At 56.3% G+C, this 57,671-nt stretch carries 46 protein-coding genes and 3 tRNA genes; 26 read left to right on the top strand and 23 right to left on the bottom strand.

The features are described 5' to 3' along the window. The first annotated feature begins 18 nt into the window (after positions 1–18). Positions 19–714 carry a response regulator transcription factor gene (locus tag G7Y44_RS02405; RefSeq protein WP_165044923.1) on the top strand — a complete coding sequence of 232 codons (696 nt, stop codon included), beginning with the start codon at positions 19–21 and terminating at the stop codon, positions 712–714. Between the two features lie 92 nt (positions 715–806). Beyond that, entirely contained in the window at positions 807–1,733 is a 927-nt protein-coding gene (locus tag G7Y44_RS02400; protein WP_241158171.1) for a sensor histidine kinase, read from the top strand. Between the two features lie 325 nt (positions 1,734–2,058). Here G7Y44_RS02400 and G7Y44_RS02395 read toward each other — a convergent pair whose 3' ends face one another. The 8 genes from G7Y44_RS02395 to G7Y44_RS02360 all read right to left on the bottom strand — a co-directional run bounded on the left by G7Y44_RS02395 (position 2,059) and on the right by G7Y44_RS02360 (position 10,487). Next, positions 2,059–2,682 (bottom strand): biotin transporter BioY, encoded by a 624-nt coding sequence (locus G7Y44_RS02395; RefSeq protein ID WP_165247264.1) that lies wholly within the window; start codon positions 2,680–2,682, stop codon positions 2,059–2,061. An 89-nt stretch (positions 2,683–2,771) separates the two neighbouring features. Continuing rightward, positions 2,772–4,304: an MATE family efflux transporter gene (locus G7Y44_RS02390; RefSeq protein WP_241159150.1), complete on the bottom strand. Its 1,533-nt coding sequence runs from the start codon at positions 4,302–4,304 to the stop codon at positions 2,772–2,774. A 211-nt stretch (positions 4,305–4,515) separates the two neighbouring features. Next, positions 4,516–5,421, bottom strand: a complete 906-nt coding sequence (locus G7Y44_RS02385; RefSeq protein ID WP_165247262.1) for a biotin--[acetyl-CoA-carboxylase] ligase — start codon at positions 5,419–5,421, stop codon at positions 4,516–4,518. Between the two features lie 35 nt (positions 5,422–5,456). Continuing rightward, positions 5,457–6,779 carry a dihydropteroate synthase gene (folP, locus tag G7Y44_RS02380; RefSeq protein ID WP_165247260.1) on the bottom strand — a complete coding sequence of 441 codons (1,323 nt, stop codon included), beginning with the start codon at positions 6,777–6,779 and terminating at the stop codon, positions 5,457–5,459. Beyond that, on the bottom strand, positions 6,780–9,086 hold the full coding sequence (ftsH, locus tag G7Y44_RS02375; protein WP_165247258.1) for an ATP-dependent zinc metalloprotease FtsH: 2,307 nt from the start codon (positions 9,084–9,086) through the stop codon (positions 6,780–6,782). Positions 9,087–9,099: 13 nt separating this feature from the next. Continuing rightward, complete coding sequence (gene hpt / locus G7Y44_RS02370) at positions 9,100–9,657, bottom strand: hypoxanthine phosphoribosyltransferase (protein ID WP_371807450.1); 558 nt, start codon at positions 9,655–9,657, stop codon at positions 9,100–9,102. 189 nt (positions 9,658–9,846) lie between these two features. After that, entirely contained in the window at positions 9,847–10,167 is a 321-nt protein-coding gene (locus G7Y44_RS02365; RefSeq protein WP_165247256.1) for a hypothetical protein, read from the bottom strand. Further along, the gene (locus tag G7Y44_RS02360; RefSeq protein ID WP_165044911.1) at positions 10,164–10,487 is read right to left on the bottom strand and encodes a type II toxin-antitoxin system RelB/DinJ family antitoxin; all 324 of its coding nucleotides are present in this window, start codon (positions 10,485–10,487) and stop codon (positions 10,164–10,166) included. The genes G7Y44_RS02365 and G7Y44_RS02360 overlap by 4 nt, the downstream gene beginning before the upstream one ends. A gap of 320 nt (positions 10,488–10,807) precedes the next feature. On the opposite strand from G7Y44_RS02360, the gene G7Y44_RS02355 reads away from it, so the two are divergent. Then, entirely contained in the window at positions 10,808–12,280 is a 1,473-nt protein-coding gene (locus G7Y44_RS02355) for an AlbA family DNA-binding domain-containing protein (RefSeq protein WP_165247254.1), read from the top strand. Positions 12,281–12,364: 84 nt separating this feature from the next. Here the strand turns inward: G7Y44_RS02355 and G7Y44_RS02350 are convergent, their stop codons facing one another. The 3 genes from G7Y44_RS02350 to rlmD form a co-directional block, all read right to left on the bottom strand. Beyond that, complete coding sequence (locus G7Y44_RS02350; RefSeq protein ID WP_241159149.1) at positions 12,365–13,159, bottom strand: Maf family protein; 795 nt, start codon at positions 13,157–13,159, stop codon at positions 12,365–12,367. 90 nt (positions 13,160–13,249) lie between these two features. After that, positions 13,250–14,485, bottom strand: a complete 1,236-nt coding sequence (gene tilS, locus G7Y44_RS02345) for a tRNA lysidine(34) synthetase TilS (protein ID WP_165247252.1) — start codon at positions 14,483–14,485, stop codon at positions 13,250–13,252. Positions 14,486–14,594: 109 nt separating this feature from the next. Beyond that, positions 14,595–16,112: a 23S rRNA (uracil(1939)-C(5))-methyltransferase RlmD gene (gene rlmD, locus G7Y44_RS10370; RefSeq protein ID WP_241159148.1), complete on the bottom strand. Its 1,518-nt coding sequence runs from the start codon at positions 16,110–16,112 to the stop codon at positions 14,595–14,597. Positions 16,113–16,317: 205 nt separating this feature from the next. On the opposite strand from rlmD, the gene G7Y44_RS02330 reads away from it, so the two are divergent. After that, the gene (locus tag G7Y44_RS02330) at positions 16,318–16,683 is read left to right on the top strand and encodes a phage holin family protein (RefSeq protein ID WP_165247250.1); all 366 of its coding nucleotides are present in this window, start codon (positions 16,318–16,320) and stop codon (positions 16,681–16,683) included. A gap of 63 nt (positions 16,684–16,746) precedes the next feature. On the opposite strand, the gene G7Y44_RS02325 is transcribed toward G7Y44_RS02330, so the two are convergent. Continuing rightward, positions 16,747–17,931, bottom strand: coding sequence for an iron-containing alcohol dehydrogenase (locus G7Y44_RS02325; RefSeq protein WP_165247248.1), 1,185 nt, complete (start codon positions 17,929–17,931; stop codon positions 16,747–16,749). Positions 17,932–18,417: 486 nt separating this feature from the next. Between G7Y44_RS02325 and G7Y44_RS02320 the strand changes: the two genes are divergently transcribed. Next, positions 18,418–19,245 carry a hypothetical protein gene (locus G7Y44_RS02320; RefSeq protein ID WP_165247246.1) on the top strand — a complete coding sequence of 276 codons (828 nt, stop codon included), beginning with the start codon at positions 18,418–18,420 and terminating at the stop codon, positions 19,243–19,245. A 697-nt stretch (positions 19,246–19,942) separates the two neighbouring features. Continuing rightward, the gene (locus G7Y44_RS02315; protein ID WP_165247244.1) at positions 19,943–20,596 is read left to right on the top strand and encodes a hypothetical protein; all 654 of its coding nucleotides are present in this window, start codon (positions 19,943–19,945) and stop codon (positions 20,594–20,596) included. Between the two features lie 540 nt (positions 20,597–21,136). On the opposite strand, the gene G7Y44_RS02310 is transcribed toward G7Y44_RS02315, so the two are convergent. Together G7Y44_RS02310 and G7Y44_RS02305 are read right to left on the bottom strand one after the other, a co-directional pair. Next, complete coding sequence (locus tag G7Y44_RS02310; protein WP_165247242.1) at positions 21,137–24,376, bottom strand: TOTE conflict system archaeo-eukaryotic primase domain-containing protein; 3,240 nt, start codon at positions 24,374–24,376, stop codon at positions 21,137–21,139. A gap of 740 nt (positions 24,377–25,116) precedes the next feature. Continuing rightward, complete coding sequence (locus G7Y44_RS02305; protein WP_165044887.1) at positions 25,117–25,632, bottom strand: ferritin; 516 nt, start codon at positions 25,630–25,632, stop codon at positions 25,117–25,119. 546 nt (positions 25,633–26,178) lie between these two features. Here G7Y44_RS02305 and G7Y44_RS02300 point away from each other — a divergent pair. Together G7Y44_RS02300 and G7Y44_RS02295 are read left to right on the top strand one after the other, a co-directional pair. Then, positions 26,179–30,072 carry an efflux RND transporter permease subunit gene (locus G7Y44_RS02300; RefSeq protein ID WP_165247240.1) on the top strand — a complete coding sequence of 1,298 codons (3,894 nt, stop codon included), beginning with the start codon at positions 26,179–26,181 and terminating at the stop codon, positions 30,070–30,072. Between the two features lie 32 nt (positions 30,073–30,104). Beyond that, the gene (locus G7Y44_RS02295) at positions 30,105–30,467 is read left to right on the top strand and encodes a guanylate cyclase (RefSeq protein WP_165247238.1); all 363 of its coding nucleotides are present in this window, start codon (positions 30,105–30,107) and stop codon (positions 30,465–30,467) included. Here the strand turns inward: G7Y44_RS02295 and G7Y44_RS02290 are convergent. Both G7Y44_RS02290 and G7Y44_RS02285 read right to left on the bottom strand, forming a co-directional pair. Continuing rightward, on the bottom strand, positions 30,464–31,531 hold the full coding sequence (locus G7Y44_RS02290) for a 4-(cytidine 5'-diphospho)-2-C-methyl-D-erythritol kinase (RefSeq protein ID WP_241159145.1): 1,068 nt from the start codon (positions 31,529–31,531) through the stop codon (positions 30,464–30,466). The two genes, G7Y44_RS02295 and G7Y44_RS02290, sit on opposite strands and share 4 nt — an antisense overlap. A 49-nt stretch (positions 31,532–31,580) precedes the next feature. Next, positions 31,581–32,138: a nucleoside deaminase gene (locus G7Y44_RS02285; RefSeq protein WP_241158165.1), complete on the bottom strand. Its 558-nt coding sequence runs from the start codon at positions 32,136–32,138 to the stop codon at positions 31,581–31,583. A 42-nt stretch (positions 32,139–32,180) separates the two neighbouring features. On the opposite strand from G7Y44_RS02285, the gene G7Y44_RS02280 reads away from it, so the two are divergent. Continuing rightward, positions 32,181–32,268 (top strand) — tRNA-Ser (locus tag G7Y44_RS02280). A 246-nt stretch (positions 32,269–32,514) separates the two neighbouring features. Here G7Y44_RS02280 and G7Y44_RS02275 read toward each other — a convergent pair. The 4 genes from G7Y44_RS02275 to G7Y44_RS02260 all read right to left on the bottom strand — a co-directional run bounded on the left by G7Y44_RS02275 (position 32,515) and on the right by G7Y44_RS02260 (position 36,602). Beyond that, on the bottom strand, positions 32,515–33,372 hold the full coding sequence (locus tag G7Y44_RS02275) for an ADP-ribosylglycohydrolase family protein (RefSeq protein WP_165247236.1): 858 nt from the start codon (positions 33,370–33,372) through the stop codon (positions 32,515–32,517). Between the two features lie 462 nt (positions 33,373–33,834). Beyond that, a complete protein-coding gene (locus tag G7Y44_RS02270) occupies positions 33,835–34,503 on the bottom strand; it encodes a vWA domain-containing protein (RefSeq protein WP_165247234.1) in 669 nt (222 codons plus the stop codon). 209 nt (positions 34,504–34,712) lie between these two features. Further along, positions 34,713–36,095, bottom strand: a complete 1,383-nt coding sequence (locus G7Y44_RS02265) for a macro domain-containing protein (RefSeq protein ID WP_165247232.1) — start codon at positions 36,093–36,095, stop codon at positions 34,713–34,715. 81 nt (positions 36,096–36,176) lie between these two features. Next, entirely contained in the window at positions 36,177–36,602 is a 426-nt protein-coding gene (locus G7Y44_RS02260) for an HD domain-containing protein (protein WP_165247230.1), read from the bottom strand. A gap of 258 nt (positions 36,603–36,860) precedes the next feature. Between G7Y44_RS02260 and G7Y44_RS02255 the strand changes: the two genes are divergently transcribed. Next, the gene (locus tag G7Y44_RS02255; protein WP_165044831.1) at positions 36,861–37,340 is read left to right on the top strand and encodes a helix-turn-helix domain-containing protein; all 480 of its coding nucleotides are present in this window, start codon (positions 36,861–36,863) and stop codon (positions 37,338–37,340) included. A gap of 71 nt (positions 37,341–37,411) precedes the next feature. Here G7Y44_RS02255 and G7Y44_RS02250 read toward each other — a convergent pair. Together G7Y44_RS02250 and G7Y44_RS02245 are read right to left on the bottom strand one after the other, a co-directional pair. Beyond that, positions 37,412–37,498 (bottom strand) — tRNA-Leu (locus tag G7Y44_RS02250). Between the two features lie 341 nt (positions 37,499–37,839). Further along, positions 37,840–39,171, bottom strand: a complete 1,332-nt coding sequence (locus tag G7Y44_RS02245) for an ammonia-forming cytochrome c nitrite reductase subunit c552 (protein WP_165247228.1) — start codon at positions 39,169–39,171, stop codon at positions 37,840–37,842. A 307-nt stretch (positions 39,172–39,478) separates the two neighbouring features. On the opposite strand from G7Y44_RS02245, the gene pdxR reads away from it, so the two are divergent. From pdxR to G7Y44_RS02220, 5 genes are all read left to right on the top strand, one after another. Next, a complete protein-coding gene (pdxR, locus tag G7Y44_RS02240) occupies positions 39,479–40,909 on the top strand; it encodes a MocR-like pyridoxine biosynthesis transcription factor PdxR (RefSeq protein ID WP_165247226.1) in 1,431 nt (476 codons plus the stop codon). A 6-nt stretch (positions 40,910–40,915) separates the two neighbouring features. Then, positions 40,916–41,551: an IMPACT family protein gene (locus G7Y44_RS02235; protein ID WP_165247224.1), complete on the top strand. Its 636-nt coding sequence runs from the start codon at positions 40,916–40,918 to the stop codon at positions 41,549–41,551. Positions 41,552–41,971: 420 nt separating this feature from the next. Next, a complete protein-coding gene (menB, locus tag G7Y44_RS02230; RefSeq protein WP_165247222.1) occupies positions 41,972–42,808 on the top strand; it encodes a 1,4-dihydroxy-2-naphthoyl-CoA synthase in 837 nt (278 codons plus the stop codon). A gap of 139 nt (positions 42,809–42,947) precedes the next feature. Then, entirely contained in the window at positions 42,948–45,845 is a 2,898-nt protein-coding gene (locus G7Y44_RS02225; RefSeq protein WP_165247220.1) for an AMP-binding protein, read from the top strand. 153 nt (positions 45,846–45,998) lie between these two features. Then, positions 45,999–47,327 carry a hemolysin family protein gene (locus G7Y44_RS02220; RefSeq protein ID WP_165044819.1) on the top strand — a complete coding sequence of 443 codons (1,329 nt, stop codon included), beginning with the start codon at positions 45,999–46,001 and terminating at the stop codon, positions 47,325–47,327. A gap of 114 nt (positions 47,328–47,441) precedes the next feature. On the opposite strand, the gene G7Y44_RS02215 is transcribed toward G7Y44_RS02220, so the two are convergent. After that, entirely contained in the window at positions 47,442–48,251 is an 810-nt protein-coding gene (locus tag G7Y44_RS02215) for an amidohydrolase family protein (RefSeq protein WP_165247218.1), read from the bottom strand. A 506-nt stretch (positions 48,252–48,757) separates the two neighbouring features. Here G7Y44_RS02215 and G7Y44_RS02210 point away from each other — a divergent pair. The 11 genes from G7Y44_RS02210 to G7Y44_RS02160 all read left to right on the top strand — a co-directional run. Next, a tRNA-Met gene (locus G7Y44_RS02210) sits at positions 48,758–48,835 on the top strand. Between the two features lie 495 nt (positions 48,836–49,330). Then, complete coding sequence (locus tag G7Y44_RS02205; protein ID WP_165247216.1) at positions 49,331–49,669, top strand: helix-turn-helix domain-containing protein; 339 nt, start codon at positions 49,331–49,333, stop codon at positions 49,667–49,669. Between the two features lie 157 nt (positions 49,670–49,826). Next, positions 49,827–50,129, top strand: a complete 303-nt coding sequence (locus G7Y44_RS02200; RefSeq protein WP_165247214.1) for a hypothetical protein — start codon at positions 49,827–49,829, stop codon at positions 50,127–50,129. Continuing rightward, positions 50,116–50,613 carry a helix-turn-helix domain-containing protein gene (locus G7Y44_RS02195; RefSeq protein ID WP_165247212.1) on the top strand — a complete coding sequence of 166 codons (498 nt, stop codon included), beginning with the start codon at positions 50,116–50,118 and terminating at the stop codon, positions 50,611–50,613. Before G7Y44_RS02200 ends, G7Y44_RS02195 begins: the two co-directional genes overlap by 14 nt. Next, positions 50,603–51,412 carry an ATP-binding protein gene (locus tag G7Y44_RS02190; protein WP_165247210.1) on the top strand — a complete coding sequence of 270 codons (810 nt, stop codon included), beginning with the start codon at positions 50,603–50,605 and terminating at the stop codon, positions 51,410–51,412. Before G7Y44_RS02195 ends, G7Y44_RS02190 begins: the two co-directional genes overlap by 11 nt. Positions 51,413–51,603: 191 nt before the next feature. Continuing rightward, a complete protein-coding gene (locus G7Y44_RS02185; RefSeq protein ID WP_165247208.1) occupies positions 51,604–52,107 on the top strand; it encodes a hypothetical protein in 504 nt (167 codons plus the stop codon). A 66-nt stretch (positions 52,108–52,173) separates the two neighbouring features. Then, positions 52,174–52,878 (top strand): hypothetical protein, encoded by a 705-nt coding sequence (locus tag G7Y44_RS02180; RefSeq protein ID WP_165247206.1) that lies wholly within the window; start codon positions 52,174–52,176, stop codon positions 52,876–52,878. Then, positions 52,875–54,722 carry a VirD4-like conjugal transfer protein, CD1115 family gene (locus G7Y44_RS02175; protein ID WP_371807449.1) on the top strand — a complete coding sequence of 616 codons (1,848 nt, stop codon included), beginning with the start codon at positions 52,875–52,877 and terminating at the stop codon, positions 54,720–54,722. Before G7Y44_RS02180 ends, G7Y44_RS02175 begins: the two co-directional genes overlap by 4 nt. 194 nt (positions 54,723–54,916) lie before the next feature. Next, on the top strand, positions 54,917–55,132 hold the full coding sequence (locus G7Y44_RS02170) for a hypothetical protein (protein ID WP_165055366.1): 216 nt from the start codon (positions 54,917–54,919) through the stop codon (positions 55,130–55,132). A 10-nt stretch (positions 55,133–55,142) separates the two neighbouring features. Beyond that, positions 55,143–55,592: a PrgI family protein gene (locus G7Y44_RS02165; protein WP_165247204.1), complete on the top strand. Its 450-nt coding sequence runs from the start codon at positions 55,143–55,145 to the stop codon at positions 55,590–55,592. 67 nt (positions 55,593–55,659) lie between these two features. After that, positions 55,660–57,671, top strand: a 2,012-nt coding sequence (locus G7Y44_RS02160) for a VirB4-like conjugal transfer ATPase, CD1110 family (protein ID WP_371807453.1), incomplete at its 3' end; no start/stop codon positions are given.

Raw genomic sequence — 57,671 nt, 5'->3', positions numbered from 1 at the left:
AGAAACGAGAGGACCCTTATGAGCGACGCAACGTATCGAATCCTTGTCGTTGATGACGAGCCCTCCATCACCGAGTTCGTCGGCTATGCCCTCCGCCGCGAGGGATTCGCCACCGATGTGGTGGACAATGGCGAAGACGCCTACGCGATGGCGTTGAAGAACTCCTATGACCTGTTCGTGCTCGACATCATGTTACCCGGCATGGACGGCTACGAACTATGCCGCCGCCTTCGCGCAAAAACCAGCGCCCCTGTGCTGTTCTTGTCCGCGCGCGACACCGAGCTCGACAAGGTGGTTGGACTCGAGCTTGGCGGCGACGACTACCTGGCGAAGCCCTTCGGCGTGCGCGAACTTATTGCCCGCGTTCGTGCGCTTTTGCGCCGCAGCCAAGGTAACGAGTTCGGTGCGCCCGACAACAAGATCAAGGCCGGCGGCATCGTGCTCGATGAAGACGCGCACACCGCCACAGGCGATGCGGGTTCCATCGACCTAACGCCACGCGAATTCGAGCTGTTGGCCGCACTGATGAAGAACGCCGGTAAAGTGGTTTCGCGCGAATCGTTGCTGCGCGACGCGTGGGGCTGGGAATATCTGACCGAAACAAAGACAGTCGACACTCACATCAAGCGATTGCGCGATAAAATCGAGTCGGCGGGCTATGACCCGACACTCGTGGAAACGGTACGCGGCTACGGATATAGGTTCAGACAATAAAACAGCTTCAGACATACTTCTCTTTACTGGCAACGCTGCTGTCGCTGCTTGCTGGCGCGTTGGTTGCTCTGTATTGCAAGACCTTCTTCGAAGTGAGCTGGTGGGTATTTCTGGTGCTTGCGCCCATTGGACTAGCCACCTTCATCATCAGCTTTCTGATTGGGCATTTCTTGTCAGAACCGCTGCGCATGCTCACCAAGAAGACGGCTGCCTACCGCGCCGGCAGAAACGTGCAGTTCACCACTGACGGGCGTCTGAGTGAAGCCGACCAGCTGTCGGCCGACTTCGACGCCCTGGTTCAAACCGTAGTGAAGCAGCAGCGCGAACTGGAATTGAAGGAGAAGCGCCAAAGCGAGTTCGTGAGCGACGTCGCCCACGAACTGAAAACGCCGCTGACCGCCATCCGAGGCAACGCCGAAATGCTGACCGACCCCGAGCTGCCGCCCGCGCTGCACGACAAGTTCTGCACTATCATCCAAGAAGAAAGCGAGCGGTTAAGCCGACTCACTCACGATCTGCTGGCACTGCAGCGCATCGAACAGGAAGCTGACCCCGTGCGCTTCTCGCGTGTGAATCTGCGCTCGATCGCAATGAGCGTGCTCGACGCGCTGTCCCCGCTACTGCAGAAACACCACGCAAATGTGCAGGTGATTGGCGAGGCGCCTGATGTGTTCGGCAACCCCGACAAGTTAAAGGAAGCGATCACCAACCTAGTAGACAACGCAAACCGCTTCATCGATGACGGCGGACACATTACCATCGAACTGTTCGGCTTGCGCGAGCGATCGGTCATCATGGTGAAAGACGACGGCCCCGGCTTCGGCGATGTCGACCCGCAGTTGCTGTTCGATCGGTTCTACCGGACCGATTTCTCACGCAGCCGCGACACCGGCGGAACCGGCTTGGGACTAGCCATCGTAAAAACGATTGTCGAAGCTCACGACGGCGCGGTTGAGGCCTACAACTCGCCAAGCGGCGGAGCGTGCTTCGTTATCATGCTGCCAGCGCTGCCTGCGTAAGGCTTCTCCCACATAAGGCTTTTCTTGAGAAGCACTGGTTTAAGGAAACACTGATTAAAGCCGTCTTGCCTTGCGCTGGCGAAGCGGATACCTGAGGGTTGAAGACCGAATGCGCGCACTGACGTGCGTAAATGAGGTCTGAAATTCTCAGATACCGGTTCGTCAGTGCAAGGCTGGCGGAATTAATCAGTGTTTCCTTAACACCAATCAGCTCTCAGCTATATCGCAGAAAACTCCGAGAGGATTCCAAACGGCCTCTCGGAGCTTTCTGATTACGCGAACACTTTGGCTTGACAGTTGCACCAGTTCCGCAATCGCGCTTCGTCTATTTCGACGGAACAGCGCGCAAGACCGCGTTGGCACAAGCGACTGCAGCGAGAATCTTGCAGAAGTCGATGATCACGAACGGAGCAACACATACGGCAATAGCCTCGAGCGGTCCCACTCCGGCAACCGCCATGTACTGCACGCAACCGCACACGTACGATATGACCGTAAACAGCACACCAGCCAGAATTTCGAACGCAAACGCACGCAACCAACCGGCAATCCCCTTACCAGCAGCTTCCGCCTGTTCACGCGCAGCTTTTGCGGACACATGACCCCGGACAACCCACAGCAGTAGTGCAGCAGCGGCAACACCAATGAGATAGCCCCACAGAAATCCGCCAGTCGGACCAGCCAGCACGCCAATGCCACCTCGCATACCTGAGAACACCGGCACGCCCACCGCGCCAAGCGCCAGATAGCACGCAATGGCAATGGTGCTTTCTTTCGGGGAAAGCACCACGATAGCAAACGTGACGGCAAACATCTGCAACGTCACAGGAATGGGGCCAATGGGGATAGTCACCCATGCCGAAACCGCCATAATGGCAACGGTAAGCGCGATAAACGCGATCGAACGGGCATGCGAACCCACGTTCACCTTGTTCTGAACCTGATCCATCAAAGCTCCTTTCCTCGGAGTTCTCCTGTGCGAAGTTTTGATGATAGCTCACGCCCCACTGCTTTGCGGCAGCAGGACGCGCATTTTACCTAGAATTGAGCTGTTAGCTGACCGCTTTCAAGCTTGCCCAAGCGCCGCAACTCAATAACGATGAACAGCACCGCCGTGAAAACGGATAGGAAATCGGATACCGGGACGCTGAAGTACAGCGCGTCAAGACCTGTGAACTGCGGAAACCACCCCGGCAACACCATGGGAAGCACCACGTAGAGCGGAATGAGGAAAAGTATCTGGCGCGTCAACGACAAAAAAATCGACTTCGCCGGCTGCCCTGTTGCCTGGAAATAGTTCGAGCTGACAATTTGAAAACCGACCAACGGCAGCATCATGAGCTGAACTCCCAAAGCGAACACCGTAAAATCACGCAGTTCAGGGTCGGTGATGCCAAAGAACCCAACGATGGGGACAGCGAACAAATGTATAATCAGCCACCCCGTCACGGCAAGCATCGTCGAACCGGCAACAGCCCACCAGTACGTCTTACGTACGCGCTGGAAATTGTGTGCCCCGTAGCAGAAGCCCAGCAGCGGCTGCGCGGCAACCGCCACACCAATGAGTGGCATAACCACAAACATGGCGATGCGCTGCACGATACCAATAGAAGCAAGTGCCCCTTCGGCACCTACAGGGCTTATCGTACCGTAATAATTGAGCAAGTTGTTCAGCACGAAGTTCACTAACGCCATACCGATCTGCATGATAAAGCTAGCCATACCAAGCGACACGATGAGTGCGGCAAGGTCGCGACGCGGCTTCAGGTAGCGAGCGCGCAGCTTCATAGGAACGTTCGGGGTGAGTACGAAGTACCACAGCACGCTTATACACGAACATGCCTGACCGCACAAGGTTGCCCACGCACTGCCCGCCACGCCCCAGCCGAAAACCATAACGAATAGGTAATTGAACACGGTGCATGCCACCGCGCCGATAACCATGGTCACCAGAGCGCGGTTCGGCGCGCCAGCGGTACGGATGAAGTTGTTTACACCCATGCCGATAACCTGAAACACGAAACCCGCTGACAAAATGCGGATAAACGTGCGCGCATAATCCCAGTCCTCGGCCGTTGCACCCGACACGAGAAGCAACGGCTCGATCAGCGGAGACATCGAAATGGCGAACACAATAACGGCGAGCGCAAGCGCCAAAAACACCGTGTTACCGAGCGTCCATTCAGCCTCATCGCGACGCCCTTCCCCCATACGCAGCGCCGCAAGCGCGTTACCACCGTTGCCCACCAGCATGGACAGCGCCATGAAAATGGTCATGACCGGCATGGCAACCGTAGCCGTAGCAAGACCAACCTCGCCCATAGCTTGGCCTAGAAATACCGAGTCGATAACGTTGTATGCGGCATTCACCAACATTCCAGCGATGGTTGGCACCGCAAATTCAAGCAAAAGCAGCGGAATCGATGCTGTACCCATGCGCGTTACGCGGGCGATGTTGTCCCCTTGTGGCTTTTCAGTTTGCGGTTTGCTACCCTGCGGCTTGCCAGTTTGTGGCTTTTCAACCTGCGGTTTATTTTCGCCTTCTCGCTCAATGCCATTCGCGTCGTTCATGCTCTCACGTGCCTTCCAATATGCCGTTGTCTCGTCTATGCAAAACGAATATTTTAATTCCTATCATTTCGTACTTCAAGGTAAACATACCTCGACATCAAAGTTCCATGGTGTTCCATGATACCCCTGAACGTCAAAGTCAATTTGCGAGGTTAGCTGAACACAGGGGCACTCCACGTTGGTGAACAAGATACAGAGGAAGCACGAGACGCTATAGAATGTGCGCCTCGCCAGATGACACCGGGCAACGTGCGCCATCGGACGTCTGCAGAAGGAGCCTTCCGTACTCATCCACACCCGCAACAACACCAACCTGTGTCACGCCGCCATGAATGTTTGCGATGCGAACCTCTTTTCCATCAAGTGCCGCATGGGCTGAAAACTCGTCAACAAACGCAGCGAAACCCTGTTCGCACCACCGGTTATACAGCGGCAAAACGGACTGCAGCACCGCGTCACCCACGCAGGAAACAGCGGTTTGCACATCAGCCGCATCAAGCCCCAAATCAACCAAATACGCCGGAGTATTCTTACCTGCTACCCAAGACGAATGAGACGGTTGAGCAAACCGGTTCGGCGAGAAACCTTCGGTCAAGTGATCCGCACAAGCTGAACTGTCGGCCAGATGTCCCGCGCAAGCCGCATGCTTAAGCGAATATCCTGCACAAGCTGCGCGCTCAGGCGACACCACGTTCACCCCAATGCCCACACACACCCCACCGGCGTGCGCCTCAAGCGAAATGCCGCACAGCTTCTGAAACGTAAGCGATTGCTCCGCTGACTGGCCGGAATGCGGAACGTATACCACATCGTTTGGCCACTTCACCTTGATGCGCTGAGCACGCTCTGCTGAAACAAGACCCGCAAGCGCGTCGCGCACGCCCAAGCCCACTACCAAACTGAGCGTAGGAAGCTGCACTGCAGGCACGCGCGGACGCAGCAACAGCGACTGATACATGCCGCCAAACGGGCTTAACCACGCACGCCCCTGACGCCCGTAGCCACCGGTTTGCCGAAGGGCGCGCACCACCAACCCTTCCGCCTCACCTGCTTCTAGTGCGCATTTTACCTGGTTATTCGTTGAGTCGACCGAATTGAGTTCTCGAATACGGAACACGTCGTCCTCCTCTCGAAATAACGCGCAGAACTCGTTCACGAAAGCGGCACCGCACGCCCCACACGCTCGGCTTCAGGCAACGCTGCCTTGGCAACCACCACGTCGTTTGCCAGCACATAGCCAGGCAGCAGTTCCAGTAGCGGCTTCACCACAAAGTCACGCTCGAGCAAGCGGGGATGCGGCAACCGAAGCTCTGGCACGTCGGCTAAGTACAGATGATAGTCGAGGATGTCGATATCGCACGTGCGCGGCCCGTTTTCCCGCTCACGCACGCGGCCCAAGCTGTTCTCGATGGCATGTAGATATCCCAGCAGCTCTTTCGGCGGAATACCCGTGCGCATGAGCACCACGCAATTGACGAACACATCTTGATCGGTAACGTATGCCGGTTCGCTTTCGTAGAAGCGCGATATGTCGATGATCTGCGAATCGGGTAGCATACACAGTTGGCCGATGGCCAGGTTCAGCTGAGCGATCTTCGCCTCGCGCTCTTCGCCCGGCTCGGCAACCAACGCCACGTTACATCCCAGCCCTAGCATCGCATAGGGACGCAGATTGCTCAGCGCCTTCACCGTTTCTTCCACGTTGTGCATACGCAGCACACTCGCACCCAGCTCGCACGCCATCAGCGCCTCTTGCGCCGACGCCTGGTCGCGATCCTTCGGATTGTCGATGCCGTATGCATATCCCACGTAGCTCTTACGCGACGGCGCAGCCATAACGGTGTAGCCCAGGCGCGCGAATTCGTGCAGGTTGCGCATGAGCTCGATCGTCTGCTTCGGCGTTTTGCCGAACCCCGGACCCGGATCGATACAAATGCGATCGGGCGACACACCTGCGTCCACGAGCATGGTGGCTTGATCACGCAGGTAATCACGCACTTCAGACACCACATCGGTATACGTGGGAGCATCCTGCATCGTGCCCGGCTCGCCCTGCATGTGCATGACCACCACACCAACGTCGCACGAGCGCACGACCTCCACCATATCGGGATCGCGAAATCCCGACACATCATTAACGATGGCCGCGCCCGCTTCAATGGCTGCGCGAGCAACCTGCGCATGGCGCGTGTCGATGCTGACACACATCCCTTGGCTGGCAAGGGCACGAACCACCGCTTCCGTGCGAGCGATCTCGTCGCAGACAGAAACCTCAGCGGATCCCGGTCGCGTGGACTCGCCCCCTACGTCGATAATCTTCGCCCCCGCGCGTACCATATCCTGTGCATGCGCAAGAGCGGCGTCGAAGCTACTATGATCGCCCCCATCGGAAAACGAGTCAGGCGTAACGTTGAGGATGCCCATAATAATGGGCATCCTGGTATCGAAGCTGAATTGAGCACAGCGCCAGTTCATCTAGTTCCTTTCGGGGCCTTCCGGTTCATCGGCATCCGCAGGTGCGGGTGCCGTAGGTGCGGCAGGTGCGCCAGGTGCGCCAGGTGCGGGTGCTGCAGGCTCAGCAGGTGCAGCAGGTGCCGCGGGCACATTAGCGTCCACAGGTGCAGCAGAGCTTTGTGACGCCGCTGCGCTGCCCGACGCACCCTCGTCATGCGCCGCAGCATCAACCATCGGAGAGGTCGATCCTTCAGCCAGCAACTGCTCGTCACGCGCCCGCGCCTCTGCTTCCTCACGCTCCTTGGCAGCGATGATGTCGTCCTCGCGTTCCAAGTACGCTTCCCACTCGTTATTCAGCAGTGCGGTACACGCCTCACCATCAACCGTTTCGCGATCGAGCAACACGCCCGCCATTAGGTCCATCTGCTCACGACGCGCACTGAGAACTTCGTAGGCCCGATCGTGCGCCTCTTTCATAATGCGCGCAACCTCTTCGTCAATGCGGCGCGCCGTCTCTTCGGAGTAATCCTGGGTGTTGCCGTAGTCGCGGCCCAAGAACACCTCATGGTTAGGCTGGCCGAACACCTGCGTACCCAAGTTCGCGCTCATGCCGTACTGAGTAACCATGGCGCGAGCCATCTTCGTCGCGCGCTCCAAATCGTTGCTGGCACCGGTGGTTATGTCGTCGCAGAAGATTTCTTCGGCAACACGCCCGCCCATGAACACCGCCAGTTCGTCGCGCATTTCACCGATCGTGTTGAGCACCTTGTCCTCTTTCGGAATAGACAGGGTATAGCCCAGCGCACGGCCACGCGAGATGATTGATATCTTATGCACCGGGTCGGCATGCGGCAGGGTGTGTCCCACCAGCGCGTGCCCGCTCTCGTGGTAGGCGATGGTACGCTTGGTCTGCTCGTCCATGATGCGACCTTTGCGCTCGGGGCCGGCAATCACACGCTCCATTGATTCATTGACTTCCTGCATGGTGATGATCTTCTTGCCCTTGCGTGCCGTAAGCAAAGCGCTCTCATTCATGAGGTTCATCAGATCGGCACCGGTGAAACCCGGGGTCAGCTTGGCAATACGGCCCAGATCGACGTCACTTCCCAGCGGCTTTTCTTTAGAATGCACCTGCAGAATCTTCTCGCGGCCGCGCACGTCGGGCGCGTCAACCACAATCTGACGGTCGAAGCGGCCCGGACGCAGCAGCGCCGGATCCAACACGTCAGAGCGGTTCGTGGCGGCGATAAGTACCACGGATTCGTTCTTCTCGAAACCGTCCATCTCAACGAGCAGCTGATTCAGGGTTTGCTCGCGCTCGTCGTGCCCGCCACCAAGACCGGTGCCGCGCTGGCGGCCCACTGCGTCAATCTCATCGATAAAGACGATCGAGGGCGCTGCCGCCTTCGCATCTTTGAACAAGTCGCGCACGCGGCTCGCACCCACGCCCACGAACATTTCCACAAAGTCGGAACCCGAGATGCTGAAGAACGGCACGCCTGCCTCACCGGCTACAGCTTTCGCGAGCAGCGTTTTGCCCGTGCCTGGAGGGCCCACGAGCAAGCAACCACGCGGAATTTTCGCGCCGATGGCCTGGTACTTCTGCGGATTGGCCAAAAAGTCCTTAATCTCGCGCATTTCCTCGACAGCCTCATCGACACCAGCAACATCGTCGAACTTCACGTCGGGGCGCTCTTCGAGGGTCTTTTTCGCCTTTGCTTTGCCGAAGTTCATCTGCTGGTTGTTCGCCTTCTGCATGGAGTTAAAGAAGAACAGCAACAGGGCGCCAATCACCAGAATGGGAAGCAGCGTCATGGCAATGTCGACCCAGGCGCTCGGAAGCTTCACCTCATACGATATATTAGGATGGCTGCTCAAGAGCTCGCTTAAGGAATCCTGCCCCACGAATGTGGAGGTGTACTTGTGCTCGGTTCCCAAATCGGACGACTCGATGTCGGACGTTCCCACGCCGCCGAGTGGCTTGCCCGTGTCGGCATTCTTAATGGTTGCCATGCGAGCGTTTAGTGCATCGAAGGCACCGTTGAACGCATCAGCCGCGTTCGCACCGGCCGTCACTGCCGGGTAGTACGTGCCGCTAACCGTGTAGCCGCCTGCGTCGTACACCACGTTCTTCACGCGATCCTGCTCGACCGCCTGCACGAATTCCGACGTAATGAGCGTGTCGGTGGGCATATTTTCGGACGATTCGGCGGTAACTAGCTGCCGAATTACGAAAAACGCCATGAGTATCACCAGAATGGTGGCGATCACGCTCACACGCGCGTCGGGCTGGTTCAGGTTCGGCTTCTTGTCGTTTTGTTCTGCCATCTGTTATAACCTTTCAGCTGATAAGCTCTGGTTTCAAAACGCCAATGTACGGCAAATTGCGGTAGCGTTGTGCGTAGTCGAGCCCGTAACCCACGATAAACTCATCAGGGCATTCGAAGCCGACGTACTTGCAAGCAACGTCCGCCTGATCGGGGCGCTGCTTGCGCAGCAACGTGGCAACTTCCACGGAGGCGGGCTTGCGTTCGCGTAGCAGATCGATCACCCGAGACAGCGTGAGACCCGAATCCAAAATGTCCTCCGCAACGATCACGTGCTTGCCCGCTATCGGCGAGGACACGTCTTTTTGAAGGTGCACGTCTCCGGAGCTTTTCGCGGCGTTGCCATATGAGGAAACGGCCAGGTAGTCCATTTCAAGCGGAAGATCGATAGCACGCGCCAAATCGGCCATAAACAACGCTGCCCCGCGCAGTACCGACAACAGCACAATACCGCCTTCCACGTGCGCGTAATCACGCATAATATCCTTGCCCATCTCCGCAACGCGACGGGCAAGCTGCTCTTCACTGAACAGAACCCGTGCGATGTCGTTGTGTAGCTGCATCTCCCTCATAACTCCCCACTCTCGGCGGCACCCCTTTCGGGAAACACTGACGAAAGCCGCCACCTGCAACAAGTTTTCCCAGTGTATCATTGCCCTTCTGCAATAGGCATTACGGAAGGGCAACAGGTGCACCCTGCCACGATTTTTCCAATTTGGGGTTATTACACGGCGTGAGCGATGCCCTACTTCGAAGGGCTGTCATCTGTTCCCCGGAATGGTCGCATGATCGTAGACACCGACCATGCGAATGACGCGGTTCCTTTCTCGTCGAAAATAAACAACGAGGATGTCGTTATCATAAATATGAAACTCATAATGACAGCCGTCAGAAAAGGGCGGCCTGATGAGCATATGGTCGTCCCAGCCGTTTTCCTCGATGAAACCCTTTTCGGCAAGCTCATTTATGCAATCCCGAATGACCGAGATGATTTCCGCAAACTGCTCATGCGTATACTTACTGCGCAAGGCCTTCGCGGTCTGCCAAAAGCGGTTGCTGATTTTGACCGTGTAGCGCGTCATTGTCCGACCTCAAAGGCTGAAAGACCAAGATCTTCAAGCACGTCATCGGGAATGCAGTAAGAATCACAGACCGAAACGGCGTCATCGGGGATAAGACCTAGTTCCTGCGCTTCGGCATAGAGCATATCGCGGCGAACGTCCTCGGCAAGGGCAACCGACGTTGGCGAGAAGAACACGTTGTCGAAAGGCGTCCTGTTCTCGTTTGCAACCTGCGTTACCATCATACGCATGGCCATGGGAGTTGTAATACCGTTGCGTGCAAATGCAGCATCGGCTTTCCGCTTAATTTCATCATCGACGGTAACTTGAATAAGAGCCATAGCTGCCACCTCCTATGTATTTGCCATACTATAACATACAAGGGAGGTGACTGATAATCCATTTTGGTACCAGCAGTCAGATGCACGTGTCACGTCGTTCCTGTTCACGGGTTAGTCCGTGAGCAGGAACATCCCGCTCGTTTTTTCTTTATCATTCGAATTCGCCTTTCTCAGCAAGTCTCTTCTAGATCCGCTCAGCCAAGAGCGCTCGACACTATTCCTTCGACTCGACAATCATTTTGTCGAGTCCTCGACAAAATGATTGTCGAGTCCGTCGAGATTTCGTACACTTAGCTGGCAACCAAAGACACGGAGGCTTTATGGGAATCCCGGCAAACATTGACGACCTTATCAATCGACGCGTTGTGGAGTCAAATCGCATTGAGTTCAAATCGGGGTTCAACCCAAACCCCGTGGTACATACGATCTGCGGTTTCGCAAACGACATTGACAACATAGGTGGCGGTTACGTCATCATCGGAGTGGAAGAGGAAAACGGATATCCCGTTCTCCCACCAAAAGGAATCCCACAGGAGAAGGTAGATGAGACTCTTAAGAATCTTGTGGGCTACTGCCATTGCATCGAGCCTCTTTACAATCCTGTGGTGGAGCCAGTCTTTTACCAAGGCTCGTGGCTGTTGATTATCTGGGTTCCCGGTGGTCACGGCAGACCCTACAAGGCGAGCAAAGATGTGTTTTCACGCAAATCTGCGAAGCACTACTACATCAGGAAATTCAGCAGCACAGTCATTGCGTCTCCCGACGAAGAAAAAGAGCTTTTTTACATAGCCTCCGACATCCCTTTCGACGACAGACCGAACCTTCTCGCTAGACCTGAGGATCTTGATCTGGGACTCATGCGCGAACACCTACACGAAGTAGGCAGCTCTCTCTATGGCCCTTCCGAAAGAATGGATGTCGTTGAACTCGCAACCAACCTACAGTTAGTATCGGGTCCGCCTGAGGACCTTAGACCGCTCAATGTTGGCTTACTCATGTTTAGCGAGCACCCCGAACGGTTTTTCCGCTACGCGCGCATAGAGGTAGTCGACATTCCCGACCCCACGGGCGACGGCATGATTGAAAAGACGTTCACAGGACCAATACAGCGCCAACTCAGAGACGCTCTCGCTTACATACAGAATTATGCAATCAAAGAGTCAGTAAGAAAGGATTCAACACGCGCCGAGGCATCGCGCACATTCAACTACCCCTATGCTGCCGTGGAAGAGATTTTGGCGAACGCGGTCTATCATCGATCCTACCAAATACCCGAGCCTATCGTGGTACGGATAAGCCCCACCGAGATAGAGGTGACCAGCTTTCCAGGTTTCGATCGAAGTATCACCGACGATGACGTGGTGTCAGGTAAGATTAGGGCACGCAGGTACCGCAATCGTCGCATAGGTGATTTTCTCAAGGAGCTTAAGCTCATTGAGGGTCGCAATACGGGCTTTCCGAACGCATACCGAGCACTTGAGCGTAACGGTTCAGGACCGCTCAAGTTCCAAATGGACGAGGCGCGGGGATATATTTCCGTTTCCATACCCGTTCATCCAGCCTTTGCAGTAGGTTCTGGTGGCCGAGCCGCGGAGAAAGCTCAGAAATATGAAGCTGCCATATTGGCTGCGCTCGAGACCGGCGACATGAATCTAACCGAGCTGGCGCGAAGCCTAGGATACAAGGGAATCTCAAGAAGGCTTAAGACCTCCGTGGAGACGCTCGTCGCTCGCGGCGAGCTCGAAAAAGTTACGGTCAGCGGACGCAGTGGCACAATCCTGCACAGGCGCTAGGAGTAACGCGTTTACCGTCCCTATATGTCTGAAACGCAACGCCATGTCGAAACAAGACTCACGTTGCGCTGTGTTCTTCTACTGCTAACGCGGACAATAGGCTACGTCCCCGTTGTCCTTACCGTCCCCGTTGTCCTTACTGGCGAAAATGTCGGGGAAATCGTTGAGCAGGCGCTCTATTGGGAGCCCAATGACGGTGGACATGTTGCCATCGATACCTGCCACTAAACGCTCGCCCTTTCCTTGAATAGCGTAGGCGCCAGCTTTGTCGAACGACTCGCCTTCGCGCAGATAAGCGGCAATATCGTCATCGGACAGCTCGTGAAAGCGCACGCGCGTAGCATCAGTAAACGTTCGGAACCCAAGCGAAACGTCTTCGACCGTGGGCGCGGCAAGCAGCCACACCGACACCGCCGTTACCACCTCGTGCGTACGCCCCGACAACTGCCGCAACATGTGCTTCGCGTCGGATAGGTTTGCCGGCTTGCCGAAAATGCGCCCGTCGCAGACCACCATGGTGTCTGACCCGATAACAGCCGCATACCCCTGGTATTTTTCGGACAGCACCTCTTGCACCACCGCACCCGCCTTGCGCTCAGCTAGCTTTTTCGCCGCTTCATGCGGGTCGAGCAGGTCGTCGGGTTCGAGCGTTTCGTCAACCGGGGTTTGTGGCGTACGCACCACAAACGCAACGCCTGCCTGTTCGAGCAGCTCGCGGCGACGCGGGCTCGCACTCGCCAAAACGATGTCGAACTCGATATCAACCGATTCGTTTGCTGTCTGATCGGTTGTTACCTGATCACTTGCTGTCTGATCGTTCACCATAATGGTTTCCCAGGCCGTCCCTTCCCTCGATCGCTCGCTTGCCTTATCTGCCACTAACGCCTCACCAACGCCTCATGCTGAAGGCTTCTCTCTACAGGCAACTTGCGTTCTGCCGCACGAAGCCGCGCTTTCCCGAAACCCGCGCTACGAAGCTGCGCCCGAGTTTCGCTTCCGGCGCGCACGAAACACTTCCATAGGTTCGACGCGCACACCATGCTTGTTTGCGCTCACCGCCAAATCGCCTTGAATGTTGGCTACATAGCCACCGCGCGGAGCACCGTTTTGCCTATCGAAACCTGCCAGCACTGCGTCGATGGCAGCCGTTTCAATACGCACGTCAGCCGACAGCATGCGACGCAATGCCGAGACAACCACGCGGCGCTGCAGCGGCCTTGGCTTTTGCCCGAACACGGGCGAAAACGTGCATCCTGCCCGATAGTCAATGGACCCGTCATCTTCACTGCCGAGCCACGCAACCACCTCATCGGACAGCTCGTTTGCAAGACGTTCTAACAGGTCGTCTTCGTCGGCGATAAGATTCATGGTGCGACACAGCGTTTCCACCAGGCGGTCGTTTCGCTGTTTCGCTTTCGGTACAATCTCGTGGCGAACATACGCGCGGAACTTGTCGGTATGGGCGTTCGTCGCGTCCTCCCGCCACAGTTTCCCCTGGTCATCGCACGCCATAGGCAGCCCGCTTCGCTCGCGGTCGGCGATGTAGCTACGCAGCGCCTCGCGCGAGACATCCATCAGCGGCCGCACCACCGGACCGTTTTCGTAGCGCATCGAACGGAACCCGCCCGGGCCTGTTCCCACGATGGAGCGCATGTAGAAGTTCTCGATGCGGTCGTCAGCCGTGTGTGCCGTGAAGATGCGACCTTCGGCCAGCGGCGCGCTCTCGTGTAGACACATGCTCTCAAGCGCCTCGTTAGCCGCGAGGTAGCGCTGCTGACGGCCCACGGCCTCCACGTTGCCGCCCGTTCGACGCGCTTCGCCTGCAATATCAACGGCACAGGTGAACAGCGGTATGCGCAACACGTTGGCCAACTGCGTGACAAATACCTCGTCAGCATCGGCGTCGGCACCGCGCAGCTGGTGGTTTACATGCAACAAAGCCAACGGCCCCAAGAAACCGTGCTCCGCAAGCCTTGCGGCAACATAAGCGAGCGCCGTCGAATCCGACCCGCCCGACACCATGAGCAGCACCGGCGCGTCAGGTGCGACCAGACTACGAGCAGTGATGGTACCGAGCACCGATCGTTCCAGTTCGTTTAAATCGTTCAGGTTAGCTTCCCGCTTTCGGCCTCGTTCTTGATCTCGTACGTGTTCCTTATCTTGATCTTGTTCTTGATTGCGCTCTCGACTGCGCTTCTCGCTCATAACGAATCGCCTGCCCATGTCTGTAAACGATTCGGCGAACGTCGCACGGGCCTTCGCCGCTCTCTTGTCACAAAGCCCGTGCCACAACGCACACTTTGTGAAGATGTTATTATCTCACACGAGAAGGTGGCGCGCATCGCTCAAGTGCGCAAACGCATTCCACATGGCTCGTATGAGGGAACATGTCAACCGGCTGCACGGCACTCACGCGATAGCCATGCGCAACAAGATGTGCCACGTCGCGCGCCTGCGTTGCGGGATTACATGAGATGTACACGATGCGCTCGGGCGCCAACCGCGCCGCCGCACTGAGGAATCGCTCGGTAGAACCCGCTCGCGGCGGATCCATAATCAGCACGAGCCGGTTGTTTTCGGGGCTGGCTGCACCGGAAAAGCTTGCCAGACCAGTATAATTGGTAATTCCCGTTTGCCCGTCGGACCCGTCGGTCCCGTCGGACTGCAGCGCGGTGCCCAGGCGCATCTGCGCAGTGCCCAGGCGCATCTGCGCGGCAAGACCATCCAGAAACTCGCTTGCATCCGCAGTCACGAACTCGGCGTTTTCAATGCGGTTGTGTCGCGCGTTGTTTTGCGCGTCGCGAATGGCCGATTCCACGTTGTCTACACCAATCACGCGAGCAGCCCCGCAACTGGCAGCCACTAACCCGATGGTACCGGTACCGCAATACGCATCGATGAGTGTTTCTTCACCCCGCAACACAGCCAAATCGATAGCCGTGTTGTATAGCACTTCGGTTTGCGTGGCGTTTACCTGGTAAAACGACCGCGACGAAATACGGAAGCTCAAGCCACACAGCGTGTCGAGAATAAACCCCGGACCATACAACGTGCGTTCCTTGCTGCCTAATATCACGTTGGTTTGCCGCGTGTTCACGTTCTGCACAACAGTGGTGATGGCGGGCACGCGGCGCACGAGCTCACGACAAAACGACTTCGACGAAGGGAACGCGTCATCGTTGGTTACTAATGTGACGAGCACTTCTCCACTTGAGTGCCCTACGCGAACCACCGCATGACGCAGGAAACCCTCGCCAGTGTCTTCATCGTAGGGGGCGATGTTCCACTTCCGCATGAGGTCGCGCACGACAAGCGTCACCTTTTTGGCCACAACGTTTTCAAGTGCGCATTCGTCGGTAGGAATAAGCTCGTGTGTACCCTTCGCGTACATGCCGGTGAGAATTTCACGGCGCTGCGGCTCCCGCGCTACCGCAGACGCTGCAGCCTTGCCTTTACCCGGTGTGCCCTCGCGGCCGACACGTTTGCCGCCGCTGGTAGCTTTGCGGGTACTAGCCACACCGCCCGCACTCGCACCTGACAGCATGCGGCCCGGCGCATAGGGAGACGCAACCTTGTTGCGGTAATGGAAGGGGTCATCCATGCCAAGAATCGGACGAAGCGCTTCGGGTTCAGCCATGTCGGCAAACAGATCGGCCACAAACCGCTGCTTGTTTGCAAGCTGGTCGGAATACGGCACATCAAGCGCACTACACCCGCCGCAGCGCCCGAACACCGCACACAGCTTGCAGCCCTGTGACGACACATCGCGCTGCAACGGCGCCCGTTTGCTCGACGCAGTCTTTTTCGCCCTGTTGTTCGCGTTTTTCTTCATGCCGCCCATTGTGCCACACCGAACGCGCCATGGCACCGGCAACAAACAAAGGCAATGAAGGCGACGCAACGAAAACGTTAACGACATCGTGACAAGCGACTCACTACTCGCAGCTTATCTGTCGCCGTTTGGTATAGTGGCCGAAACCCACTGGCAAGCCCGAGCGCCACGCACGAGCGACATCTATTTCGCGAAAGGACAACGTATGAACTTCCTCATCCGCTGGCTGGTAACCGCTGTTTCAGTAGGGGTGGCCATTTGGATCGTACCCGGCATCACCATCGTAAGCGCCTCGTCGTGGGCAGGCATTGCTGTGTTCGCGCTGGTGCTGTCGCTGATAAACATCAGCATCAAGCCCATCATGCAGATCTTAAGCCTACCCATTAGCGTGCTGACGCTGGGCATTTTCTACCTTGTGGTGAACACGCTCATGCTCTATTTGGCCGCATGGCTTGCAAACGGAATCTTCTCGATTGGCATTATTATATCCAGCTTCGGCGCGGCGTTTGTAGCATCAATCGTCATATCTATCGTGTCGGGCATCGTGAACAGCCTGGTCGAAAACGACTAGCACGTACGCCAAAGACACCAAATGAAACAACGGGGACAATAACCTACGTCCCCGTTGTCCCTACTACAGCGCCAGGCGGTAGATGTTGGCGGCGTCTTCCATGGTGAGCTTCTTGAAGCTACCGAACACGTCTCCTTTGTTCGCACGCAGCGTGGGCAGCATCCGCTCGATGGCCCCCTCTAGCTCATCTTCGCAAATACCCAGCTCAACCAGGGATGTCGGCATACCAAGCGACATGAAGAACGCACGTGTCTCATCGATGGCCGACAGCGCATCGGCTTCCACATCGCCTGTTGGCGTCAGGCCGAACACCTCGCGCCCGTACTGGGCGAAACGCGCGGGGTTTTCGCCATGTACGTATTCCATCCATGCCGGGAACAGCACCGCCAAACCTGCGCCGTGCGTAATGGACGTGTCGTACGCGGACAGCTCGTGCTCCATGCCGTGCGTCGCCCAGTCCTCATTGCGGCCCGCACCTGCTAACCCCTGATGACAGAGCATGCCTGCCCACATGATGTTAGCGCGCGCGTCGTAGTTTCCGGGGTCGGCCAGCACGCGCGGCGCTTCTGCGCGCACCGTTTTCATGAGCGATAGGTTCAAATTGTCTGTCACCGGAACTGCACCAACGTCGTCGAAGAAGCGTTCGAGCAGGTGACAGAACATGTCGGTGACGCCCGCTGCGGTTTGAAACGGCGGCAGCGTGAACGTGAGTTCAGGATTCATGAACGCCAGCTTCGGGCGATGGAAGTTGTTGGCGTATCCCGACTTCATGCCCAGCTCATCGTTGGAAATCACCGTGTTCTTCGACGCTTCAGAACCCGCCGCCGGAATGGTGAGTACCACGGCGATGGGAAGCACCTGTGGGTTCACCCGCTTTGTTTCGAACAGCTCCCACACGTCGCAATCGATGCACGCGCCGTTGGCGATGGCCTTCGCAGAATCAATCACGCTGCCGCCGCCAACCGCCAGCACCCAGTCGATCTTTTCGCGCTTGGCGATAGCAACGCCCTCACGCACCAGCGTGATCTCGGGATTCGGACGAACACCACCCAATTCCACGCACTCGACGCCTGCCTCGGCAAGCGACGCCTTCACGCGATCGATCAGCCCACTTCGCACAGCCGACTGCCCGCCGAAATGCAGCAGCACCCGTTTTGCACCGCGCTCGGCCAGCTTCGCGCCCACCTGCATTTCGACATCGCGGCCGAACACGAAATGAGTGGGCGATACGAATTCGAAATTCTCCATGAACGTTTTTCCTCTCTTCGTCGCTTGCATGCAACAGGCTTGAGGGTAACTGACTCATTCCGCCAACCCTGCGCTTGCGGGACAAAACGTCTTAAATCAGTGTTCCCTGAGAAATCTCACATCGCCATAGTATAGTGCGAGAAACACGCAAACCTTCGCCCGCAGCGCGCAACGGTAACAAGCCCTGCGGTTTCTCTCGCAGCACGCTGCTCTCAAATCGCCGCACCGTATTCCCGGAAAAGAACGTACTGCATGGTTAGAGGTGCTAAAAAGCACCTTCCAAAAGAGGCCGAAACGTCCGAAGTGTTTAACTGACAGTTGGCAAATGTCTAGAATGTAGACACATTCGGGCAAAAGTGTTCGCTTGCTGTGGCTTGTCCGTTGCTAAACCGTCACCACGAAGTCCGCTTGCCTTCGTGCAAGCGCGCCTATAATAGCTGGCAAGGAAACACTTTTCGCAACAGACCCTCTTTGAAAGGAGTGGCCATGCAAGCAACCACGCAATCACCCGACACGAAGCTTGTTCGCGGCTTCAGTATCGCGAACATCATCCTTTCCTCATTAGCAATAGCGGCTTTCGTCGCTGGAGCGCTCTTCACAGGACTCGGCGGTATAGTGCTGTCGGATCCGAACGTCTACAGTGAGTTTACCGAGGAACTGGCAACCGATCCCGACATTGCCCACGGCATGGACGAGCTTCATGCGGAAGGCTACTCTTTTGATGAGAATGATCTGGCTGGTCTTGTAGGCTTGGGCATTGATATTTTCGTAATCTTCCTCGTGATTGGCGCTCTGCTTTGCGTGGTGTCGCTGGTCGCTGGCATTTTGGGCCTGAAGAATTACGACAAGTCCGAAAAGCTGGGTGCGGCATTTGGATGGTCCATCGCCGGCGCCGTGTGCTCCATTTTGTGCGGTCGCATTGTTAGCACGGTGTTACTGGTGCTTGAAGCCGTATACATCCACAAGGTGCAACAGGCCGCAAACGCACCGTCGTACAACTACGCACAAGCCCAGGCAGGAGCCGCACAACCGGGACAGTACTACGGCCAACAGCCTGCCTATGGTCAGCATGTTGCTCCTGGATACGCAGCTCCCGGGTACGCTGCGCCGACCGCACCGACCGCACCGACCGCACCGGCTGGCTATCCTGCAGTAGCTGAGCAGCCTACGATACCTGCAACGCCTGCGCAACCGGTTGCACCCGCAACGCCTGCCGCGCAGCCCAAGGCACCTGCGGAACCCGCAGCCACCACTCCCGCAGCGCCCGAGCAACCCGCCGCTCACAAGGAAGACGACAGCGACACAACTAAGTAGCGCAACGAAGAAACGAAGTCACTCGAGTAACGGAGACACGTGAGCGGAAGGCTCAGCTTCCCCAACGTCTTTCTCGGAAACCAAGCGCAGCAAAAGGCACCTGTTCGATCGAACAGGTGCCTTTCTTGTTTGAAGAAAGCATACATCAAATGCAAAATGCGACAACTCGCAACTCAATGTCAACTCAGAGCGTCAAATGAATGAGCACAGGTGAGCATAGAATCGACGCGAAAACCGGCAGATTTATGCTGCTACCATGCAAGAAAAACCATAGGATTTGTTAGATTCCCAAAAGAAATGAGATGAACCGTGCAAGAAATCCGATACGTCTTGCATAGAGTTGACCGCTATGCTGACAGCCATGAACTACTTCGTTACACATAAAACAGCATGCGAGTTTTGGCACGGAAAAGGAAGTCTCCCTTCTTCGGAGAAGTTCACGACCGTGAAATATCGGCCAGTTTCCCATGGTCTACATGTAAGCAAAAGCGAAGCTTGCAATATCTGCGATATGTTGGGGCTTTCGCAAGAGCACCCCATTCACACAGTGGTTTCCAGAGCCCAAGACCGACGTCCTTCGCGCTTTTTTTGCCCACACGTGTTGAATCTCGATTTACCCCGTGGCAGTTTCGTTGAAGTGGCGAAAGGGATCAACGTCGCAAGCCCCGAGCTGATGTTTGTCCAGATGGCGGAAACTTTGTCTCTGATCGAAACCATCCAGTTGGGTTACGAGTTATGCGGTTCATACGCAACGCCAACCGAAGAGTCGACCCTTTCAGATGACGACGCAGAAAGAGGCTTTGTTCGCCGAAAGCCACTTACAACACAAAAAGATATCCTCCGCTTCATTGATCTTGCATCCAAGCTGCGAGGAAGTCGAAATGCGCTACGAGCGGCAAGGTTTGTGCGCGACAACTCGGCATCCCCTATGGAGACGAAGCTCGCGCTGTTGCTATGCCTACCTCGCATGCTCGGAGGGTACGGAATACCGTTTCCCGTAATGAATGCGGATGTTTTTGTTCCTTCTGGAAACTACAGTAACGCGCAACGAACGCAACAGCGACGCTGCGACCTGTATTGGCCAGATGCGCGCTTGGCGTTGGAGTATGACTCCGATTCGTGGCATGCAGATGACAAGAGTCGTCAGCTCGATTCCCAGCGCAGAGTACGCTTGAATTCCGCCGATGTGTTTGTGGTGACGGTAACAAGGGGGCAGCTTTACAACGCGAACGAAACAGATATGATTGCAAGATTCGTTGCTCGCCGTCTAAACGTGCGACTTCGCTTTTCAGCGAAGAGAGCGCTGTCGACTCGCTATGCCTTACGGTGTGAACTATTGGGAACGAAATAAACAATCATAGGCAATGTCCAAAGCATACGATTACGCACAAGAACTCCCGTCCGCTGCCACTTTTTTCACGGTATGAGCGATTGTGTAAAGTAAGCTGCCTCTGCTGCCACTTTTTTCACGATATGTACGGACAAAGGGCTGTTTTCAGCGAACTGTAGATTGGGGGAAAATAACCGCTCATTCCTGACCAGGGGAAACGTCATTCCCGCCTGAACGGTGAAGAATCGCATGCCGTTTTCGCCCCACTTTCGTATGTTCAAATCGTACATATCGTGCAAAAAGTGGCAGCGAGCTCGATATTTTCTGCACAATCGCGCATTTCGCGGAAAAAGTGGCGGCAAACAGGAAACGCAACCTCGCATTCAAGCAAAGTCTCGGCAGGAACGATCCCGCCATAACCCCCTATTGTGAACATACGAAAAAGACTTGTATTACCTTGTGATACATCATGTCTCTGTCAGCCTTGATCAAGAATTTGTGGAAGCAGCAGCCATATGTCTCAATTATCGGAAACAGCACCCCCTGTCGTTCTTAGGTTGTCTATTTGGTTGGCACCTTATGCGCATCCGTCAAGGCTCGTGATTGCGCCCAGACCGCACTTTCTAGCTCATGAGCGACATCGCTGCTGGAGAATCGAAGCACTTGCGCGTCAGACTTAGAAAAAGCGAGGGCACCTATACCGCCATACCATACCGTACGGCTATCAATGATCGTAAGATTCGGGCATGAGCTACCGTACTCCACAACTGCTCCAATCTGCCGGAGGGTATCAGTAGCAACAACAATGGATGCTTTTCGCTTCGGCTTGACAGCAGCGGGATCGGGCAACAATACACATACAGCAACATCTCGTGTCATTGCAGCTTCGATGAACTTTACAACAGACTCAATTCGAGCTCGATGAACGTCGGAACTTGCGATGCTGATTCGCTTCGTCGCGTGGGCGATGTCGTCCTCGAAGCGCGCTGCAAAGGCGTCTTTCGCCACGAATTCTCCCCTGTTATCCTCTTCACCTTCCCAGGCGCGAAGCGAGTACCCTTGAGCTGCGTATTCCTTCAACCGCTTCCGATACATCCTGTCGAGCATGCCCACCTGTGCATCAACGTAATCGTAGACGATCACTTCACTTTTTCCTTCACGAATACGGTGAAGTCGACCGACATATTGAGCAACAAGTCCACTCCATGATATGGGCGCAGCCAGGAACAAGGTGTCAAGTCGATCATTGTCGAAACCTTCACCAATGTAGCTTCCTGTCGCTACGATGCAGAGCGGTTTTATCTCATCTGTTCCGTAAAGCTGCTCCAACTTCTTGCGCTTTTCCTTTTGGGAATCAGACCCAACCAGAAGCATTACTGGGTATCCCTGCTTTTCAATCATGTTGGCGAGTGTTTCAGCATGATCGATCCTGCGCGTAAGCACAAGCGGATGCTTGCCCTGCTCGAGCGAATGCGCGACATCTTTGACGACAAACTCATTGCGCGACTGATCTGCCGCCAGGCCCTCAATAATTTGTACGAAATTACTTTGATCTACATCATCAAGTCGGGTTTTGGTGAACCTTGGCGTCATGATACGTACGAGCTGTCTCGACTCATCCGCCCCACCTGTCTTAACTCGATGACGAATGGGGCCGCACTGCATGAAAGCGATCCCCTGAAGTCCGTCGGCGCGTTTGGGCGTTGCCGTCAGACCGTACACACGTTGAGCCTTCACTGCACGCATAACCTGTTCAAAACTGAATGCGGGCACGTGATGACATTCGTCGCAGATTACCAAACCATACTGTTCAACGATGCTCGACACCAACTTTTCGCCGGCAACTTCGCCTTTCTCAAACAAAGCGGGCACCAGTGCAACATCAATAATACCACTCGACAATCGCTTTCCTGCGCCGATCTGCCCGATAACCGAACGCTTCTTTTTGCTTTTGCGACCTGTTGGCGTAAGCAAATCGGGAAGCTTCTCGTCAATGTCGAGAAACTCCGCGAGTCGCTCGCGCCATTGTGCAAGCAGCGCGGAGTTCGGGACAAGCACCAACGTGGTAACGTGAAGGCGGGCTATCATGCTCGCTGCAACCACGGTTTTTCCGAATGCTGTTGGCGCAACGAGGATCCCCGTATCGTGCTCGATCATCTTGTCTGCCGCGATACTCTGGTTCGGGCGCAATTCCCCTTTGAAGCGAACGCTGATTGCCCTGCCTTCACAAAAGCGGTTGTCGAACTGTACGGTCGCTCCGCACGAACGAAGTAAGCTGCATAACGACACTTCACACCCGCGAGGCAACCCGATCCATGCGTTGGTGCTTTCTCCAAAATAAAGGATGCGCGGTTTTCCATACACAGGCTGTCTCATTGCTTGCGCTCGGTAGAATTCGGGGTTGCTCATTGCGGCAAGACGCTTGATCTTATTGAGTGCCGCAGCGGAAAAACCTTCGGATTTCACATAGATAAGGTTGGATCGCACGAGCACAACATGGGGCGGAACGTCGTGCTGGTTCAGTTTCAAACGAGTACGTGGTGCCCAAGGAAGCTGCATTTCCGTCTGCACGTTCGCTTCCGCTTCCGCTTTCGGCGAAACTTCGGTGAGTCCAGGTTGCTTGAAAGCACCTTCTTCCGAAACGGCTTCTTCTGTATCAAACGTTACTAAGTCGCCGAGTGATTGAGATCCTATGCGGCGCAATACAGACGAAAGCTCATCAGGGGTCATACGTCTAATCGAGGCAAGATACGCCCATTGGTCTGGGTAAGGTACATAATTCTCATCGACGAACACAGTGTTTTCGTTCTGTCGTGCGGTTCCTTGAAAGGGCAGTGCGATAGCGTTGCCAAAACCACCGGTTGGCGTTGAGTCTTGGTTTGGGAACATTCGGTCATACGACTCGAAGTTTAGAGCAGGATCAGACTCCATTGCACGAGTAATCAAGGCGCACCCAAGTTGTCGAGCTGCTGACGCTTCCACGGCTTCGCTAAAGAAGATCCACGCATGCGCACCGTTTCCAGAGCGAGATCGCTCAATAGCTACAGGAACGCGCGCTTGCTCGCAAGTATGACGAAACGTACTCGCTGCTCGTCCCCAGTCCGCTTTGTCAAAGTCGACAACGAGCACTCTGGTTTTTGACTCGTCAACCAGGGGATATATCGCCACAATGCCAACATCTTGCTTGCTTGATCCCTTGAAGTGAGAGAGGATCACATTATCATCAAGCGGGATAAAATCCCGCTTATCGCAAGCTGCACACTTGACGGATGGATGGTGAAGCTTGCCACAAACCCCCTGTTTCCAATCGTTTGAGCAAGCAGGAGCGTAACCGATGCAATTAGCTCTGCGAGAGAAGTAACTTTTGGCGTAAACGTCTTTTCGGCCAGTAAAAAGAGAGCGGAATAGTGCAAGCTTTTCTCGTGACGAGCTGCTCGCGGTTACGGTAAGAATTGCCTGTTGGAGATCTCCTTGAGTGGCATTGCCTGAGCTGGTGGCAAGTTTGGTTGGCGTGTTCGACGAGGGCTTTGCCGAGTGAAAATCCGTTGAGCCTGAACTGGTAACGGATTTGACAGGTGGATTAGAGACTGCGGCTTCGTCCCATGTATGAGCAGTTGTGTATCGCTTCAATCCGTCAGGTGAAGTGCAGGTCACAATTTCGTTTTCGCCATCTATCGAGCAAATGCGTTCAAGGAAGTGATATTCCACGCCTTCGATTCGAACACACGCTTGAGATGCGCTTTGTCTTTCGTTGGCGTTTTGCTGGATGCTGGACAAGATCTTGTTCTGTAAGCTGTTCATAACATCCGCCCTCTCGAACCGTTAACAGAATCACTGTACCACTGATCTGAGTGTATATGACCTGGGTGTATAACATGTACGCCGCACTTAAGGAACTTAAGGAACAAGACGTTCTGCTCATGCCGCTCAATAGATCTTAATGAAAACGAAGTGCGTACGAAGAGAACAGGGCGCAAGCTTCGTTCGAAGCGCAATTCGCCAAAAGCTCCCACCCACTAACTACCACTTTTTCTACAAAATGCGCGATTGAGCAAAGTCAGCCGTGTCTTCGGGAAGTTTTTTTACGAAATGTACAAACAAAGGATTGTATTCAGAGGACGGTAAGTGTGAGGGAAAATCAATGTTCATTCCTGAACAGGGAAAACGTAGTTCTTGTCTGAGCGGAGAAGGAAAGTGTGCCGTTTTCGCCCCACTTTCGCGTGTTTCGATTCGTACATTTCGTGAAAAAACTTCCCGAAGACACGGCTGACTTTGCTCAATCGCGCATTTCGTGAAAAAAGTGGTAGTTTATAGAGCATTCGAGTGAACCTATGAGGCAGAAGAATATCTCGAGACGTCACTTCTTGCCCGAGTCTACACACCAAACACGATCACCTGTACAGCGGGTGGTTTTCCTTCTTTCGCACTTCGCTTAGAGCTGGATGCACACTCAGCGCAAAAGAGACGAGCCCTCACTGGACTCGCCTCTTTTGGAAACGTTCTTTGCGCTTGCTCTTCGCGAGCCGTTGTTTGTCTCTTGCTTACTCGGCGGCAAGCGGAGAAGGTACGCTGTATACGCGCGCTGCATTCTCGCGATCCAGGTCGTAGAGCGCCTTGGTGTCGTTGCCGAACAGCTTCATGCGAGTAACCATGGTGTCGGCGTTGTCTTCCTCTTCCTGCTGCTCTTCGATAAACCAGTCGAGGAACTTGCACGTACGGTAATCCTTAACCTCCACAGCGGCGGCATAGATGTCGTTGATGAGGCCGGTCACGTAGCGCTCGTGCTCAGCTGCGGCCTCCAGCGGCTCCAAGAAGTTGGAGAACTGCTTGTCGGGCTGATCGATGGCCAAAAGCTTCACCGCGCAACCATTCTCGTGCAGATAGTTACGGAAGATCATCGCATGGTCGCGCTCTTCCTGCGCCTGAATTTCATACCAATTTGCAAAACCGGACAAGCCCTCTTCCTCATAGTAGTCAGCAAACGACAGGTACAGGTACGCCGAATACAGCTCTTTGTTGATCTGGTCATTCAGCAGTTCGTAGACACGGTTGTCCATGATAGCCTCCTTCTTCGCCGGCAAGCCCTTTCGCTTACAAGCATTGTTTGTACTCGTTTATGATACCCTTCATCAACAAGCGGGAAGAAGGCAAACGGAGATTCACCAAAGATGCGCGACCCTTGGGTTCTCAGCCGCTCGAACGCTCGTCCGTTCGGCGCGCAGCCCCTCAGCGCACAGCCCCCAGTGCGTGGCACCATCTCCTTCGATCGCTCGATCCGCGGCTCACAGCCGCTCAGCCGCTCGATCCACTCGGATACTCGCCGCCCACTTGACCCCAACGCACCCCAGCGCACCCGCTTTCAACGAACCTGCCTTCGCATTACAGATAGGAAACAGTTTCACGACATCTATCACATTCTGCCTGATAGATCTATTCCCTTACACTTCGTAACGATTTACCGCCAAAATCCGTGCTAGTATTCCCCCAAACCACTCGGGACCTTGCGGTCGCGCCTTCTCCTACGCCATGTTCTGCATCGCGCTTAGGGGCACGTGTGTCGCCTGTGCCCGCGCTCGCCAAATGAGCCGCCAAGGAGGCAGCACATGCTTAGCAGATTCAGCGTGAAGAAACCGTTCACCATTGTCGTATGCGTGATCGTCGCCCTTATCCTCGGCGCCGTATCGCTTTCAAAGACCAAGATCGACTTGCTTCCCGAAATGGACATCCCCTATCTGACAGTCATCACCACCTACCCGGGCGCCACAGCAGAAAAGGTCGAAGACGAAGTAACCGACGTACTCGAAGGAACCTTGAGCACCGTAAATGGCGTGACAAGCGTTATGTCATCGAGCGCCGAAAACTTCTCGATGATCTTCCTGTCGTTCGAAGACGGCACCAACATGGATTCGGCACTCGTGAAAGTGTCATCAGCCGTAAATGAAATTGCGTCGACGCTTCCCGATGCAGCTGGCACCCCCAACTACATGGAAGTTAGCATGGACATGATGGCAACCCTGTATGTTTCTGCCACCTACGATGGGAAAGACATCTATGACCTGTCGTCCTTTGTCGAAGAGAAGGTGATGCCCGAGTTTGAGCGTGTGAACGGTGTGGCCGACGTATCACCGCTCGGCAGCGCTGAACGAACCGTGGAAGTTCGCTTGTCCGACAGCAAGATAGAGGACATCAACAACCGCCTTTTGTCGAATGTGAACAGAGAGCTTTCTAACGCCAAAGCATCCATCGAAGAAGGCGAGGCGCAGCTCAACGAAGCCGACGCCCAAATTGAATCGCAGTTAGAAGCGATGCAAAACGCCGAAGGCACAACGTCTGACCAGCTGGGCGAGGCGTCTTCGGGGCTGACGCTGGCCATTGCGGCAAAAACCTCAGAAATATCGACCCTGCAGGCCCAACTCGATTCGGGAGCCGCCGAACTGGCAAGTCTCGGCAACCAACTGCAAGGCTACGGCGAAGAAATGGCGCAGCTGCAGGAGAAGATGCAAAGCGGTACCCCCTTAACCGAAGACGAGATGAAACGCTTCGCCGAGCTGCCCCAACTGATATCCGATACACAAGCGAAACTGGAAAGCGGACAAGCTGAGCTTGAGTCTGTGGGGCAAAAGCTGCAAACCGCCGCAGCCGAGCTGCACGAATACCAAAGCCAGCTCGCGCAGGTGCAGTCGGGCAGCGTGTCTGCCGCTAGCCAGTTCGGCGGTGCGACAGGACAGCTGGCAGCCGCACAAGGCTCGATAGCAGCCAACCGCGCACAGCTTGCAGACGCTCGCGCCCAGTACGAAAGCGCACGCACAAGCGCCATCGAGCAGGCCAACATTGATGCGCTTGTGGACAAGAAAACGCTCGCACAGCTGATTATGGCGCAGAACTTCCAAATGCCCGCAGGCTACCTGAATGCCGGCGACAACTCAGATGAGCAGTGGTTGCTGCGTGTGGGCACCAACATCACCAGCCTTGAAGAACTCGAGCGGCTGCTGCTGGTAACTATTGATGGCGTGGGCGACGTGCGCTTGGCCGACGTGGCCGACATCACCGTTGTCGACAACGTGGGTGACGCCTACATGAAAACCAGTGCTGGCGAACCAGCACAAAACGCCGTGATGCTGTCGGTGTTCAAAACCTCCGCAGCCAACACAAGCGAGGTGTCGGCTTTGTGCCACGACACTATCGACAAGCTGCAGGAACGCTACCCCGGCTTGCACTTGAACGTTATGAGTGACCAAGGCTCAGTCATCTTGCTGTTCATTGAGTCCATCCTGAAATCACTCATCATCGGCGCGCTTTTGGCCATGATAGTACTCGCCGTGTTCCTGCGCGACTGGAAGCCAACGCTGGTGGTGGCGTTCTCTATTCCTTTCTCGGTGCTGTTCTCGCTCGTGCTCATGTACTTCAGTGGGCTAACTATCAACATCATGACCTTAGGCGGCATCTCGCTTGCTATCGGCATGCTGGTTGACAACTCCATCATCGTACTTGAGAACATCTACCGCATGCGAGCAAAAGGCATGCCTGCACCGCGCGCTGCCGTACAAGGCGCCAAGCAAATCGCCGGCGCTGCCATAGCGTCCACGCTTACCACCATCTGCGTGTTTTTGCCCGTAGTGTTCACCGACGGATTGGTGAACCAGCTGCTGCTGCCCTTCGCGCTCACGATTGCGTATGTGTTGGCATCGTCGCTACTCATAGCGCTGACGCTTGTTCCCACCATTTCGTCGTTCATTTTCAAAAACTATCGCCCGCGCAACACCGCCTGGTTTGAACGAGCGCAAAACGTCTACGGTCGCAGCCTCAGATTTTTCCTGCGCCATAAAGCGGCGCCACTGCTGGCTGCGCTCGCACTGCTGGTTGCGGCCATTATTGGCGTAGTGAACATGGGTATTGTGCTTATACCAACCATGACGGCCGACACTGTTGAAATGAACCTCGCTATGCCCGAAACCGTTAAGAAAGAGCAGATGTTTGAAGCAGCTGACGAAATGCTTGTGCGCCTGGCCGGTATCGAAGGCGTCGAATACGCAGGGGCCATGGACGCAACGAGTTCTTTGTCGCTTCTCTCGAGCGATGCAGCAAGCGGTGCCGACAATATGGAAAGCAGCATGCTTACTTTATACCTGCAAACCGACGATTCCGTAACCACGGAAAAACAGGTGCAGGCCATCATGAAGAAGGCCGCCGACATTGTTGTTGAAGTGTTCGGCGGCATCAACGAGGAAACCGCCGAACTGGCAAAACAAATAAGCAGCGACGCATCGGCAACCGACGCCATGAGCTCAATGCTAGGCACGGGGCTATCGCTTACACTGTCGGGCGACGACCCCAAAGTGCTCGACGAAATTAGCCAGCAGGTGATGGATGCAATCGAAAGCATTGAGGGCTACACCGAAGTTGACAATGGCACGAAGAGCCTCGACAAGCAGATAAGCCTGATCATCGACAAGGACAAGCTCACTCAAAAAGGCTATACCGTCGCGCAGCTGTACGCCGACTTGTCCGACCGCCTTACCACTGAAGCGGATGCCACCGAAGTCACCTTCGACGGAACCGACATGAAAGTGAAGATTATTGACGAAACCAAGGTGATCGACGCTGATAAGCTGTTAGACACCAAGGTGAACATCACTGACGCTGCTGGCAAAACCAGCACAGTGAAGCTGGGTGACATAGCAACCACCGAAGAGGGTACCGCCTCGGCCGCTATATCGCACACCGACGGCAGCCGCGTGATGACCATCACCGCCGAAGTGGAAGACGGCTACAACAACGCACTACTGTCGCGCGATCTAACTGACAAACTTGACGCCATTGAGCTACCCGACGGTTACAAGCTGTCGTTTGGCGGCGAAATAGAGAATATCGACACCATGGTGAACCAGATGCTGTTGTTATTGCTGCTGGGATTCGTGCTGATTTACCTGGTGATGGTCGCGCAATTCCAAAGTCTACTGTCGCCGTTTATCATTCTGTTCACCGTGCCGCTTGCCTTCACCGGCGGCTTGTTTGCCCTGGTAATAGGCGGCGAACAGTTAAGCATGCTGAGTCTTATGGGCTTTGCGGTGCTCATGGGTACCATCGTGAACAACGGCATTGTGTTTGTCGACTACGTGAACCGTCTGCGCATCGGCGGCATGGACAAGCGCGAGGCACTGGTGGCAGCGGGCAAAACCCGCATGCGGCCTATTCTGATGACCGCGCTCACCACTATCTTGGCCATGATGCCCATGGTGTTGAGTGGCGCGGTGGGTGCATCAATGCAACGCGGCATGGCCATGGTGGTTGTGGGTGGCTTGCTGTACGCCACGTTCATGACGCTCTACATTGTGCCTATCATGTATGATATTCTGTACCGTAGGAAGCCGAAAAACATCGACGTTGGCGACGACATCGATGACGAAGTTGATGACGCTGCCGATTTCCTGGCGCAGCTTCAGCGAGAAGCGAATGAGACAGGCGTTGTCGATAAAACGGCCGCAACCCGTGTGTAAACAGCCCTTTCGTAAACGCAGGAGCACCAAACATGTTCTTTGTCCGACTCTCGAGAATCGTGCCTCTGCTGATTGCGCTCGCTCTTCTGGCAGCCATCGTATACCTTGTCGCGCGCGCGGTGACCTCTCCACCGCGCGCGAAGGAAATTCTCATTCGGCTGTTTACCTGGATCACACTGGCGTTATCGGCCGTGTTCGGCCTGTTCAGCTTGTATGCACTGTTTGAGCACAACGCCCCCGTGCTCGACTTAGCGGCAAGCTTTTTGATAACCGCGCTTATTGGGCTGGCTGCCATTCGCATAGCCAACCACGTGTTCTTAAAGCACAACCCCGGCTACCGCTCAAAGCCTATGCGTGCAAACACGAAGTGGCGCTGGCCCTGGCAGCAACGCTAGCGCTGCGGAAGCACCGCTGCTCGCGCACCACCGAACGCCGTAGTGCGCGCCCACCAGCCCTTTCGCTTCGCTGCTGCCGTCAATGCGCATGCCGCTTCAAAGCTATCGCACACAGCAAACGTGGTCGCGCCGCTGCCGCACAACAGCACATCGGTCACACCGGGAAAGCCCGCCGCCCACGCGCGGATTTCCGCAAGAAGAGGCGTCAATCGCTCTGATGCGGGTGCCAAGTTGTTAAACAGAGGAACGTTGGCAGCTTCGCACGCCGCATTCACGCGATCGAGCAGTTCCTCATTTATTTCCTGCGGGCATTCGTCGAATGCAGCATAAGCCCGCGCGGTCGACACGCCCCCTTCGGGCTTGATGAGCGCCACGTTTTTTGTCATGGGCTTTAAGCTGCGAACGAACACATCGCCTGTGCCCTCGTAAAGCCCGCACCCGCCATACAGGAAGAAGGCAACATCGCTTCCAAGCGAACGGGCCGCGGCCTCCAATGCGGGATTATCCGCATCGACACCCCACAGCCGCGCCGCACCAAGCAGCGCCGCCGCCGCGTCGGATGACCCGCCGCCCAGCCCTCCCTCATAGGGAATGCTTTTCTCTATGCGAAGGTCGAGCGCGCACGCCTCGGTGTAGTCAAGCTTGCGAGCGAGCGCGTCAACCGCCTTTGTAACCAGGTTCTTCTCGGCCGGAATGTCGAGCTCAGGCACGCCACCACGCGGTATGGTGCTCACGTGCACCGAAACGTTGTCGCAAGGCCCCACCACTGCAGCGCACGCCCGGCCCTTCCATCCTGCCGATTCGGAAAGCGGCACGCGCCCTATATGCAGCACATCGTGCAGGTTGAGCGCGTGCATGAGACTTATCGCATCATGGTAGCCATCAGCACGGCGGCATCCTATGCCTAAGAACAGGTTCACCTTCGCCGGCGCAATGACACGCAGGTACCCAAGCGACTGCAACGACCGCGCATCGAATTGCGAGGTGCGTGCAGTGCCCACCATGTCAACCAGCTCGCCGCGAGTGCGCGGGTCATCCTGTAGCTCTACCATGCTGTTCTGCATTGCTATTCCTCGTGTTTTCTCGTTGTCTCTCGTTGTTTCTTGTTGTTCTCTATTTCTTTCCCCTGCGTTCGGCGAAAAAGCGCTTCAGCTCGCCGGCGCATTCTTCCGCCAGAACACCCGACGTAACCGCAAACGTGTGGTTGAGCCGACTGTCGGCATGCACGCTGTACAGCGTGCCCAACGCACCGGCCTTGCTGTCGGGAGCACCGTACACGCACCGGCTCACGCGCGCTTGATGCATAAGCCCAGCGCACATGATGCACGGCTCAAGCGTCACGTACACCGTACAATCGGTCAAGCGCCATGCGTCAAGTTCACGCGCTGCTTGCTTCATAGCCAGAAACTCGGCGTGCCCAGCAGGGTCTTTCGTCGATTCGCGCAGGTTACACGCCCGCGCGATCACGCGAGGCGCGGCCAACGACTTGCGCGTTCCCCTATCTATTGGCTCATACACCACCACAGCACCAATGGGCACCTCACCCAAAGATGCTGCGCGACGAGCCTCCGCAAGTGCCATTGTCATGTAGTCTTCATCAGTCATGCCGCCATTATATGGTATCCTGCACAGTGCGTTTGTGTAGCTTAACAAACCGCGAACGAAGCGCATGCATGCGTCGTTCCTGAAGCTAGCAAACGACATCCTGAAGGTGGAGGCGTGGCCGAGTGGTTGAAGGCGGCAGTCTTGAAAACTGTTGACGTTCACGCGTCCGTGGGTTCGAATCCTACCGCCTCCGCCATTGTACGCACAGAGCCCCAACAGTGGGGCTCTTTTCATTGCTGAAAACCTCCCAGAGGATTCGAACCGCAAGGTCGGGCGCCGTTCAGAAAACAGCCCCGTGGGCTGTTTTTAGGCGACCGCCCGAAGGCGCTTGCGCCGAGGGAGAAGAGCGTTCGCCGAAGGCGGACGCGGGAATCCTACCGCCTCCGCCATTGTATGCACAGAGCCCCAACAGTGGGGCTCTTTTATTTTCGTGAGTTCCCTGTCACTGCATCCAAACCTTATCAAGTCGTTTTATCGTATCCACGAAGTCTGCGGGCAGGAAGGCGTTGATGCCGTTTTTCTCCACCATGTCCTGACACCACTGCGGCCACCGTATCCCAGGCTTGCTGGACGACTCCGGTAAATTTTCGCCCCCAAGCCTGAAGCGATAATACGACCAGGCGATCGATCCCGCGATAGCCGCCTGGGTGTCGGCATCCCCGCCAAGCGAAATAGCGCCTCTGATGGCGTCTTCATAGCTTTCCGCTTCCAGGAAAGCAACGATAGCCTGCGGCACCGACCCTTGGCACGTTTCGTCAAAGCCGTAACCCGCACGAATCTCATCAAGCGTAAAGTCCAGATTGTAGTAACCGTCCTGCACAAACGCGCGTATTTCCTCCTTTGTGTGCCCGGTTTTCGCAAGGAACACCGCCCCCGCAACCGCCTGCGCTCCCTTTATCCCTTCAGGGTGATCGTGCGTCACTTCCGCTGAAGCACGGGCGAGATCGAGCGCTTCTTCCAGCGTCACCGCTATAAGTCCACATGGGCTTACACGCATGGCCGACCCGTTACCAAAGCTACCGTATGGGGAGGGGTCAGCACTTCCAAGCCAGGTAGCAAACCTGCCACCATAGCCCGCATCGGGATACGCCAACGCCATGCGCCGCATCTCGGGCACAAGCAGCTCCTTGAACGACACACCTGTCTTTCGAGCCTCAAGCAAGGCATTTGCCACAGCAACGGTGAGCACCGTGTCGTCAGTAAAGCGGCTTCCCTTCGCGAACAGCGGCATATCTTTCGTCTTCTCGGGATAAAACTCGTATCGCGATCCTGCAATGTCTCCGATTATGGCCCCGTACATGACCGACCTTCCTTCCACTTTGAACCGCCGAACAGCATAAATCATACGCGACAAAACCGCACAGCAGGTAAACCGCAAAGGGACATCGCCGCAACACTCTTCCTTCCTTTTCCCACAATCCTGATGGGCGCAAAACACTCTTGTCTACCGAGATGACAAAAGAGTCTTTAGAGTTAAGTAGGGGGTATCAGTTCGAACGGCGGACTGCCAACCTGTCGGCAGACCCGAGTCCTATCTACCTGCCGCCATCCTGCGAATACCTTGAATACTCGATGCTTCTTCGAGTATCACGATGAGGTCGGCTGCTTGGTAGAAAGCACCCCTTTTGGCACATGCAACGCCCGCAAAGGACAGCGAACACACGGTCACGGGTGGTCTTCGCTGCCCGTTGCACGAGAAGAGACCGGAATGGACTGATGGGCGCTCCTTACGGAAGAGACCGAAAGGGATTGGAGGGCGGCACTACTTGCCGAGCTTTCCGTGGAGAAAGCCGTGCTTTCGTGCCGCCATGTCCGCTTTGATTGGAGCTGCCCACGAAGCGTCAACGTGACCTGTTTGGCGCGCCATGCAGGTGGCGTCGGCCATTGCGGCATAAACGGCGTGCGTACCCACCCCATCTGCGCAATAGGTGGCAGCGTGATCTGCGGCAATGCCGATGCGAGAAGCTTCCGCCGCAGCGTCGATATTCGCACCCATGAAAATGAACTCCCAACCCTTCTTCTTTTTCTTCTCGATCATCTTCTTCACGTCTGCGTAGCTGTACTTGCAGCTCGCGTTCTCAAGGCCGTCGGTGGTGATGACGAACACCACGTCCTTGGCGCGGTGGCTCTTCGGCAGAATCTTCTGCACCTTGGACACATGATCGATTGCGCCTCCCACCGCATCGAGCAGCGCCGTGCAGCCGCGCACATAGTACTCCTTGCCGGTAATCGGCTCCACCTCACGAATGTCACGCCGATCACAGATGACGTCGGTTTGGTCGTCGAAGAGCACCGTGGAAACGACAGCATTGCCCTCCATTTCCTGGTGCTTTGCGAGCACCGAATTGAATCCGCCGATGGTGTCGGCCTCAAGCCCTTGCATCGATCCGCTGCGATCGAGGATAAACACGAGTTCGGTATAGTTCTTCATGGTTGGCTCCTTTCGCCTCTGGATTACCTGACGAAAGGAACTTTACGCTCTTGCAACGCGCGGTAGGTAAACCGCGAAGCGACATCGTGCGCGGCAGAGTGCACGGCTCTCGTGACGCACGACAAGGCACACGGCTCTCGCAACGCACGACCTACGCGACGGATTGCACGGTGGCACACTTGCGACGAATGGAGGCGCAGGTCGCAAAGCTACCCAAGAATCGGCTGGTCGTAGGCGAAAAGCGCCTCGTTTACCTGGAAGATATCGTGAACATTGTTCACCAGAAAGTACTCCACAATAACGTCGAACTTCGAACTGTGCGAGAGCGCGAAACCAGCTCGCGCAAGCAACGCCACCGCATCGTCGCGATTAAGCCCAAGCGCGAACGCAAGCGCACAGGCGGTCTTCTTCGTGGGTCGATAGTTGTCATCCTTGCGTATTTTCGCGAACAGCTGCCGGCTCATGTTTGCACGCTTATACACTTCAACGTCGGTCATGCCGCGCTCATCTATAAGGCGCAGCACCGTTTGCGCAAACGACTCATCCAGCCGTTCGAGCCGCTTCGCCAGGCTTTCCGGAGCGGCGGCACCAACACGCGCAACCCCATCGAAGTGCCTCGGCAGGGCGCTTCCGAACGCAACTTCCTCGAGCGAGACGTCCTCAAACGCGACCATATCCTCGAGCGCAGCAACAACGCTTGCCATCGCCGGCTCTTGCTCACGCTCTTCCCGAGAAGATGCCGGAGGCTTAACCTGAGGCGTATCAAGCCGTGCATCAGGCTGTGTGTCGCCGCCACGAGTTCTTCGCCTTCCGAAAAGGCCCCGGCCTTTGTCCCGGCTCTTGAGTCTGCCCCCGCGCTTCGATTCGGGTAAAGAAGTGGAAGGTGATGCCGAAGTCGGCATCGTCGGCAAAGTCTCGCGGTCTGCACTTTGCGCAGAGCGTACGCTCTGCGCTGAAGACATGCCCGGTATTGAAGGCACACCTGGCGCGAAGCCTCTGTCGAACCCTCTAACCTGCGGCGGATAACCGTCGAGCGCTGCGGTTCTCTCAAGCGCGTGATCGCCAACATACACGTCATCGATGTATTCGGCAATCGAGTCAAATAGGGCCCGGCCCACGCGCATGGACTCTCGATCGTAAAGTACCAGCCAAACGTCGATCTCATTGCTGTCCAAGAAGTCCTGAATCGCGCGAGTTTCGATGTCGATAGCATGCCCCACCGGATAGCCAAAGGCACCCGTCGCCAAAAGCGGCATCGCGATACTTTCAGCACCCGCAGACACCGCCGCTGCAAGAGCCGCGCTCACACACGAGTGCAGAGCACCTGCCTCACCAGAGTAGCCTCCCCGCCATACGGGACCCACCGCATGCACAATCATTTTTGCAGGAAAGTCGAACGCAGGCGTGACCACAGCCTCACCAATCGCGCACCCGCCTATCGTGTCGCAGGCATCCTGCAAGCGACCCATTCCCGCAATGCGCGCTACGGCTTCGCCAGCACCCCCACCAATGAGCAGCATCGTGTTGGCAGGCACGACAATCGCGTCTGTGCGCATATTCGCTATGTCATCTCGCACGATATGCAGCGGCATGTTCGTTCACGCTTCCGCTCGACAATATTGCTGGGTGAATCATAGCTCGCAACGCGAACCTTTGCACAGGAAATCCTTCGTTTACGACAGCAGCTCTAACGCAGCCTTGTATTTCGCAATGCGCCCTTCGCCAACCTCGTCTGGATTATCGAAACGCCCTCGCTCCATGTTGTGCTTCAAATCAGCAAACTTGACCTTCACCGCAATCGGGTTGCTCGCGATGTTGGCAACGTAATCCATATACGGCACGTCGTCTTCATGCGTGAGGTAGCGCACAGCCTCCACCACTTCGTAGCTTATTCCCTGTGCCAGCAGGTCGTCAAAGGTGGCGTCGGTGTCTTCTACCACATCGTGAAGCAGCGCAGCGCATGTTGAGGCCTCGTCGTCCATCTGCTCTGCCAGGTGGAACGGGTGGAAGACGTACGGTGCACCTGCCTTATCTACCTGGTCCTTATGCGCGTCGAAGCAAATCTTCAGCGCCTTGTTCGTCATGGGCGTGTAAATCATGTGATTGACTCCTTCCCTCTTCCTTCCCGCTTTTCCTCTTTCTCGCTTATCGGCAAGCTTACGGCAATCTGCCAAGCAAAACCAGCAGAATAATCTCCAGAACCAGTGACGCCACGAGGCTGACACCTGCTGTTGGACTAACTTTTTGGAAAGACACACATTTCCACCCATAATCGCCAGCCGAGGGGTAGCTATTATGTAGGTTTCTGGTTCACTTTATGTGTGTCACAACCGAGCCAACCCCCATGAGGAGGAACCATGAATCAGATGTCTATCGGAAACTACATCGCCCTCAAGCGCAAGCAGAAAAACCTCACGCAAGGCCAGCTTGCAGAAATGCTCAACGTTTCGAACAAAACGGTATCGAAATGGGAAACCGGAAAGTGCATGCCCGACTACGCCACCATCCCGATCCTTTGCGAAACGCTCGGGATATCGGTTGCAGAGCTGCTCGATGGCGAAGATGCGGAACCAAACAGCGTGCGGCTCTACGACGACAAGCAAACGCTCGAGCTTATTGCCGCCGCTCAAACGAGAACAAGCCAAGGCTCCCTGCTTGAAGCAGCACACTCGATCATGATCGGCATCGCCTTTCTTGCGATATCCCTTGCGCTCATAGATTCAGACCCCATGATAGCGAGCTTCGTGACGGGACTTACCCTGGTGATAATTGCTCTCGGGGTGTACTCGGTAATCGACGAGGTGCGGTTTGCAGCGAAGTCAAAAAACCACGTGTAAAGACTATCCCGGTTTAACCCTCGTGCAAAAAAATAGACAGCCACGTCTGAGCTGTCCTGCGATTTCTTATATGGTGCGGGCGAGAGGACTTGAACCTCCATGGGGTTGCCCCCATACGGACCTGAACCGTACGCGTCTGCCAATTCCGCCACGCCCGCACATAGTTGCTTCCTTGCGAAGCGGTTGTCTATATTAGCGGAGTACCCGATCGAATGCAAGGGCGAACTCGCGATTATTTCAGCTTTTTCACGCGAGCTGGTGCTGCCCCCCGGGTTCACGAGTTCGTCCACAGGTTCACGGGTCAGCCAGCAACAAGGAAAGCCTCCGAACCCGAAGCGGAGAGGGGATGTGCTTCGGGTTCGGGGGCCTTCCTCAAAAGATTGAAGCCTTCCTTATGAAGGGCGGCTTAAGCTCTGCGCACGCCGCCCTTCCGCGGTTGCGATGGCCCACTGTGCTCACGATGCGAGCCATCGCACTTTGACAGCAATTCGATTAATGCTTAGGCAACGCCAAGCTTGGCGAGACCTTCGTCAGCGGTGCTTTCCGCCATGTCGAGGCATGCGCGGGTAAGCGTTGAGTTATGGGCTCCCTCGGAATTTTCATTCATGGCGAAATCCCAGTAGAACTGTGCAACGCGCTGTAGCCTCTGCAGTTCGCCCAGTTCGCCGGCAGCGTACATGCCAGCGGTACCGGCGTCAGCGGCCGCCTGGAATTCAGCGATTTCTGCGGAGTACTTCTCAGCCGTGGTGTTAATGAGCAGCTCGATCCGCTCGGACACCTGCTTTGTGCGTCCGTTCTCACCATCGCCCAACTCGTCGGTGATTTCCTTCACCTGAGAGGCCAGGTCATCGTGGCAATCGCTGCACACGTTCTCGATCAGTTCGGGGTTGTCCAGCGGGCTTTGCAGGTTGTGGTTCGAGAACTCGGTTCCGTCCTCGGCCTTGGTTGCACCCATGTGGCAGTCAGCACAGGTGTAGCCCAGCTTACCCATGTACGAACCCTTGCCGCCGTACATCGTTTCAAACTCGGGATGCTGCACCTTGATCATCGGCGCGCCGGTAAGCTTGGAAGCGAAGTCTTTGTACTCATGCTCGTCGTAGTACGCCAGAATAGCTTCGGGCGTCATAGCTTCAAGACCCTCATAAGGGTTCGTTGCAACCTTGTTCTCGCCGCTGAAGTAGTATTCGTTATGGCACTGGCCACACGTTTGAGCTTCAACGGGAACCGCAGTCGCGTCGGCGCCTATTGATTTCGCCCAGTACGCGCTCGGAACTACAACCTCTTCGGGGTTATTCTCGTGGCAGCTGTAGCAGCTGATAGGCTCGGTGTAGTTACCAATGATGTCGTTGAACTTTTCCAGGTTCACGGCTTCATCGCCACTGTTCACCTGCGCGGTGAACTGCGGGGTCTTGCACGTGATGCAGTTTCCGTTCTGTTCCTTTTCCTGCGTACGCGGCGTTTCGGCCACGTCAGTCAGCGAATCCAGATGCCCGTTCGGCTCGGCATAGCCAAGCGAGAAGGCATAGCCAGCGTACATGGTCTTCAGTGCCGGATACACTTCCAGATAGTCGTGCTTTTCCCCATCGTTTTCGCCCATCGCCTTGTACGTTGCGTACTGGTTCGGGTACACCTCAGACCACCCATCAGCGGTGATCACACCGTACTCGAAATTATCAGGGTTGGGAACTTCTGCGGACGTTGCCGTCGAAGCCTTGTCTGAATCGGTTGATGAATCAGAAGACGAGCTTGTAGGAGTACATGCTACGAGGCCTGCGATCAGTGCGACCGTACAGACTGCGCTCATGCCCACAAGAGCTTTCTTTCTTTTCATAAACCATCCCTCCTTTCACATTCCTCCCTTTAGGGAAACGCTGATTCATCCCGCCATTCCTACATTTGCAGCAGTGTTTCCCTAGAAAGCACGGGCGACGCTTCGGCACGGTGCGCAGAAACCATCCAAAGTGCGTCCGCAATTCTTTTTTCAGCATAGTTGGGCAGAAATTGAGCGTAAAGGGACGGTTGACGAGTATTATTAGGTGACGATTTCATGAAGATCCACGAAATGGACGCGCGAGGCAGCGAAAACAAAGGCATGTTGCGGCGAGAAAGACAGCGGCAGCAAAAGCGGAAGGAACTGCATGATCCATCTCAACCAGCGGTCATCGACTCCCCTTTACGAGCAGATATACACGCAGCTTTCTCGAGACATTCTGCTGGGCGTGTATCCGCCTGCGTCGAAACTTCCCTCCATTCGGGAACTTGCCGAGGAGCTCCGCTGTTCGCGCAACACCGTTGATGCGGCGTACCGCCTGCTCGCGCAAGAAGGCTTTACGGCGAGCAAACCGGGCTCGGGTTTCATCGTTGAAGACATGAGTGGCGAAACAGCCATTGCAACCCGCGCGGCAACGTGGCGTGAAGAACAACAAGCGAGCGAGCCGACGCTGCCCTCTATTGATCTTGCGCCGGCGCGCTACGATTTCACGTACGGGAATTTGGAGCCAGGGACCTTTCCCGCAGCAGCGTGGAGGTCGATCTTAAACGACATTCTGCTCGAGCCCGATCTTGCGCAGGCCAGCAGCTACGACGATGACAAGGGAGAATGGGCGCTTCGTTGCGAAATCGCTCGTCGGGCGCAAGCGAGCCGCGATATTCACTGCAGTGCCGAAAACATCATTGTGCAAGGGGGTACGCAGCCCACCCTGCAACGGTTGTGTTTGCTGTTCGACACAGCAACCGATGCCGTTGCCATGGAAGAGCCTGGTTACGATGGGGCACGGTCGGTCTTCGAGGGAAACGGGTTTCCCATTCGGCTCATTCCCGTAACACAGGGAGCCGATGCGATGATGGCAGCCCTTCACGCCAGCGACGCAAAATTGCTGTACGTAACGCCCGCCAACCAGTTCCCCACCGGAGGCACCATGTCGCCCGAAGTAAGGGAGGGTATTCTCACGTGGGCGAAAGACACCGACGCTTACATTATCGAGGACGACTACTGCCATGAGTTCTGTTATCGGGGCGAGCGTCAGCCAGCTTTATTTGCGCAGGACAACGCCGACCGCGTGATATATCTGGGTACATTTTCCAAGGCGCTGTCGCCGGCGCTTCGTATAAGCTACATGATTCTGCCGAAGGTTTTGCGCCGTCAATGGGACGAGAAATTCTCGAACGCCTACCCGGCAGTTTCGTGGTTGATGCAGGAAGCTTTGGCGCGTTATTTGGCAAGCGGACAATGGGACCGCCATTTGCGGCGGTTGCAAGCGCGCAGCCGTCGCAAGCACACTGTACTGATGGACACCATCAAGCGAACTATGGAAGGTAAGGTGCGCGTGCTTGAGCACGGTTGTGGTCTGCATGTGCTGCTTGAGGTTCTTGATGGGCGCAGCCAAGGCGAACTCATCGCACTGGCGCGCGAAGAAGGCGTGCGCGTGTACGGCACGGATCGCTATTGGACAACCGACGGTCACACACTGGGAAGCTGCGTGCTGGTGGGGTTCTCGGCTATCCCCGAGCAGGATATCGAACCGGGCATCGAGGCACTGGCTCGCGCTTGGTTTACGAACAGGCGGTGATCGGCCATGGAATCCTACACAACCATAGAAGGGCGCGCCATCAGCGAAATCGAAGAGAAGAAAAGCCGCTTTATCGCGCAGATCGCCCATGTGGAAACCGAAGAAGAAGCGCTCGCATTTCTGGAAGAAGTTCGCGCGGCAAACCGCATGGCACGGCACAACGTGTACGCCTACGTGCTGCGAGCAGGTGGCGCAGGCGAGGCGGGACGCGTGCGGTATTCCGACGACGGCGAGCCGCAGAAAACCGCAGGGCTTCCCACACTCGAAGCAATTCGTCATGCAGGGCTTACCGATGTGTGCGTGGTGGTGACGCGCTACTTCGGCGGCGTACTGCTGGGCACGGGCGGCTTGGTGCGTGCATACACGCAGGCAACGCAAGCGGGCATTGCAGCGGCGCACCTGGTGGTGGTGTCTCGTTGTATTGACGTGACGTTGCAGCTTCCGTATGCCAACTACGACCGCATGATGGCGGTCGCGGCGGCATGCGGTGCGAAAACGATCGATGTGAGCTACGCCGAAGAGGTAACGCTGGTGCTGCGCATGCTCGACGGCACGCAAGATGAGCTGCTACGCAAGGTGACCGAACTCATGCGCGGACGCGAGAACGTGCGGGTAAGCGAGCCGGTAGACGCCGCGTTCTAAGGAGCGCAGGCGCAACTTGGCGGTGCGCGAGCGCACGCAGGAGCGCGGCGCGCGAGCTTGGCGGTGCGCGGGCATAATGCGAGTGCAATGCAGGCGCAACTCAGGTGCAACGATTGCAACGCGGGCACAACGGCGCACGGACACGCGGTCGCGGCGGCATGCAGGCATGCGGGCGCAACGGAGCTCCTGTCGGTGTCATTGATAAGAATTGGATAAACTGCGAATTCATCCCCTCGTTCGACGCTTCTCGGCCGGGTAATCAGGCACGATGCGTTACCATAGGCGCACTCGACAACATGACGCGAGGCGATTCTCCGCTTGTGCGCATATGAATAAGAGGCTGTTTGCCCACCGCATCAAGTTGTTGCGGTGCGCTTCGGCTGCGCTCGACGGAGTTCGCTCGCATGGGAGGATTCGCATATGGCTGAAGCGTGGCGCGCGGGCAAACAATACCGCGAGATCATTTACGAAACATGCGATGGTATTGCCAAGATAATCATCAACCGCCCGCATCGCCGGAACGCTTTCACGCCGCTTACCGTAAACGAGCTGTACGACGCGTTTAGCATTGCTCGCGACGACGCCGAAATTGGGGTGATCATTCTCACAGGCGCAAATCACGATGGCGCCCCGCAAGACCAGGCGTTCTGTTCTGGCGGCGACCAGAAAATTCGCGGCAACGGCGGATACGTAGGCGAAGACTCCATTCCGCGCCTAAACGTACTCGACTTACAGCGCCTCATCCGCGTGGTTCCCAAGCCGGTGATCGCCATGGTAAATGGCTACGCCATCGGCGGCGGCCACGTGCTGCACATTCTGTGCGATCTATCCATTGCGGCGGAAACGGCGAAGTTCGGGCAAACGGGTCCGAAGGTCGGCAGCTTCGACGCGGGCTATGGCGCGGGGTATTTGGCCGCGATGGTAGGGCAAAAGAAAGCGCGCGAGATCTGGTATTTGTGCCGTCAGTACACAGCGGCCGAGGCGCTTTCAATGGGCATGGTGAACAAGGTGGTGCCCTTCAACGATTTGGAGGCCGAATGCGTGTCGTGGGCGCGCGAGATGATGCAGTTTAGTCCCACAGCCCTGCGCTTCATGAAGGCGTCGTTTAACGCCGCTACCGACGGGCTTGCGGGCTTACAGCAGCTCGCCGGCGATGCCACGTTGCTGTATTACACCACTGACGAGGCGAAAGAAGGACGCGATGCGTTTAAGGAAAAGCGCGCACCCGACTTCAGTCGCTTCCCTAAGTTTCCCTAAGAAAACCACGTTGGCAAGGACTCGAGCGTCTTTCAGCACAACTTCCCCATTTCGGCGGTGTTGTGGAGGGAAGTTCCGAAAGGCGCAGTTTATAGCACGGTGAAACCACGTTGGCAAGGAAAGGTAGGACGAACACGCGATGATCAGCGCGTTCGAGAACATGGCTCGGCAAAATCCGCTTCGCACGTTTTTCACGGACGTTGAGCGAGCGGATAAGGAAACCGCGTACTCGTATCGCGAGGTGCGCCTGTACGCTGCTGCGCTGGCGAAGCTTCTCCGCGACAAGGGAGCTCGTCAGGGCGACTGCATTGCTGTCGATGTCCGCAACCGCGCTGCTGGCGTATTCCTTCTGCTTGCCGCTGGATACGGCGGGTATACACTCATTGCCATAAACAACCGCTTAAGCGAATCTGAAAAGATGCATCGCCTAATGGAAGTTGAGCGCGATCCTGGCGTTCACGTGGCGTTTCGTATTGATGAGAACAATATCGAAGCCATCATGGATCGAGTCGAAACGTTTTTGGGCGGCGAACTGCATCAGGTTCGCTCGGGCGCGGCGCAAGCGGCCGCAAACGAGCGGGTGTCGCGCACGTCGTTTGTTACCCGCACGAGGGTGGAAACCGCCGACGTCCGCACGAGCAAAGCACTCGGGCGTGCAACGGGTGGTCGCGACTCGCTCATTCGCCGCGAAGAAATGGCCCGGCAGGAAGCGTTGGAAAACGCCATCAACTTCGCAGACCACGCGAAGCACGTGTTCGATCAGAGTGCTCGCGCGGTCATCATGTTCACGTCGGGTACAACGGGCCGACCGAAAGCAGTGGCGCTGTCGTGGGCAAATTTGAGCCAAGCGGCTTTAGCGGCAAATGCGGTACTGGGTCGTCGCGGCGAAGGCATGTGGCAAGCAGTGCTGCCTCTTTACCATATCGGGGGGCTGCAGGTTGTGGTGCGCAGCATCTTAAACGGCACACCGTTTCTGCTGTACCGTCATTTCGACGCCGACAAGGTGCTGGCCGACGCATCGCGACGCAACGCAACACACATCGCCGTTGTAGACAAGATGCTGCAGGATATGTGCGAAAGCGAGCGGAGCGCCGCATTGAAGCGCTACACCTGCATTTTGCTGGGCGGCGGTGCACCGAATTCGCGCACGCTGGAAGTCGCATGGGGCAAGCAGGCGCGTGTGTACGTGAGTTACGGCATGACGGAAACGTCGAGCCATGTGGCAAATGCCCTGATCGATATGAACTACAAGGGCGGATTGAAACTGTTGCCCGGCTATCAGGCGCACATCGTGGGAGCGGGAAGCGACGGCTTCGGCCGTTTAGCGGTGAAGGGTCCCGGTGTGTTTTCTGGCTACTTGAACGCCCATGCCGCATGGACCGTTGACAGGTTTTTCCTCACCGGCGACATCGGCGCTATTCACAACGGACTGTTGTACGTAAAAGAACGCGTGAGCGACATGTTCGTGTCGGGTGGCGAGAACATCTACCCCGAAGAGGTTCGCCAAAAGCTGTTGGGCATTCCCGGCGTTGCCGATGCGTTCGTGTTCGGAGCACCCGACAAAACATGGGGACGCCGCCCGATCGCTTTCGTGGTACGCGAGCCGCGCCGCGTTGAGTCGTTCCCACAAACGTCCGATGGAACCAATAGGTCCACCGATCACCAGCATGCGCTGAAGATGGCGAACATGTCCAATACGCGCTTCTCCCTCGCCGTGAAAGAAATGGCTGCAGGCAGCATGTCGAAGCTGCATCTGCCGAAGCACGTGTGCGTAATCGACGAAATGCCGATGCTCGGCACGGGCAAAATCGACCGGCAAGCACTGCTTCGCCGTTTCGACGAACGCATCCAGGTTGAAAACGTTGTTGTTCGCCGTGTGAAACTGCCCTCATCGGCGCATGGTGCTTATCCCTTAGGAGAACATGCGAACGCACGTGAAACAGCACGCGAAACGCTGATCGTAGAAGTGATTGATCATCAGGGGCGCAGCGGCATTGGTGAGCTTGCCGTTTCCACGGGCGGATGGAACGCTGCAGGCGATGTTGCCCAAAACGAAGCAGTGCTCAAAGAGGTGCTCGCACCGATCGTGCTTTCTCACGTGTTTTTGCATCCGTCCGAAGTAAGCGATGTGTTCGCACTGAACGCACAGGCCGTGCAGCATCCCCGTGCGTGCGGTGCCATCGAGCCGGCACTGTGGGACCTGTACGGCAAAATTGTCGGCGCTCCTTTATGGAAGCTGATCGGCGGCAATTCAAACGGGCGCGTACCCGTAGCCGCCCTGGTTGACGAAACGGATCCGGTAGCCGCAGCTCGCGTTGCAGTGGCACAAATGCGAGCTGGAAGCCCCTGCGTGCGGTTGAAGGTTCACCCCGGCAGTGCGAGCGTGTGTGCGGTGGCGGTTGCCGATGCGATTGGTGCTGCGAAGCTGATCATCGACGCAGGACGAAGCTTCACTGAAACCGATATGGACGAACTGCGCACCATCGACTCGCTGGGTGTTGCGTGGATTGAAGAACCACTCGACCCGCGCAAGGTTCCGCTTACGGTGCATGGGGACATCTTCGATCGCACGGCCCGTTTGCAGCGAGGCATGCGCACTCCACTAGGAATGAGTGAAGCGCTTGCTGTGCCGAAAGACGCATTGCGAGCGCTCAGGAACCGAGAGCTCAAGCACCTGTCTGTAAATATTGGCAGAATGGGAGGCGTGCAGCCGGCGCTGGAGTTCGTGCGCCTGTGCCGCACCCATGGCGTGACGGTATGGGTCAGTGCGGGAGCAAGCACCGATGTGTCGAAACGACTGCACGCCACGTTTGAAACGTTACCCGGCGTGGTGCCGGCGGGCGATCTTGGACTTGTGGGGCGCGAAGCGACACGTGGCGTTACCACACCGCCACTTTCCGCAGAGCGCGGCATGCTAACATTGAACCGTGCGGGGTTCGCAACAGGCTTAGGTTGTGTGCTCAATCCAGCAGCGCTTGAGGACACCGCAGCTACGCGTAACTCTGAGAATAACGGGGATAACGGGATCGTTTTGTAATTCCACAATGGCGTTTCTCGGTTGCGTGGAGTTGTGCAACCGTTACACTGTAATGATGCACGTATATGTTGTCGGCGCATCGAATGCGATGCGCTGCGGAGGGGAGCAACCGTCCTTCCGCTTTACGAGCTTTCTAGGAGGATCGCGTCTGCCATGCCCGTTGCGCTCAGCTTGATTCTGGTTGTTTTGTTCCTGCTCATGAATGCGTTTTTCGTCGCCGCCGAGTTCTCGCTGGTAAGGGTGAGAAGGTCGCAGCTTGAACTTGCCATCGAAGAAGGAAAGCTCGGTGCTCAGGCGGCAAAAACCGTCGCCGATAACGTAAACGCCTACCTTTCGGCATGTCAGCTGGGCATTACGTTGGCATCTCTTGCGTTGGGTTGGTTGGGAGAGCCGGCGTTTTCCGAGCTTATTCGCCCCGTGTGCGCTTTGTTTGGACTGCCCGACGCTGCGGTGTCGGCCATTGCGGTTGGCTTGGGCTTCTTCCTCATGACCACGCTGCACGTAGTGGCAGGCGAGTTGATCCCGAAGTCGTTTGCCATTTTCTCCACCGAAAAATTCGCTCTTGCCACAGCCAGCCCACTCATGTGGTTTTACCGCATTACGTACCCCATCATGGTGCTGTTCAACGGCATTACCAACGCGGTTGTGCGCATGGCAGGGCACGATCCCGCGAACGAGCACGAGGTATATGCAGCCGAGGAAATTCAACTGCTGATTGACGAGAGCACGGAAAGTGGTCTGGTCAGCGTCGAGCAAAACGAGTACGTGGACAACATCTTCGACTTGGGCGACAAGGACGCCGCCACTATCATGACGCCGCGTACCGATGTGATCTGCCTCGACTTGGAAGACTCGCTGCAGGAAAACCTTGAAACCGTGCAGCTGTACAAGTACACGCGCTACCCCGTGTGCCGCGGCAGCAAAGACCGCATTGTCGGTTTTGTGCACGTAAAGGACCTCTACACGATGCCCGCGGGCGCGAGTATCGACGACTTACCTCTTCACGAACTCATTGGCGTGTCCGAAAACATCCAGGTGGCGCGGCTTTTGCAGACGCTGCAGGAAGAGAAGACTAAGATCGCCGTGGTCGTCGACGAACATGGCGGTACAGCTGGCGTAGTCACGATGAGCGACATCATGGAGCAGATCGTTGGGCGCATCGACGACGAGTACTCGCACGGCAGCATTGAAGGCGCACGGCAGCAGGCCGATGGCAGCTATCTGGTTGAGGGATTGATGCCCGTTGATGATCTGATCGATCTGATGGGATTCAAACCCGCCGAGGCAGAAGAATGCGAAACGGCGGCCGGCATGCTTCTCGACGTGCTTGATCGCATTCCCGCAGTAGGCGACGTTGCCCAGCTGACCGACAGTCATGGCTGCACGGTGACGTTTATCATCGAACAAATGGACCGTTTCCGCATTGACACGTTCCGTATGACCATCGATCGCGTCGAGAAAGAAGCCGGAGAAGAAGGCTAAAGAAGGCTTGACTTCGAAACGGTTAGGCCACGCTGAATGGCTAAGCCACGCTGAACCCGAGGAACCGAGGAAGAAAGCTAAGCCACGCTGAACCCGAGGAACCGAGGAAGAAAGCTAAGCCACGCTGAACCCGAGGAACTGCTCGGCGTTGTGCCAGAACAGCTGGTCTTTCTCATCATCGGTGAAGGGAAGGCTGTCCAAGAAGTCGTATTCGGCAACAGGGCTCCACATAGGATAGTCGCTCCCAAGCATCACGCGGTCGGTTCCCCACAGGCGAATAAGCTCGCAAGCATGCCGCTTACCCAGCCAAAACGATGAACTCGATGCGTCGACGAACACATTCTCGAAACGATGCAAGATGTCGAAGCCTACGTCGAACTTCGACCAGTTGCCGAAGTGCGCGGCGTCGACCACCAAGTTTGGAAACGCTTTAAGAATGCGAGTAAGGCGTTCGGGGTTCGAGTAATCGAAGCGGAAATCACCGGTGTGCATGACAAGCCGCATGCCGTTCGCCTGCATGATTTCGTAGACATTCATGAGGCGCGGGTCGTCCATGTTTACCGTCTGCGAGTCGGGATGCAGCTTAATACCGTGCAGGCCCAGACTGATAGCGCGGTTGATTTCGCGCTCGGGGTCGGCGTAATCGGGGTGCATGGTGGCAAAGCCGATGAACTGCGAGTGCAGCCGGCACTGCTCGGCGATGAAGGTGTTGATAGATTCCACGGCGTGTGCGGTGGTAGCAACGGAATGCACAATGAAGTGCGTAATGGGCGATTCGTTCGTTGCGCGAAGCAAATGATCGGCTGTGCCGCGGTCGGGACCGTCTGCAAACATGGGCAGGGAATAGAAGCGACTCACGGAATCGACGGCACGCGCGGCGATGCGCGCGGGGTATATGTGAGCATGTGCGTCGATAACGGGCATGAGAACTGCTCCTTTCGTGCTGTCCTTAAAGATTTACCGCCTGCGCAGCTTACACGATGTGCATGACTGTTCGAATTACGTGACGTGCGCGATTGTACGTCAGCTTGCTGCCAATGGAATACAAATTTGCAAAGGAATCGCAATGCGCAGATAACGTGCGCTGGAACGAGCTGTGCGGAGCAGTACGGAGCTGTACGGAACTGTACGGAGCAGTACGGAGCAGTACGGAGCAGTGTGCGGAGCAGTACGGAGCAGTACGGAGCAGTACGGAGAAAACGCTCTTTTGAAGGAGGGTGTTCGGCTAGCCTCGCAAATTGACTTTCGGGTGAGAGCGGTGCGCGTTTATGTGCATTTTATGGTCGTGCAAGAAACAGTTTGCATGACGTACGTGTTCCGAGTATTATGAATTCTTGCCGTTAAGGCGTCGAACATAGTGCGGGGTGGAGCAGTCTGGTCAGCTCGTCGGGCTCATAACCCAGCGATCGCATTACAACTGAATATCACATTGCGGGGTGGAGCAGTCTGGTCAGCTCGTCGGGCTCATAACCCGAAGGTCGGAGGTTCAAATCCTCCCCCCGCGACCATAAAACACCAGGTCAGAGAATATTTTCTCTGACTTTTTTCATTTTCTAGAGCCACTCTCGGCAGTGCTGAATTGTTCAGAATCTTGTTGGCTTTTCGCTCAATTCGGGCTATCAAAATACAGTCTCTTTTTGGTCCGTAATCGGACTTTGGGGCAAATTTGGGGTAAATGACAGAAAGCAACCTCTGATATTCCCTGCATATCGGTGGTTTTTGATGGAAAATACGCCACGAAAATCACTAACTTGAAAAAATATTTATGGAGATTATTCCATCTCAAATTCATAATCTGAGCACCTAATTTAAGTTTCCGAATGATGTTGAATGATGTTCATTCGGTGTGGCGTTGTCTTCTCTGACACGCTCTGACGCGAACACCCGGTTTTTCGGTTGCCTATCGCTCGGTTCTCCCCTATAAGCGAGATATCACGAATCGAGGCGATACGCACTCCGGTCATTCAGGTTAGAGCGCATAGATGCGGGGAAGAGAAAGCGACATGGGTGAACAGATAAGGCTTACAGTAGACGAAGCGGCCAAGCTCAACTTGCTTTTGGACATGATACGTCCTGAGCGACGTATGGCTTCCGAGCCAGGGCAGTCAGCTGCGACAGACTGTCACAGTGACGAGAGCGGCGCGAACGAGCAAGTCGCGCCCGGCGCTCCGCTGCCGGTCTGGCTCGACATCAAGCAGGCATGCGAATACATCCACGTTTCCCGGAGTAAGCTTTATTCGCTGATCAAGGAGGGCAAGATTCCGGCGATGAAGGTCAGTCGCAAGCTCCTTATCAGACGGGAGCGGCTTGATGAATTGATCGAGTCTGGAAGTCTTGCATAGCGAGCGCTCCAATGGCCCACGTTGCAGGACGCAAGACTGCTGCTCCGAACAAAAGCGCATATCCACGTTCAACATGTCATCTTCGTTCGATCGCGGATATGCGGATATGTTGTCCAAAGCGTTCGCTTCGGCAGAAGCGCCCCGGAAGGAACTGAACATGAGCACCGAGAGAAGGGAACAGAATAGAGAGCTGATGTCCGAATGGCAGGATCAGCCGAGGTTCAACGCGAGCGGCATATATACCATGGCAGAAGCGGCTAGCATATTGCACGTAAACTGCTCTTACCTGTACGAGCTAACGCATCTAAAAGACGATCCCTTCCCCGCCAGAATCCTCTTCTGGAAGAAACAGGGCCTCTTTGTCCTGCAAGACGAGCTTTTTGACTGGGTGAAGAGAAACGCCCCTCTGCGGGACGAGCGCAAGAAGTTCCGGCGCGGTCAAAGCAGTGGAATCGAGTAGAGGCAGTTTTCTGGCCGTGTACGAGTTCATGTGGAAGGATCTCGGGCTATCGGGTGTTGCGCTTCTCGTTTACGCGCGCATCTACGGCTTCTGCAAGCGAGGCGGCACCTTCTTCGAGAGTCGGAGGAAGACGGCAGAGTATCTGGGCGTGAGCGAGAGGGCTGTCATCAAGTCGTTGAACAAGCTTACTGAAGCAGGCCTTGTCGTGGAGGTCGGCGAACACAGCTTGAGAAGCGGCAGGAAGACCAAGGCCTTTGTCTTGTGCGAGAATCGCCCAGGCCCTACTGTGACAGATTGTCGCAGTAGGGCCGTCGAGATTAACCCTGAACGATGTTCACCTGAACAAGATTCCCGTGAGTCCGACTACTTTGGTGAACGAGGAGACCTCTCGCGTCTGAATTCTGTTCACCTCGCAGAAGATAGTAATAATAAAAGGATTGAGAGAGAAGGGCTGGAGAACCGCTTTGCGAAGTATGACGAATAGCCCAGATACTCCGGGTCCTTATACGCTTGAAGAGCTCGACGAGATGGGTGTAGCGCATGACGAGCCGCCAGAGTTTTTCTGTGAGCACTGCGGCAAGGCCCTTTCTGCTCGCTGTTACCTTCTCCTTGGCGGCACCGCATGGGTTCCCTATGGGCAGTGTCAGTGCGAGGGTGCGATAACCGAAAGAAGGCGCGAGGAGGACAGGGCGCATGCGCAGGCGGTGCAGCGGCGTATAAGGGAGTTGCAGAAGATAGGCATAGAGCCCCGTTATCAGAATGCGATTCTTTGCAGGGACGACGTGATTTCTTACCTTGCCACATTCGGGGAGCACAAGGGAAACGGGCTTTTCATCCAGGGCATCAGCGGAAGCGGCAAGACGTCGCTTTGCAGCGCGATAGTTCGTGATTTGCACGATGCGGGCCACAGTGTTTTTCTGGTTAGCGCTTCGGAAATGCTCGAAACCATCCAGGAGACATTCGATAAGCCGGCATCCACCGCAAATGAGATTGCACGCTATGCGGCATACGAGCTTCTGGCCATCGACGACATGGGCAGGGAATCGGGATCTGAATGGGCGGTTTCGACCATGTACCGGATCTTGAACAAGCGCTACGGCTGCATGCGCCCGACCATCATCGCAAGCGAGCACAAGCTAAGCTCGCTAGGCGTTCGCATGTCGAGGCGAGGAGACCCGGAGCGCGTCGACGCCATCCTCTCGCGCATCAAACAGGTGTGCGCCTTGGTGAAACTTCCCGACGTCGACTACCGAATCGCGAGAAATGGATTTCCCGTGCGCTGATGCGCCCGCTGACACGCTAGGACATAAGCACTGATTTTCACAGGCTTGGCCTCGTGCGCCTTGGTGTTCAATCGCCAGCAGGCGAAAGGTGCCCGCCAAAGCCAAACCCACCCAATTATCCCTATGGGCCAGGCGGACACCGCTCGCACAAAGAACTACGCAGGCGTTACAGCTGGACCGAAGGGGCGCGAATGAAATCCAAAGAGGCGCTTGACGATGAGATTTGCGAGTCGCTTCGGGCGAAGTGCCGCGAGAACACATGGCTGAAACCAGTCTCGGAAGGCGAGGATGGTGAGAGTGGCTATGCGTCGCTCTCCCTCGATTTGCGTTTCGTCGTGAATGCGGCAGAGGTCAAAGACTACCTGAGCCGCAAGGGGCATCGCCTAGGCGAGGGTATCGTTTTTGGCGGCATAGCCCTCATACAGCAAGTTGACCGAGGCGATGAGTGGTGGGTTCTCAAGAAAGAAAAGTCCGGAGGCTGGCGTGCGTTCGAGAGTCTGTCCTTCACGCCTATGATCAGGCTCGGAACGTTCGACACCTACATGAATTGGCTTCTGGAGGCGGATCGAGTTCAGTGTCCGCAAAGGGTGTTTTCGGAACAACAGGCCCTCGCCGAGAGAGCTGTTGCGGCGCGAGCCTGCAGCTCATCGACTTTCAGCATTGAAATAGACGAGGGTCTGAGGCGACGCCGATAGCTACTGTGACAGTTTGTCGCAGTAGCTATCGGATCACCGCTACGGCGAAAGGAGCGTGCAACGCCCATGGCGAGCGATTTTGGAGACGAGGCGGGCGAGAAGCTCTTCGACTGGATGCTGCGTATAGGGCAGGATGCAGGAGAGAAGGCCATGACCGTCAGCGTCAAAAAGTTCAAGGAGGCCCTGCGCAACGCACGAGTGAAAGCAAAAACTCCAGAACGCACGGGCGATGATTGGGCAAAGCTCAACATGGCGGAGTTTAAGGATCTCCCCGAATACGATGCCATCAAAGACATCCTATCCGACAAGCTCAAGGCGGATGGGGTCGAGCATGATTTCTACGAAGACAATGCCTGTGAGAGCTGGCTGCTGTTCCGGGTTATCGATGCCCAAGATGTGTCGAGGGCGTTCGAGGAGTTGGAGGGTCAGGCCGATCGAGCGCTTGAGAAGGCGAAAGCGTCTCCGGAAATGGAAAAGGCGAGGCAGGAGCACTTGGGCTCTCCCGCCACGGATAAGCAGATCGCCTATCTTGACTCGCTTGTCGGGCAAGGCAAGGTTCCAGGCGATGAGTACGAGACTGCGAGGAAAGGCGGCCTGACCATCGCGGCTGCCAACGGTCTTTTGAATAAATACGCAAACAACTACCTGAAACTGAGAGACGACGAGCCCCTTGAGGAGCGCGCCGACAGGGCGCGCGAGGGCTCCAAGGCGATGGCCGCAAAGGGCGCGGTAGACAAGGAGATATCCCTTGCCGAGGTTCGCGCGAAGTGAAACGGACGGTAATCATCGCAACGTGCCTGAGTCCCGCAGCCTTTGCTCTGGGTAACCTCTATGTTGCATGTCTCCTATCAATGAGAGGCACCCCCGTCCAGAACCTGAGCACAGCCGTTCTCAACCTGCCAGGCTATGTGGCATCAGGCGGTGCAATGTCCGGAGAGGCTGCCGCCGTATGCGCCGGCGTTCTGGGAATATGCGCGGTTTGGATCGTAGCCGCGCGAATGCTCCTCGGAGCTGGCACCCGCAGAGACGGCGAAGAACACGGCAGTTCAAGGTGGGCGACGAAGAGGGAGGCAAGGGCGTTCGCCGACCGATCCCATCCAGACAACAACATCCTGCTCACTAAGGACTGCGCCCTCGCGCTCTCCAGGGACAAGTTCAACCTGAAGACCGACCGCAACAAAAACGTGCTCGTCGTTGGGGGATCCGGCAGCGGCAAGACCCGTTACTACGTGAAGCCCAACCTCATGCAGATGAATGCGAGCTTCTTCGTCACAGATCCCAAGGGGACGCTTTTGGGAGACGTGGGTCATATGCTAAAGACAGGAGGCTATCGCATCATCACCTTTGACACCATCAACTTCGAGCGATCCTGCCACTACAACCCCCTCGCCTACATCGAAAGCGAAGCGGACATCCTCACCTTCGTCGACTGCCTGATAAAGAACACCTCACCCGAGGGAGGAAAGCCCTCGGACCCGTTTTGGGAGAATGCCGAAAGACTTCTCTACTCGTCGCTGGTAGCATATCTGCTGAACCATTGCCCGAAAGCCGACCAGAACATCCCGGGGCTCCTCACGCTTCTGTCACTTGCCGAGGCCAAAGAGGAAGACGAGTCCTTCATGAGCCCGCTCGACATCCTGTTCAAAGAGCTTGAGACCGGCATGAGGCTTTCCAAGGAGGGGGAAGCGCTAGAGATAGACCCTGAGAGCAGGAAGTTTGGGGGCGAGGCGTTCGGATACAGCTGGGTAAAGCAGCAGGAGCCCGTGAAGGAATCCGAGGATTTCGCGCTGTCGAACTACAAGGCGTTCAAAACCGCCGCCGGGAAGACGCTCAAATCCATCATCATCAGCTGCAACGTGCGCCTGAAGCCGCTGTCAATCCGCGAGGTGTCCGAGCTTCTGTCGTATGACGAGATGGGCTTGGACCACCTCGGCGACCCGGGGAGGAAGACGGCGCTCTTCGCCAGCATGTCCGACACCAACTCCACGTTCGACTGCCTTTTCGCCATCCTCATGTGGCAGACGCTGAACATCCTCTGTGACACCGCCCTCGAGCGCTTCGGCGGGAAGCTTCCGACTCCCGTCCACATGATGTTCGACGAGTTCGCCAACATCGGTACCGTTCCCGACTTCGCGAAGATGATCGCGGTTATCAGGTCTAGGAACATCTCCTGTTCGATCATCCTGCAGTCGTTCTCGCAGCTCAAGAGTCATTACGACGACGATGCGCAGACCATCACCGACTGCTGTGACACGATGTTGTTCTTGGGAGGGAAATCCAGCGACACGAACAAGGAGATATCCGAGGCGATAGGAAAGCAGACGCTTGCGACTATGTCCATCAACGATTCGCGCGGATCGAGCTCGTCTACTACGAAGAACTACAACAAGCAGGAGCGAGACCTCCTTCAGGCATCCGAGGTGGGCAGGCTCGCGCGAGATGAGGCGATAGTGCTTATCGCGGGAGCGTTCCCCATCAGGGACAAGAAATATCCCCTGGAGAAGCATCCTCGCTATGCGCTCGTAGATCCCGGTCACAAAGGTGCGCGATACGACTCCCCGTTCAAGCTCAAGAACACGTGCGGAAACGAGCGGAAGGAGGCCACGATGACGTAGTGGAATCCATGGAATCAGGCGACGGGTGCTCGCGCACGCACCGAAAGCACCTTCCGAGCAACTTCCGGATCCGTCGCCCATGCAAAGGAGCAAGAACGCTCCACAACGAATTCTAGCACGCCGCATCGAGCGCACCTTCCGAATACCCAGCGCTCGGCGCGGCGCAAACCTTGATATGCAAAGGACATGAAGACATGCTCGCAAACATCATCAACCTGGTGTCGGGTTGCGTGACCTTCCTCGGCGGCTTTCTGGTCGTCTGGGGAGCGGTGTCGCTCGGCCTTGCCATCAGGGAACAACAAGGAGGCTCGCAGATCGCCTCCGCCATATCCACCATCGCAGGAGGCGCCATCATCATCGCCGCCGCAGTCTATTTCGGGGCGCTCGACACGTCCTGGCTTCCGGCGTAAGGGGGCAGACGTGTCGTTACAGATCCCCGTTCAGAAGGACATCGGTGAGTATCAAGAAAAGATCGTCGGCAAGCTCTCGTTTCGAACGCTTCTGTGTGTGACGGGAGGGTTCGGCTCGGCTATCGCCGCAGCTGCCATGTGGCATTTCTGGGTCGGCATAGAGGTGGCTGATGCGGCCTTCCCCGTCATGTGCGCATCGATCCCGTTTTGGCTCGTCGGCTTCTGGCGGCCCTTCGGAATGCGCGCGGAGAAGTTCATCCCTCTTCTGGCAGCGCATCACATCAAAGACCAACGGCTGCTCTACGCAAGCCCTGCCGCACCAGACCTTAAGCGCATCAAGGCCGGGCGCCCGAGCAGGAAGGCGAGACGCGCAGCGAGAAGGAAAGGAGCTGAGGGCAATGAGCCATCCAGGCAGGAAAACGAAGAAGGAAAGCGAAAGATCCGAAAGGAAACGTCTTAAGGAAAAGCGAAGGGCAACGCGCGAGAAGACGAGGTCGCATGCGCCGAGCCCAGGCGTTCTCCGTCAGATGATGGGAGCGACGTCTAACGCCGAGCGCTCGAAAAAGGCACACGAGGAGAAGGTGGCGCGCCAGAAGAAGGCACGCGCCGCTGCCAAGGACATATCGTCGTTCATCGGCTATGACGCGATGTATAAGGACGGTATCGCCCAGGTCGAGGAGGGACTCTTCTCCCAGACGATCGAGTTCGCAGACATCTCCTACCAGTCTGCCCGACGCGAGAGCCAGCAGAACATATTTTCTGTGCTCTCATCGCTCTACAACTACTTCGGGGCCGACTCGTGCGTCCAGCTCACCATCGCCAACGTGCCCATCCCCGCAGACGAGATCGGAAGCAAGCGCTTCTTTCCCGAAGATGACCCCGACACGTCCAAGTACGCGCGCGAGTACAACCGGATCCTAAACGACAAGATGCGCGAGGGGATCTCAAACCTCACGCGCCACCGCTACCTCACCTACATGGTGGGAGCCGACGACGTCACAGACGCCGTACCGAAGCTTTCCCGCATCAAAGGCGACGTCATAGACACGCTCTCGCGCATCCGTTGCGACGCACACGCGCTCGACGGCACCGAGCGCCTGCGCGCCATCCAGTCGCAGCTTCGGCCGCGCGCTCCCTTCACGTTTACATGGGACAAGATAAGCCCCCGCTCAAACGTGCGCACACGCGACCTCATCGCGCCAGCCCTCATCGACTTCAAGCCGAGCGGACGCGCGGACATCTTCAAGGTGGACGAGACGTACGGATGCGTGCTCTCGATCCGCACGTTCGGCTCGATGCTTGAGGATGGCTACCTCGCAGCCATCATCGATTTGCCCATGCCGCTGTCGGTGAACCTCCACATCCAGCCCATCGCGCAGTCAGATGCGCTTGCGCTTGTGAAGCGCCAGCTCGACTGGATGGACAAGGAGATCATCGACGAGCAGATGAGCGCCATGAAGAAGGGCTACGACTACACGATCCTGCCCCCTGAGCTTCGCTATTCCAAGGAGGAGGCAGAAGAGCTCCTCGACTTTCTGCGCAACAAAAACGAGCGGCTCTTCGTCTACACCGGCCTCATCTACACCTACGCTGATGCGGTGGAGACACTTGAGCGCCAGGTGGAGCAGGTCATCTCGGTGGGCCAGGGAAACTCGCTTGGGATCGAGCCTCTCTACTACCGCCAGCGCCAGGCCTTGAACTCGGTGCTGCCGCTGGGGGCAAACCACATCGACGTCACCCGCTACCTTACCACCGGCCAGATCGCCATGCAGATGCCCTTCGCCTCCCTTGAGCTCAACCAGGAGGGCGGCGGCTACTACGGTCAGTCCAAGCAGTCCGGCAACCTCGTCATCTGCAACCGCAAGAAGCTCGCAAGCCCCATGGGGTTCGTTTGCGGCAAGCCCGGGTCGGGCAAGTCTTTCTCCGTTAAGCGCGAGATCACCAACACCGTGCTCGCGTACCCCGAAGACGAGATCATCATCTTCGACCCGGCCGGAGAATACGGAAACCTCATCGAGGCATTAGGCGGCGTGAACGTACGTCTTGCCCCCGACGCCGACACCGCGCTCAACCCCTTCGACCTCGCAGACGTGGAGGGCAAAGCCGACGCGGCGCAGCTCGCGTTCAAGATCGATGCGTTTTTGGCCCTTTCAAGCGCAATGATGGCGGAGTCTTCGGAGGGTCTGCCTGAGGCAGACAAGTCAATCATCACGCGCTGCGTCGAGGCGGCATACGCCAGGTGCGCAGATGGTGCCACGACCCCGACCCTCACCGACTTTCATGCGGTGCTGCTCGACCAGCCGGAGGCTGAGGCGCGCGACATCGCGCTTCGCTACGAGCGCTACGTCACAGGAGCGCTCTCGTTTTTCAACCGCCAGTCCAACATAGGCTTTGCCAACCGCATCACCAACATCGACCTTCACGACCTCTCGACCAACATGCGCGTCTTCGGCATGCTCACCGCCCTTGAGACGGTGCGCAACCGGATGTACGCGAACTTCGAGCGAGGGGTAACGACCTGGCTCTACATCGACGAGGT

This window comes from Adlercreutzia sp. ZJ141 (assembly GCF_011038965.1).
Taxonomy (GTDB): domain Bacteria; phylum Actinomycetota; class Coriobacteriia; order Coriobacteriales; family Eggerthellaceae; genus ZJ141.
The sequence above is the reverse complement of the archived record's forward strand: the minus strand, read 5'-3'. Positions and strand labels throughout refer to the sequence as shown.

Excerpts from the sequence above, each read along its gene's own strand:
- G7Y44_RS02200 (WP_165247214.1), top strand. The coding sequence starts at position 49,827 with ATGAGCACCGAGAGAAGGGAACAGAATAGAGAGCTGATGTCCGAATGG.
- G7Y44_RS02285 (WP_241158165.1), bottom strand. The coding sequence starts at position 32,138 with ATGCGCTTCGTTCGCGGTTTGTTAAGCTACACAAACGCACTGTGCAGG.
- G7Y44_RS02180 (WP_165247206.1), top strand. The coding sequence starts at position 52,174 with ATGGCGAGCGATTTTGGAGACGAGGCGGGCGAGAAGCTCTTCGACTGG.
- G7Y44_RS02190 (WP_165247210.1), top strand. The coding sequence starts at position 50,603 with ATGACGAATAGCCCAGATACTCCGGGTCCTTATACGCTTGAAGAGCTC.
- rlmD (WP_241159148.1), bottom strand. The coding sequence starts at position 16,112 with ATGAAGAAAAACGCGAACAACAGGGCGAAAAAGACTGCGTCGAGCAAA.
- G7Y44_RS02290 (WP_241159145.1), bottom strand. The coding sequence starts at position 31,531 with ATGCAGAACAGCATGGTAGAGCTACAGGATGACCCGCGCACTCGCGGC.
- hpt (WP_371807450.1), bottom strand. The coding sequence starts at position 9,657 with ATGAGGGAGATGCAGCTACACAACGACATCGCACGGGTTCTGTTCAGT.
- G7Y44_RS02245 (WP_165247228.1), bottom strand. The coding sequence starts at position 39,171 with ATGAAAAGAAAGAAAGCTCTTGTGGGCATGAGCGCAGTCTGTACGGTC.
- folP (WP_165247260.1), bottom strand. The coding sequence starts at position 6,779 with ATGAACTGGCGCTGTGCTCAATTCAGCTTCGATACCAGGATGCCCATT.
- G7Y44_RS02360 (WP_165044911.1), bottom strand. The coding sequence starts at position 10,487 with ATGGCTCTTATTCAAGTTACCGTCGATGATGAAATTAAGCGGAAAGCC.
- G7Y44_RS02185 (WP_165247208.1), top strand. The coding sequence starts at position 51,604 with ATGAAATCCAAAGAGGCGCTTGACGATGAGATTTGCGAGTCGCTTCGG.
- G7Y44_RS02275 (WP_165247236.1), bottom strand. The coding sequence starts at position 33,372 with ATGTACGGGGCCATAATCGGAGACATTGCAGGATCGCGATACGAGTTT.
- menB (WP_165247222.1), top strand. The coding sequence starts at position 41,972 with ATGGCTGAAGCGTGGCGCGCGGGCAAACAATACCGCGAGATCATTTAC.
- G7Y44_RS02325 (WP_165247248.1), bottom strand. The coding sequence starts at position 17,931 with ATGGAGAATTTCGAATTCGTATCGCCCACTCATTTCGTGTTCGGCCGC.
- G7Y44_RS02260 (WP_165247230.1), bottom strand. The coding sequence starts at position 36,602 with ATGATTTACACGCCCATGACGAACAAGGCGCTGAAGATTTGCTTCGAC.
- G7Y44_RS02270 (WP_165247234.1), bottom strand. The coding sequence starts at position 34,503 with ATGAAGAACTATACCGAACTCGTGTTTATCCTCGATCGCAGCGGATCG.
- G7Y44_RS02365 (WP_165247256.1), bottom strand. The coding sequence starts at position 10,167 with ATGACGCGCTACACGGTCAAAATCAGCAACCGCTTTTGGCAGACCGCG.
- G7Y44_RS02295 (WP_165247238.1), top strand. The coding sequence starts at position 30,105 with ATGTTCTTTGTCCGACTCTCGAGAATCGTGCCTCTGCTGATTGCGCTC.
- G7Y44_RS02390 (WP_241159150.1), bottom strand. The coding sequence starts at position 4,304 with ATGAACGACGCGAATGGCATTGAGCGAGAAGGCGAAAATAAACCGCAG.
- G7Y44_RS02320 (WP_165247246.1), top strand. The coding sequence starts at position 18,418 with ATGCAAGCAACCACGCAATCACCCGACACGAAGCTTGTTCGCGGCTTC.
- G7Y44_RS02170 (WP_165055366.1), top strand. The coding sequence starts at position 54,917 with ATGCTCGCAAACATCATCAACCTGGTGTCGGGTTGCGTGACCTTCCTC.
- G7Y44_RS02300 (WP_165247240.1), top strand. The coding sequence starts at position 26,179 with ATGCTTAGCAGATTCAGCGTGAAGAAACCGTTCACCATTGTCGTATGC.
- G7Y44_RS02330 (WP_165247250.1), top strand. The coding sequence starts at position 16,318 with ATGAACTTCCTCATCCGCTGGCTGGTAACCGCTGTTTCAGTAGGGGTG.
- G7Y44_RS02265 (WP_165247232.1), bottom strand. The coding sequence starts at position 36,095 with ATGCCGCTGCATATCGTGCGAGATGACATAGCGAATATGCGCACAGAC.
- pdxR (WP_165247226.1), top strand. The coding sequence starts at position 39,479 with ATGATCCATCTCAACCAGCGGTCATCGACTCCCCTTTACGAGCAGATA.
- tilS (WP_165247252.1), bottom strand. The coding sequence starts at position 14,485 with ATGAGCGAGAAGCGCAGTCGAGAGCGCAATCAAGAACAAGATCAAGAT.
- G7Y44_RS02225 (WP_165247220.1), top strand. The coding sequence starts at position 42,948 with ATGATCAGCGCGTTCGAGAACATGGCTCGGCAAAATCCGCTTCGCACG.
- G7Y44_RS02305 (WP_165044887.1), bottom strand. The coding sequence starts at position 25,632 with ATGGACAACCGTGTCTACGAACTGCTGAATGACCAGATCAACAAAGAG.
- G7Y44_RS02220 (WP_165044819.1), top strand. The coding sequence starts at position 45,999 with ATGCCCGTTGCGCTCAGCTTGATTCTGGTTGTTTTGTTCCTGCTCATG.
- G7Y44_RS02405 (WP_165044923.1), top strand. The coding sequence starts at position 19 with ATGAGCGACGCAACGTATCGAATCCTTGTCGTTGATGACGAGCCCTCC.
- G7Y44_RS02215 (WP_165247218.1), bottom strand. The coding sequence starts at position 48,251 with ATGCCCGTTATCGACGCACATGCTCACATATACCCCGCGCGCATCGCC.
- G7Y44_RS02310 (WP_165247242.1), bottom strand. The coding sequence starts at position 24,376 with ATGAACAGCTTACAGAACAAGATCTTGTCCAGCATCCAGCAAAACGCC.
- ftsH (WP_165247258.1), bottom strand. The coding sequence starts at position 9,086 with ATGGCAGAACAAAACGACAAGAAGCCGAACCTGAACCAGCCCGACGCG.
- G7Y44_RS02355 (WP_165247254.1), top strand. The coding sequence starts at position 10,808 with ATGGGAATCCCGGCAAACATTGACGACCTTATCAATCGACGCGTTGTG.
- G7Y44_RS02395 (WP_165247264.1), bottom strand. The coding sequence starts at position 2,682 with ATGGATCAGGTTCAGAACAAGGTGAACGTGGGTTCGCATGCCCGTTCG.
- G7Y44_RS02255 (WP_165044831.1), top strand. The coding sequence starts at position 36,861 with ATGAATCAGATGTCTATCGGAAACTACATCGCCCTCAAGCGCAAGCAG.
- G7Y44_RS02205 (WP_165247216.1), top strand. The coding sequence starts at position 49,331 with ATGGGTGAACAGATAAGGCTTACAGTAGACGAAGCGGCCAAGCTCAAC.
- G7Y44_RS02235 (WP_165247224.1), top strand. The coding sequence starts at position 40,916 with ATGGAATCCTACACAACCATAGAAGGGCGCGCCATCAGCGAAATCGAA.